The sequence below is a fragment of the Pedobacter terrestris genome, assembly GCF_052343045.1.
Lineage (GTDB): Bacteria > Bacteroidota > Bacteroidia > Sphingobacteriales > Sphingobacteriaceae > Pedobacter.
Genome location: NZ_CP180264.1, coordinates 1,382,254 through 1,439,924 on the forward strand (window position 1 = coordinate 1,382,254; position 57,671 = coordinate 1,439,924).

The window sequence follows — 57,671 nt, forward strand, 5'->3', positions numbered from 1 at the left end:
TATTCGTCGAGTAGATCATCCTTAGTTTTTTTGGTTTCTTTAGGTAGCTTTTCCAGCAATAACTGTTGCGATTTATCGTTCGCATCATAATGGTTGTCTTTACTGCTAATAATTTCCGAAGGACTGCCGAGTTTTTTTTTCAGGATATCCAGCAGCTGAAAACTGTCTTCGTTTTTTAACTGAAGCCTCATAAATGCGATTTTATCCTGATAGACGCTCATAGTTGCGCCCGTGTTTTCCTTTATCGCTAGCCCTGCGAAGTTAATCCTGCCTAAGCTCTTTTGTCCAATGAAAAGGTAGTTGATCACCCTTTCCCCATTATCAATAAGTTTAAAATCTGCCTTCTCTCCATGAATCACTGCCTCATAGTGGCCTTTTTGTTCTTCTTTTCTGGAGGGGTCAAGATTATTCAGATAGGCTGCGCCGTCATTGGAAAAATCAACGGTTGATAAGTCCTGGGAGTTAGAGGAACAGCTCATGAGCAGCAATAGATTGAGTGCAATTAAGATTTTGGTTTTCATGTGGGATGTAGTTTTTTAAATATATCATAATTTATTTAGACAGCCCATAGGGAATTAGCATCGGTTTTCAACAATGGCGCAAAATCTATCTTCTTCTGAAAACATTAATGTGCTCAAATCAAATAAAAATAATAAAGGACGTATAAACCTTCAATGGCAATGCCAAATTCTTTTAATGAATCATTGTGTTTAATTTACAAAACGGTTATATCGATAGCTATTGGCTCGTTTCCAATGTACATAAATGAAACTTATGATAGAAGTATACATTTTTATGTAGAAATTTAATTCAAAAACATTATTCAGTCACTGTTTTCTGATAAAGTTCATCATCGTTTATGAAACTCCCCGAAATGTAATAAAATACCAGACGGATCGTGTACGAAGCACTCTCTGCCCCAATCATTTTGTACTATTTTACTCAACCTGGTTCCTGGAAATTTATCTGTAAAGTTTAAATTATTTAGATGATGATAACTCTGTTCCAAATCCTCTACCTCGAAAAATAACATCGTGTTATCCAGCCATTCCTTTACAAAAGCATCCTGCAGATAAAATCCTATGTTACCATTTTGAAAAAGAGACAATTTTAAATCTAAAGATATTTCGGAAAAACCCAGGTATAGGTAAAAATCCCTGGAAACGTCGAAATCTTTTGCTCCGACAAACGGACGTATTGCGCTTATTTTAGTCGTCATAATAAAATTTTATTAACAAAGGTAGTTAGGACTGTTGAAAATGCAACTTGATTCCAATCAAGTAATAACCTATCGACGAATGATTTTTTCCCGAACCCTGCTTAATGTTTCAGGCGTTATTTTTAAATATGAAGCGATTATTTTTAATGGAAATACCTGAATCAATTGTGGTCTGGTATTCAAAATAGATTGATATTTCTCTAGTGGAGTGTAAGAGTTGTCAAAAAACGCTACTCTTGAGAGGCTTTTTTCAAAGACTCTGTTGAGTTGAAGGAATGATGTTGATTTACTAATTAACTCATGTATAGATTCAATACTCAGTTCGAGTAGTACTCCGTCTGTATAAGCAGAAATTGTATAACTAGAGGGCTGCCGGCCTACGAAGCTGGATTGGTTTACTATCCATTCGTTTTCCAGATGAAGATCTATTATAGTCGGATTGAAATCATCGTGCGGATCACTTTGCAACAGTGAACCGCGCAAACAGAAGTATATTTTTGAGCAAACCTCACCTTTTTGAAGCAGGATCTCATTTTTAATGACATTTCGTATAGTCGTTTTCTGCTCGAATAGTGTCTTTTCCCACGGCGAAAAAACACCAATAGAATTTAAGGCTTTATTATACATCTCGCAAATAAAAGCATAAATAATGCGTATCAAAGGATTACACCTTAAATTATAATTCTCAAAATGAGCAGCACAGTTTTTTACTGTAAAAAGAAAGCACGGCACGGATGGGCCAATTGATTCAGAACTATTTACCAACCAGGGAGTAGTCACTGTGCGTAAAATTATGTTCGGGCTTAAAGAATTCTTTAAAACCCAAATATTCCAAACTGAGCGTTTGGTAAACTTTGTATGGATAATAGTTGTTGAACATTATTCAGACCTCTGAGAAAATAAAAATATAACGAAGTTCTGATTTCGTTTATGTGTGTTTATGGATATGGTCTGATTTAAGATATGAACTTATTTATCATTCACCTATGCGCCAATTTATCCCCAACAATAATCTCCTTAGCCTTATTTTCTTTTTTGTTCTATTTTTCGCATTAACCTCACGAGCGCAGGATTCCCTAAAAAATCAAGTCGATTCCGTTCAGGTTATTCCTGATACTTTACTTTTTCGAATTCAAACCGCCCAGGCTGCTATTACCGAAATTAATGCTGCCAATAAAAAAGGTTATAACGCTGCAGAGATACAAGAACGCTTAAATACACTCAAATCCAGCATTGCTTCTGTAAAAAGGGATTTAGATACTGGCAAAGATAATACTGAGAACAGAAGCTTACTTAGCTATAAACTCATCCTCAAAGATATTTTAACGGAACTCACTTCAGTATCTTCGAGATTAATGAAATACACATCTGAGCTTCAGAGAATGTCTCAAAAAGTTGTAGACTTGAGTGCTGATTCACTTCTGCAAACAGCCGACGGAAATTCACAAAAATCTCTGTACAAGCCTCAGTTGGATCAGATAAAAATTCGCTTACAGAATGCTGGGGAAGTTACGGGCAAAAACTTGTCTTTGGTAAGTGCGCTTCTTGCCGACAATTCTGCGATGACTATTGCGGTCAATGACCTTCAGGTTAGACTCGATGAACAACTGGATCGTTCTGGAAAAATTGCAGCCAACAAGGAGGTGCCATATCTTTGGGCGGCTCCCTGGAGGTTATTCGATCTGAAACAAATCGGGAACAGATTATCAGATACGTTTGTTGGTCAGACAGAAATTATGCTATATTATCTTGGTTCATCTCTGGATATGACCATTCTTGTTTTACTTGTCATATTGGCTTTTTTCATCTGGGTTCACCGCAATTTTAGAACCGCCCAGCGTTTGTCTGTGAAACGGAAAATAGGGGAGATGAAATTCGATTATTTGCGCGCCTTTCCTTTTATGGCCAGCACCATCGTGCTGTTAAGCATCTTTCCTGCCTTCTTATCAGATGCCCCGTCAATTTATATTGAACTGATTCAATTGTTGCAAGTTGTATTGATCACTATACATTTAAGGAAAATATTGTCCAGAGAGGCTTTGCACTTGTGGTTAACGCTCCTTGCAGGCTTTTTTATCCTCGTGTTTTCATCTGGACTAATCAGTCAGGGCTTATTACCACGACTATTTTTACTGGGTATTCACTTATTTTTCCTCATTTTAGGCATAAGGATATACCGGAAAGTTAAAATTCAGCAATTCCCAAAAAGGTTTTTTAAATTGGTGATCAGCTTATTGGTGTTGCTTAATGCGGTTGCAATACTCTTAAATATATTTGGGAGAATCAGTCTTGCAAAGACATTTGGAATGGCAGGGATCATTAGCCTCACGCAAATTATCGGGCTTGCTGTATTTGTTCAGATTATCCTTGATGCATTTGAATTGCAAATCAAAATCAGTTCCTGCAATAAAGGCCTGTTTTCCCGTATCAATCCCCAGGCTTTAAAATCAAAACTGAAAAAACTATTGACCTACCTCTGCTTTTTACTTTGGGTAATGGTGTTATTTATCAATTTGAGTGTAACCGCAGGAGTAAGTGATCTGCTCAATGCAATACTTTCAAAACAACGTAATTTCGGAAGCATTCATTTCTCGCTTGGAAACGTGCTGTTTTTTGTGGCCATCATTTACGTTTCTAATAAACTGCAAAAGCACGTGCCGGTTTTTTTCGGAGAGCAAAGGGTTAGTTTCGATGGAGCCAGCGATCATAAAGGTTCAAAAGTAGCGCTTTTCAGATTAATTATCATTGTCATTGGCTTACTGCTTGCATTTACCGCGTCAGGACTACCCATGGACAAGTTGACCGTTGTTTTGGGGGCACTGGGTGTTGGTATTGGTCTGGGAATGCAAAATATAGTGAACAATTTCGTTTCGGGAATAATTCTGATTTTTGAAAAACCTTTCAGGATTGGTGATTATGTAGAATTGGCAGATAAAAAAGGCAAGGTTCAGGATATTGGGATCCGCTCCAGTAAATTACTGACTCCTCAGGGCTCAGAGGTTATCATCCCAAATGGTGATCTCCTTTCCGGAAGACTCGTCAACTGGACTTTAAGCAATGATTACTTGAAATCTGAACTGTTGATTAAAACGAGTTCTGCTACGGATATTGATCAGCTTCAGAAAATAATTATGGACACGATTAAAGGCTCTGAACATGTGGTCACAAATTTGCAACCTGAAATATTGGTCAATAATATTGGTGCAGACAGTGTGGAATTAAAGATATTGGTTTGGATCAATAATATTTATGTAGAGGCAGCCTTTAAAAGTGACGTGCTGCTTCGTTTGATGAAATCTTTTAATCAAAATGAAATTAAATTGATTTAATGCTCTAGCAAATTGACACGACTAGCCTTCGGCTTAACCGAAAAAATACATTATAATGATGTATGCTTCGTCATACAGATTGGCTAAAAAGTGTACATTTGACACCATGTCTATCCCCGGTCATTTATTTGCGCTGTTCATACTCGTGGTATGTTCGGCAGTTAGTACCTGTGCTCAATCTGTAGGGTGTTATGTTACTCTTGGCGTTTCTTCTCCGCAGATGTTTTATCAAAAGGAAACAGGTTCAACAGGAACACCTACACGTTTTTTTAGCAATGTTAGCTACAACACTACATGTCCAACTGGAGCATCGACCTCTACGCAATATGCTGCTTTTCTAGGCAATACGACTTCGCCCGGAACCGTATGCTGGGCGCAAAGAAAAGCAGGGGCAGCAACGGCTCCAAATCCCAACCCGAATAATGCCGGTGAGTATAATCTTAATGGCTTTTTAGCCAGTTACAGTATCAGGCAATGTCCTATTGATGATTATATTCCATTGATTGCAGTCGTTTTAGCCGGAATTGGATGCATTAGTTTCCGAAGGAAATTAACATAGAAGAGTACGTTGAAAATTTTGAAACATCACGATTGCTTTTTTAGTGTTTGATTAATAATTATTTTTCAATCCTGTCTACTTCTACTTAAATTTCTATCGGTTGGTGGTCAATCGTATTTACTCATTTTTGAGAAAATACTTTTTAAGTTTGGTGGTTAGCATTTCCAAGATAGGTTAATGATTTACTTAGCGCTTATAAAAATTTTCCTAAAATCCCTTCAACAAAATACGGTTTAGTACGCTCTCCGTTGAGAAAAAAAAGAAAGTCATCGATGCTTTATTTGTTTATAAGAAGCTGTAATGCTAAAGCCTTACAATAAAATTTGCGGTCAGCATGGCCTGAAATAACTAAAGAACTTCTTGCTGATTGGTGTAGGGTTGTGCAGAATTTTCAACTCAATGGTCATTTTGCCCAAAACTTTTTAGGTGCCAGGAAGGTTGGTTGTAATATGAATATTTCAGTGGTTACCATCGTTAAAAACCGGCGTGCTGCGCTTCTTAATATGATCAGGGGGCTTGAGCGTTGCACAACAAAACCTGCACAGCTTATTGTCATCCATATGAACGAAGTACCATATTCTCTTCCTACTACAACTTTTCCTGTTCATGCACATGTATTGCATAGTGGGCACAAGCTGCCCTTAGCAGCTGCGCGTAATTTGGCCATAAAATCAGCGCGTTTTGAACAGGTGATATTTCTTGATGCAGATTGTATTCCGGCGATAGATTTTCTTTGCGTCTATCGCAAAGCTTTCAACCAGGATGACCTACTGTTTTCAGGTAAAGTACGTTACCTTTCTGCTCATGCGATGGAAAAAATCGACGTTTTTGAAAAAATGGTGGAATATAGTATGCCAGATCCGGTAAGGGAGGGGATTGATCAATACCCATATGCGCTTTTCTGGTCAATCAATTTTGCGTGCAGTAAAACTGTTTTTAACCGGATTGGTGGATTTGATGAATTTTTTACGGGGTATGGTGCAGAAGACACCGATTTTGCATTTTCTGCAAGATCATCCGGTGTTGAGATGAAGACCGTTAATGCTATGGCTTTTCACCAATACCATCCAAGTTATGATCCACCAATTAACCATTTGATAGACATCATCAGTAATGCAAAAACATTCCGCGAAAAGTGGGGGATGTGGCCAATGGAGGGATGGCTCAAAAAATTTCAACAAAGGGGTATGATTAGTTGGACGAGGCTGCACCTGGAACTCCTTCGCATGCCATCAGAACAGGAAATTCAGCAGGCATTGAAAGCTACTTAATCCGCTGAAAACAGTTTTCTATGGCTATTTATAAGGTAGTTTGCTGCTCTTTGCGCTGCGTCGCTGCGCATAAATCCGTTCCAATCGGGGCGGGTGGTCAGTAATTTCTCTAATATTTCCTCCCAGTCGAATTCTGCGATCTGAGAAGCACGAATATGTACAGCCAGTGACATCGCTTCAATAATTTGTGCCTTATGAAATTGTTCATTAAAGGGGCGTTCCTCGGAAATGGCAATGAAACGTTTATCCAATGATGCACATTCCATCACAGTATTATGCCCGGCATTGCCAATAACAATGCAACAGCGGTTTAATAAAGGACTAGGGTCATTTATTCTCCCATGAAAATGTAGGTTGGAGGGGTTAATTTTTATATCAATATCTCCAATCACGTGGAAAGTCCAGGACGGGCATTGGACGGAAAGTTTTTTTAAGAAACTTTGATTGATACTGGTACCACCGCTACCGATGAGGACCGCTACTTGCCGCTGATCGGGATTACTGGAATCCTTACGGAGATTAAATCGGCTAAAGCCGCCAGTATAAAAGGTTTTTTTTTCGATCCATTCAGGACCTGGCCCTGCCATGCGTTCGTGATATGGAGCAAGTAGGCCAACTGTATTTCGATAACAAATTCGGTGGGGCATATCATTGCGTTCCCCATGCTGCCTGACTACAATTGTTGCCACGCCGCAGAGTCGGGCAAGCATTGCAATCTCAACTGAAACATCCACGACGAGCAATATCTCCTTACGGCTCGCAAAAAAGTTGGTGATTAGAGCCACTCTTTTTAATTGCCCGGAAATATTTAGCGGTGCATAATGAAGACCTTCTAAACCGGGATTGGGAATATCTTTATCCGCTTCTGTAGGGGTATCGATAGGCAGCTCAATAACCTGGATCCAATCTGGTATTTGTGATTTGTATTTATGTAATCCACTTCCTAAAAAAGTGACCTGGCAGCCTTTAAGACCGGTAGCAATGGCCAGGGATCTCATGAAGTGGCCTGCGCCATGGTGATGAACGTAAAAGGCAATCTCCATATCAGGCTAAGCAACTTACCGAGTCGCATAACAGCGCTTCATAAGCATCGATCATGCGTTCAATATCCAGGCTTTCTTCCGCATGGCGGCGGCATTCGGCACGGCTCATCTTCACTGCACCGGCAATACACGCAGCAAGTTCCGCCGGGTCATTGCTGTTTGTCAGGCAACCTGTTCCATTAGTGACCAGATAGGGTAGTGCCCCACGGGAAAGCCCAGCAACTGGCGTACCACAGGCGAGGCTTTCTGCCACGACCAACCCAAATGGTTCTTCCCAGCAAGGAGTGATTACTGAACAACGTGCATTTCCAATCTGATGATTCAATTCATCGTGACTACAATTGCCCAAAAGCTCTACATCAGAATTCAGAAGGGGTTTTACATAGGTTTCATAGTAATTAAAATCCGCTATACTTCCTGCAAGTTTGATCGGATATCCTGCAAGTCTAGCTGCCTGGATAGCCAGATGTGTACCTTTGTCCGGATGTATTCTTCCGAACCAAATAACGTAATTACCATCTGGTTTATCATAGTATTGCCAATCCTCCATATCGACACCATTGCTTATGACCTCGCAGGTATTTAAAAACGGCTCCCAAGCTAAAGCATTGGGCTTAGATACACTGACATATCTAATTTTTCCCGTTTTTCGTTCTTGTGACATTGCCCTTTTCATCTCGAAAATGGGTGGCGTGTGCAAAACCGTGACCATTGGGGTACGGGTGACTGTAGACATCGTCACAGGGACATAATTTAAACTGTTGTTAAAAATAACATCATGTTTAGAACTATCAATGTCTTGCATCAGTTCAAGATACGCATGGTGTGTAGAGATAAAATCTTCGCACATTTCGTGAGAACGAAATCGGCTAAAAGTTTCGCGGTCGTAATCTACATCACTTAAAATAACCTTTACATTCAAGTCTGGATCAGACAATTCGCTCGCATATAATGTAACCTGGTGACCTCTTTTGATAAGTCGTTTAGTTACTTCGTAAGTAAATGCTTCCAGCCCTCCCATGTATGGCTTTCTAATGGGATGTTTTAAGTGCGCAATAATTCCTATGTTCATATAATTCAATAATCATAAGAACTGTATTATTTACAATATAGTTTTTAATGAATCGAAGTATTTCTTCCATTATTTTATAGGTTGATGATGATGGTTATAGCTTACATCCGCTTGATTTAAGTTAAAATACTATTGGATTCATAACTAGTTTTCGGTAAAATCATCTAAGATCAAAATTGTTTTCTGACGTGTAAATCGAAATTTTCGCTCAAACATTTTATGCAAATTCTGGAAAAACAGCTTAGCTGTGCAACCATACACGTTAAAATTGCATCTTCATCGCAAATAACCCTATACTATGCGAAACTTCCCCAAATTTTCTATTCGTGCATATAAAATTATTCTGTGCATGCTTTCCCTATTTTTATTTTTTAATCGAAAAGCAACGGCACAAATTCAAAATCACACAGGAAAAGTAATCAACGAAACATCTCGGTTATCGGTTCCCTATGTTAGTATTGGAATAAAAAATAAAGCAATTGGTACCGTTTCCGATTCTTTGGGGCATTATAAGCTGTCTTATCGCGACGCCGAAATCTCAGACGCAGATTCTATTGTTTTTTCATCTGTTGGATATGAGACCGTTAAAATGAGCTTTAATAATTTTTTGCATGCAGATAAAATTATCTTGCTGAAAGAACTTCCTCACATGCTTAAAACGGTTGGAATACATGCAAAACCAGGAAAAATCAAAAGTTACGGACGCTGGTCTGCTCAGCTTATTTTCTTTCCAGCGATGTATAAAACGATACCAAAATACAGTGACGAAAAGGGAAGAGAACAGGCCATAATTTTGAAGGTAGACCGCGATATTTACCTGAGGAAATTAAATTTAAGGATTAATAGAAGACATTTTGCCGCATTAAAGCTGAGACTAAATATTTATGATGTGAAAGACGGATTTCCCGATCGATCTTTACTAAACCGCGATCTGATATTCGACATTGCAGGTTCATCAGCCCTGGGCATGCCAGCTATAGAAAGCATAGACCTGCGCAAATACCAGATACAGCTAAAGGGCAGAAAAGAAATTGCCGTTTCTCTGGCAGTTGTAGATACACAGGCGCTGCCCGGCGATACGAGCATGCAAGCATTTTATATTCCATCATTTCCAAGTCCGTTGCGCTCTAGTTTCTATCGGATGAAAAGTGAAGCATTGTGGCAAAAAGTATCCAATTCACAACTGCTTGTTGGAATAGAAGCATCGGTCTTTAAAAATGCGAAGGATAGTGAAAATAAAGAAGAAAGTGAATCTCCTCAGGAGTTAACGGACAATGATGCCGAATTTTCTCCTTTGCAATACGGGAATTCCAAAGGCAAGCGTATTCCGGTTTCTGACGGAGAAATTTATTACGAAACTTATGGAAAGGGGCAACCGTTAATTCTTCTTCATGGAAATAATGAATCTATAAATTCTTTCAGGAACCAGATTGCACCACTATCCGAGCAGTATAAGGTTATCGCTATAGATACGCGGGGACATGGCAACAGCATCAATAACGAAATCAATCCTTATACTTATGCACGTTTTGCAGATGATTTATTCATTTTGATGGATTCACTCAGACTTAAAACGGCCAACTTACTCGGTTGGAGTGATGGAGGAAATACGGCAATTACATTTGCACTAAAACATCCCGAAAAAATTAACAAAATGGTTTTGATGGGGGCAAATCTTTTTCCCGGGCCGGGCGCTGTAAAAGAAGAAATTATTCAAATATTCGAAAAACGTAGGGATAGTTTGATGGCCTATCGCGATGCGGAATCTCAAAATCAATTGCGTCTTACAAAATTGGTGTTAGAAGAACCTCACATCCAGCCAACCGAATTGGATGCAATTAAGGTTCCTACATTAATCATTGCCGGAGAATTTGATGTTATCAAGAAAAGCCATACGGCGCTCATTCATGCTCATATCAAAACATCCGAGCTGAATATTGTGCCCGGCGCAGATCATTATTTGCCGCAGAAAAAACCAGAAGTGTTTAATAAAATTGTGCTGGATTTTTTGGCGAAGTAAATATTTTACGACCAGGTTTCCACTAAACCTGGTCGTTTTGTGTTTGAAACTGAGGGATTAAAATCCGTTAGGGAACTGCTCTAAAGCTTTGGTTTTCTTTTGTAATTTGCGAGCAAAAAAATTAAAAAACCAAAAATCCAGGTGGCAAAAAGTACGCAAACAGAAATCATCCGGATTGATGGATGGAAAAAATTAGGCTCATAAAACAATCTATCCAACGTTGTTATTTGTTCAACCAATTTATTTCTGTCAAACGAATTTCTGATTTCATCCAGCGCCTGTTGCTCCTGATTTCGGATGCGAACCGCATCTTTCGTAAGTTCTTCTGGTTTTATCGCCGATTCTACATGATACTTTTTAAGTAAAGTGTCTAACTGTTTGAAAGCGAGAAGTAAGGAGTCGGGCTTTGCAGCATACAGCAATTGATACCGCTTAACCGCATTTTGCCGTTCCTGATCTTTAATGCTTAAACCGTTTATTGCACTGATCAGGTTATTGTTTTCCAGAAAAATACATACTGTTTCATCGTATTGAGGATTCACTTCCTGGCCTTTGTAAATTATTTCGGTACTGTCTTTTATGGATTTTATTGAAATTGTGCGTTTCGCCAGTTCTGCTTTCCCAAAACCCAAAACGTCAGTGACTGCGTCTGCAGATTTTTTGAGTTTTTCGTAATTCGATGTAAGCAGTTTTAACGTATCAATGCCGTAATAAACGGTGTGCAAGTTTAAAGATTCCGGATTGTTTTGGTCATAATATAAAGTATCCTGTTGCTCCATTACCGGATAAGGTTTTGGGTACAGAATATTCGTAATTTTGAATAACTTTTCTGAATTATATGCGCCTTGAGGATATAAAAAAGGATTCAGAACATTGAGCAAGCTTTTATCGGCATTGAACGTTTTTTCTGGCAATTCTGTTTTCAATCTGGCATTCATGCCGAAGCTGTAGCTGATGAAAAAACTAAGCGATAAACACACTATAAATAGCAATATCGAGCCAAGACTAAGTAATGTTTTAGCGCTGTAACGTACTTTGGAATGGTTTCGGATCAATAAAATCAATACAACAAGTAAATACAGGCCCGTTACGAAAAAATGTGAAATAGACACTTCATCATAAAATTTAAACCGGTAAAATTCTGTGTAAATATTGATGTTTTTGACGCCGTTAAAATGGATGTAGCCGTAAATAAAATAGGCCAGATGGATAAACAGTAATACGAGAACAGACCGAAAGAGAAATTTTTTTAGATTGGAAGACATAGGGTAGGATTTGATGATGGATTTAGATAGATTGCCTTGTTAAGATTGCCCACCAGAAAATAAGAAGCGCATAATAACCGTGTGTTTTTAGTTGCATGATTTTACAGATGTCTTTTGTTTTGAGGGCGTTCATTAAGTAGCGTTTATATTAGTTAGGCTATTTTTTTTAAGCCAGTATGTTTAGTTTTCCGGTATTTAAGTATTCGTCTTGAGTTGGTTGGAGTGTAAAACGATGAATTAAATTTATCAATTGAAGAAGATAACGTTCAACTGGCAGATAAGTTTTTTATTCTTTCTAGTGCAGTTGGTTGTGCCTCAGGCAATAAAATCAAAAATGCAATTGCCTTAGATCTATCCAAATTTTAGTCTAAATATTTTCAATATCCATACGTGAAATGCGATCGTTTTCAAAAATGTAAACGTGTTTTGTTTGTCCGTCAAAGAGAATATTACCATCCAGATCTTTAACCAATTGATCGATAAGAATCTCAATTTTTCCGTCGGTACGTTCATTAAGTGCAACAGGCGTTACTTTCGGATTAATTTCACTCCACTGTTTAGTCCAATATGCGCGTACGGCATCAAGGCCAATTACGTACCCGCCTTCAAAAGCCTTTGGCCAATGTATATTTCTGTTCATAACAGAAAAAACAGTATCAATTTCTCTCGCATTAAAACCCGCATACGCAGTTGTAATTGCCGGCCAGTATTTAGATTCCATGGGTGTAAGCTAATGAATTTGTCACGAACAAAATAATCTAACCGCACATAGATTTAGAGCTTTATAGGTTTCAAAGCTACATCACTTTGTTATAAAAAATCAGTTTAAACTGCGGTATTCATTTGGCGTTATGCAGGTTTTTTGTTTAAATAAACGGGTAAAATGCTGCGGGTATTTGAAACCCAATGCGTAAGCAATTTCACTTATAGATTTGCCAGAAATCTCATCAATTTTGTTTTTGGCACAATTAATTAACTTCTCCTGAATATATTTTTGTGCAGATCTGCCGGTTTCTTTTTTAACCAGATCTCCAAAATAATTTGCAGATAAATGCAATTCATCTTTCTCATACTTTCGGACTGCAAACATAGGACACTGCTAAAGCAGATTTGGTAGACAGTTCTGATTTGACGACCTGCCAAACGGATTCAAATTACAGTTTCCTCTTTGCCAACAAAGTTAGTATGAATGAGCGTATGTTCATTTTTTCCAAAAACCAATACCGTATATTCTGTGCACAAACCCGATTTTTCCTGATCACAAACACTATTTACGTTGGCACCAATTGTTGAAGATGGGTTTATACTTAGAAAGGAAGATATATTGGCGGCAGAGTTTAATACGAATACGGCTACAAACTTGTAATTTTTGTGGCCATTTACCCCGTAGATGGTGAAGTTGATGGTCAACGCATTGAACAGGCAGATGGATTCCAGAAAAATGGCTTATTGATGCGCCATTAATTTTAGGCAATGTCAATATCTCGATTGCAAACTACACCGTGCACATAAATCAATATTATACGCCCGCAGTTAACAAGTGAATTACGTTAAATACGCTCACTAAACCAAAAACCAGACAATAGCTATTTTGGTTTAATGAACTGAAATAACCGTCAGTTTTTTGCGAATTCTAGTAACCGATACAAAAAACAGTTTCGCCGATATTTACCGGAGGCGTACCAATTTTATATAGAATGGTGCCACTAACCGGGCAGGTTAAAGTTGACTTTATTTCTCCAAATTCGTTTCTGATTTCACCAATAATTGCACCTTTTTGTACTTGTTGTCCGCTTTTCAGTTTACTGCTAAATATGCCCTGTTCGGTTGCCTTCACATATTCCTGGTTGTTTAAGTAAACCAATTTTTGTTTAATCACCGATGATGGTTTTTTCTCGTACATATCCATAAAAGACAGCATATTACGTACCGCCTGCACAATTTTTGCAACCTGCGTATATTGCACATTTCCAAGTTTGCCCGCTTCAATACTCAAACCAGTTTTGCCTACCTGAACCGCTTGTTTAAAGGCGTATTTTGCAGCGTCGGTAGGTTTCAAGGTGTATGGATAAGAAACAATGTGATTGAAACCGGATTGTTCTGCGAGCTGCTGTGATTTTTGGGTTTGCGCCGGGAACGCCGTATGGTTATAGTAACACACAAAAGGCATTAAATCTTCACTGGCATCTCCAGCATGGATATCCAGAAAAACATCAGAATTTGGAATGATTTCCGTACTAATCCAATTTGCAATTTGCTCGGTCATGCTGCCATTTGCAGTGCCCGGAAATGCATTATTCAGGTTTTTGCCGTCTAAAGGATTTATAAACGGACTGCGGCCATAAAATGATGCCACATTTGCAACCGGTACAAGGATTAAAGTTCCGTGCAGTTTTTCTGCATCAACGGTTTTAAGAATTTCCTGTACTGCAACAATCGGCGGATATTCAAAACCATGAATCCCAGCAATAATGGTAAAAACCGGGCCACTAAATTTCCCTTTAATCAACGAATATGGAATGTAGCTGGATTGATTATCGTATTTAAAAGTAACCTGCTGATTGGTGCGCCCTGAAGGCAAATTTTTAAGTTGTTCACTAATGCTTTGCGCCTTGAGTGTAAAACAAGAAATTACCATTGCCGCCAAAAAAAATAGTTTTGAATACATGCTGCGAAGGTAAAAATCTCCCATTAAAATACGAATGTACCGAATCTTAAGAATTGAATTGCTAAGTGTTTTTAAGTTAGTATTCTTTGTTAGTGTCTTGTAATCAATGCATTGTGTGCTGTTTTTTTTCTTAAACAATCTTCGTTATCAATAAAACACGACAAAATTTACAATTCAGCTTGCATACCAGAATTAATTAATGCAATTTTGTTGCGTTTTGAAAGATAAGGAGAATTTATTGTATACACTTGTAAGTAGAATATTGGCTATGATACTGCTATTGTCTTTTTTGTGTGCAGTAAATATTCAATACCTCCATCACCACAACGGATCGGGCAGTCATACCGAAGCGCATGGCAAAACAACGATTGGCAAATCTGCGCACTGCAAAACCTGTGATCATTTTCTACACCATAAAACCTTTGCACTTTGCGCAGAGGCAACAAGTTTAGACCTTTCCGTATCCACTTATCAAGCGGATGCATCTGGATTTTACATCATTGGTCATTCTTTAACGCTTATTCTCTGTTTCAGCAATAAAGGGCCGCCGGCTATAGCATAGTTGTACCTCTGTTTCTCCCTTAAAACGGGACTCTATTCAATTAATTTTTAATGGCCATAAAGCTGTACACGGTATAGCATAAATGGCGTTCGCAACTGTGCGTAATGAAGAAAATGTATTTGCTGTTTTTCAGCATCATGTTCTGTTCACATCTTTTTGCCCAAAATTTTGAACTGTCAGGAAAAGTAACTGATGGATCAGGAAATGATCTGCAAGGTGCAGAACTGAAACTTTCAGGTGAAATCTCGTCTGTCAAAACCGATAGAAATGGCCGTTTCGTTTTTAGTGTTGCGTCTGGTACATACCAGCTCAAGATTAGTTTTCAAGGTTATATGTCCAAAGAACAAACGCTCTTTGTGCAGCAAAATAAAGTTGATTTGAATATTGTTCTGCATCGGAAAGCCCTTCAGCTAGATGAAGTTTTCATTAATGACAACGGCGCGGAAAACCGCAGAAAAACTGAAGCACTTAATGTTGAAGCCGTAAAACGGGATTTCATTCTTACAAATCTGGGCGGTAGCCTGATGAAATCTCTGGAACGTTTGCCCGGTGTAAAAACAATCGGTATTGGCAGCGGGCAATCAAAACCGCTCATTCGTGGAATGGGATTTAACCGTGTTGTGGTGGCCGATAAAGGCATGAAACATGAAGGGCAGCAATGGGGCGCTGATCATGGATTGGAACTGGATCAATATGCGACAGGCGATGTCGAAATTGTTAAAGGCGCAGCGTCATTTGTATATGGTTCTGATGCAATTGCAGGTGTTATAGACATCAAACCACCATTGGTTCCGACGGCAAATACCATTGGCGCAAATATAGATCTGACGGGCAAAAGCAACAATGCCGCATATGGAACTTCTGTAAATGTGTTTGGTCGCTCTGATCACTGGTTTTTCGACAGTCGGGTTACTTATCAGAATTACGGCGATTATCGCGTACCTACGGATACCATTTATGTGTACGATTATGCCGTTGCATTAAAGGATGGTTATTTGAGAAATACCGCTGGGCGCGAAACAGATTTGCATTTGACTACAGGCTATATTGGCAACAATTTTCGTTCTGTTTTATACGTAAGCAATGTGGCGAGCAAAGGTGGTTTTTTTGCCAACGCACATGGTTTGGAGCCGAGAAGGGTAAATGAGTTTCTGCACGATGCCTCATCAAGAGATATTCAGATGCCAAGTCAACAAGTCGATCATTTTAAGCTCATTAGTAAAAATGAAATCCGCTTTGCAGAACACCGTTTAAAAGTTGATTTAGGCTTTCAGCATAATTTTCGGGAAGAATTTAGCGCATACGTTAATCATGGGTATATGCCGCCAATTTATCCGGCAAGTCAAACCACACCTTCCAACTTAGAACGCCAGTTTGATAAATATGTATACTCTGCAAATGTAAAAGATGAGCTTCGATGGAATGGACATCAGTTAAATGTAGGTTTAAATGCAGAATATCAGAAAAATTCGGTCGATGGATGGAGCTTTCTGGTTCCGGCATTCAGGCAAGCGGCAACAGGATTATTCATTTATGACAAGTATACCGTAACTGAAAAGATCCTTTTCCATGCTGCGGTTCGCTATGATTATGGTCAGGTTGATATTGATCAGTACCGCGATTGGTTTGCCACACCAATTGGTTCAGTCGGAAATCAAAGCAATCAAAATTTGATACGTGCTGAAGCTTTGACACGCAACTTTAACAGCTTTGTTTATGCCTTAGGGATGAATTTTAACGATGAGCAATTCTCTCTTAAATGTAATATAGGCAAAAGTTTTAGAATGCCGATTGCCAAAGAACTTGGTGCAAATGGGGTGAACTATCATTATTTCAGCTACGAAAAAGGTAACCCGAATCTTGCGCCCGAAGTTTCTTATCAGGTGGATTTTGGTTTAGGCTGGAAAGCGGAAAAATGGTCGGTTAACTTTACGCCTTTTTACAATTATTTTCCCAACTATATTTACCTCAATCCTACGGCGTATCACGATTATGACTATGGTGCCGGAAACCAGGTTTTCGAGTATGCTCAAAGTAAAGTGATGCGTTATGGCGCGGAGCTGGATTTAAAATGGAATTTTGCAAAGCATTTGAGCACAGAAATGCTTGCAGAATATTTGTATGCAAGACAATTGTCTGGAGAAAAAAAAGGATACGTGCTGCCTTTTTCACCTCCGCCATCGGTTTTGTTTAATCTTTCCTATCATAAAGATCTGGGCAAAACAATTAGAAACACCTTTCTCTCGGTTGATTATCGCCTTACGGCAAGTCAAAATAATATTGTGCCTCCAGAACAAAAAACCAGTGGCTATAGCGTAATTAATTTGCAGAGTGGCACAACGCTAAATTTAGGTGAACAAGTGCTGAACTTTCGGCTGCAGGTTCAAAATCTTTTTGATACACGCTATTTAAACCATACCAGTTTTTACCGACTGATTCAGTTGCCTGAAGCCGGACGGAATTTTGTTCTGACGCTCAGCATTCCCCTCATGTTAAAAAAATCAAAATAAGTTACATATCAAAAACAATTACGATGAAAATCAGAAAGATCATCTTTATGCTGGCAATTTTCGGCACAGCATTTACAGCTTGTAAAAAAGAAACAGACGAAGTTAAGACGTTGTCGCCAACTGCCGATAATATCGAAATTGGTTCAGCAAACAGTAAAATTGGCCGCCGTGGACAAGATTTTCACTTTAATGCCAATGTGGTAGCCGTAAGCACCATCCGCACGGTGCAATTGCGCATTGCACAAAAAAGTTCGCAAAGTTACAGTCGGGTATGGAATCTGGAGCTGAACTGGCCGGATTATACCGGATTAAAAAATGCCAATGTGCATAAACACCTTACCATTCCAAGCGAAGCGCCGATTGGTTTGTACGATTTCTACTTCATGGTTACCGACGAAAACGGATCGCAACTCAACATTCGCGAAGATTTCACCATTGCAGATCCACAATAAATAACAGCGCGAAATTTCTTTCGCAAAACATCAAGTACAATATGAAAAAAATCAGATTTATTTTTCCTGTGCTGGCACTCGGTTTTGTTCTCGGTTGCAGCAAAGACAATGTGGAAGTAGACACCATTTATCCGGAGATTAATGTGACCGCTACCAGTTTTCCCAATCAATGCAGTACAATTACACGCGGGCAAACCTTTACGTTTAGTGCAACATTTAGTGATAATGTAGAGTTGGGTTCATCCAGTATTGACATTCACCACAATTTTGATCAGCATTCGCACAGTACAGAAGTCAGCAATTGCAGTAGTGATGCTGTAAAAATGCCTGTAAATCCTTTTGTATTAATCAGAACTATAGCCATTCCGGCTGGTAACACTACATATACCGTAAATGAGCAGATTCAAGTACCGGCAAACGTTGATCCCGGAGATTATCATTTTATGATTCGAGTAACCGATAAAGCAGGTTGGCAAACGCTAAGAGGCATAAGCATTAAAATAATATAATGCTGATTTATTTGTTGCAACCAAAAATTAGCCTGTTTATCTGGCCGATTGTAACCGCCGCCGTATTGGTGGTACTTGCATTACTGATCAAAAAAATGATCAAATAAATATTCCTAATCATTACAAAATCCTTAATATGTTTACAAGAAAACACCTTTCGAAAATCGCATTAATTGCACTATTGGCTACATCCATTTCGGCATGTAAAAAAGACAACACAGAAACGGCACCAGAAGAAGTTGCCACCGGAACTAAAGAATTTAAGTATTTGCGTGTTTTAGTAGCAGATGAATTGAGTACGGCATTAACACAAATTGATCCGCTTACAGCAACGGTAACTACGTTTAACGCCAAATATCCGCTGGCTAACCTGTACGGAACTGCGCGCAAACGGTATGCAGCAGTTTTATATCAAAATCAAAACCTGGTAGAGGTTTTTGACAGTGGCCTAATTTCTCATGATGACCATATCGATGTAAACGGTACACCGAAATGGGCATCAATTACAGCAACTGGATTAAAACCTACACATTTTAAAAGTGTAAATGACGAGTCGTTAATTTTTAACGATAGTGATGGTACATTGAGCCTGGGTAAAGAAGCAGATTTTAACATTACCGGAGCAAAATTTAAAACCATTAATGCAGGTTTATTGCCGCATCATGGCGCAATGGCAAATTTCGATAATGGTACAATTGCGGTTACCACAACAACAGCATCGGGTGTATCGCCAACCAAAGTCATCATTATAGACAAAAATGGAAACCGCGTACAAGATTCTAAAGTAGATTTTGGTGCCATTCACGGCAATGCGAGTGATGGAGAGCATGCAGTTTTTGGCGGTTTTACAAACGCTTCGGCAACAGCCGGAGGAGTTTTAGTGGTAAAATCTAATGGCGAGCAAAAAGTTATTCAAAATCCTGAAGGTTTCGGCGCTTTTCGTCTGGCGAGTATTTACTATGCAGAATCTGCCAAAAAATTTATAGGATATGTAGCAACGAAAGGCGCGTATATGATTGATGTGAACAACAATTCAATTACACCGATTTATTCCGGAGCAGACGCCTTTCAATGCAAAGTAGATTATGCAGGTAAGAATCTTCTTATACTAACTTTGGATGGCAAGTTGAGAATTTACGACTTGACCACCGGGAAGTTAAAGAAGGAAGGAACAGTGATTTCCAGCGTAACTGCTACGGATACCTATAAACCAGTGTTAGAAGCCTCTGCGCGATTTGCCTATATCGCAGTACCAGCAAGTGCTGAAGTTTACCAGATTAACCTGACCGATTTTAGTCAGATTACCAAACATAAAGTTTCATCACGCCCTGTGCGGTTGGCTTTATTTGGTTTTGAAAGCAGCGCTGGCCATAACGATTAGTCAACAATTTATATCCCAGAATAGGGATCGGTTGTAGTTGCAACCGGTCCTTTTTTTTGAAAATTCTTTTATGCAATGGTTGTAAACAAGCATGGCATTAAACTATTCGGGTTTGCACTCGTCATAACCAAATACACACTTTAAACTTTAATTAAGTTTCACTTAAAGAAAAATGGTTATGAAAAAGATTGTTAATGCATTGCTTCTTATCGTTCTCGTGATGAATTTAAGCGCCTGCGTGGTGCACACGCGCGAGCCCCGCGCAAGATGGCAACGCGGGTATTATAATGTTGGTCCTTATGGCGGCAGACATTGGGTACCCGGGCATTACATCCGCTAGAAGTTTTTAGACCAAAATGCCCGTTTCCGAATTAAAAAGGCAGAGGCATTTTTTATTTTATCGTTTATATTTTTGACAAATTAAATTTACGAGAGGAAATTAATTCCCTTGTTTAAGCCCAGAAGGAGAGAAACCGTATCGTTTTTTAGATGCGGCAGAAAAATGGGTTTGATTTTTATAACCTGCCTGCCTTCTGATTTCTGAACTTGGTAAGTTTCCACTCAGCAAAGCATTTCATACGCCAGTACAAGTTATTGAAGATTTGTACTTGTGTATGATCTGTTGATGCGTTCAGATAAAATGGGAACGTTTCCAATTTTAGATTATTTTATCAAAAATATAAGCAGATTTCCCTTACGCGGCATCATATTTGTTCAATTGAGCGCCTATGAAAAAGAAAGATATTATTCAGGCGCTCGTGGGGATGATGATCATGATTCTGACGTATTGGATACTGTTTTATCAACTTTCTCCAAAAGAAAGCCATCCCAGCAAGAAAATTTCTGTAGTCTATAAAGAACACGTTGAAAAAGGCGTATAGCTACTTTTATTTTAGCATCTGTTCCGTTGTGGTTAAAAAATTTTTTGTTGAAGTTTGAATGTCAATGTTCATTCGTTCGGCAAAAACTGTAAGCCACCAGACGCATTCGCCAAGTGTATGTTCCAGTTCTGAATTGCTGTTCCCATTTTTCGGCCAGCGTTGTTGTTGCGCCTTGGTAATTGCCCAACCAACCCGGCATCCGTTAAAAAAGCCAGTGCATCGTCTTCAACAGTCCATTCGCTGTTGTGGTGCTGTATTCAAGTTGATGATATTGCGACCTGATGTTCATTGAGCAGGTTTTGATTTCTTCCATATCCGGATTTTTTGACTGGTTTTTCCTTGAAAATTAATACCAATGTTAAATTGGGCAAGATCATAAAACAAACTTTCGCTCAAACCTTCTAAAGCCCATATTGTAGCATTATACACAGGCGAAAGCGGATGGGATGAAAAAGCGCAAACAGACGTTGTGGTGAGAAAAGTCCAGCTTCTGTTGCTTAAAATAGGGAATAAACGCTGTAATTACAGGCAAAATACCGATAAAATTGGTGTTGATCTGATTGAAAATCTGTTCATCAATGCAATGCGCGCCAATCAAACCATAATCCGCATTGTTAAAACAGCATCAATATGTTTTTTCTTTGTAATTTGTGCTACCAGCGTTGCCAGTTCAACTCTGTTGGTAACATCCAGATTAAAAAGTTCAACGTTTTGAAGTTTAGCCAGGTCTTCTTCCAGTGCTGACTTAAGCATGGTGGCGAGTACTCTCCAACCTTTTGTTGGAATAATTTTGCAGTTGCTTTTCCCAAACCAGATGAAGCTCCGGTAGTGAATATCGATTTCATCAGGATTCTTTATAGAACAAAGGTGGAGTGTTTGAAAACGGCAGGTGGATCTCAAAAGCGTTTTTGTGTGTCCAAAATGGCGAAATCAAGGTTCTTTATTGAAAAACTAATGGAGAAATATAGATGTCATCAATACGGAAATGGAAATTTCACAAGCTTTTAAGAACAAAATTTTACTTATTTAGTATTGATTTCAATGTTTTTTACATATTTGCAAACCATATCGGGTTTTAATCGTTTTGAACTCGAAACAAACTGGTAAAAAAACAATATATAAATGGCCAACACGGTATTCGTACTTGAAGATAATGATGAAATTAGGGAAGTGATCCAAATGGTTTTGGAAGAAGAACAATTGGAGATTCAAACCTTTCCAAATGTTTCTGTTTTTTTAGCCGCTTTGGAAACGTCTGTTCCAAACTTATTTTTATTGGATGTAATGTTACCTGATGGAAACGGAATTGATGTGTGCACACGCTTAAAAGCCGATACTAAAACGGCACATGTTCCGGTAATTATGATGACCGCAAATTCTAATGTTGAGAAAATGAAAGCAGCAGCAAATGCTGAAGATTTTATTGCCAAGCCATTTGATATTTATGACCTTGCAGAGCGCGTTCACAAACAGTTAAAAACAACCGCTTAGTTTACCCCAAACATTAATTTTTTCTGCGCAGCGTGTTGTTCCATCGTGCGGTATACCATTTATTTTTTATCCAGAATAGTGAAAACCTGAGTAAGGCGTTCACCATCTTCATCTACTAAAGTAAGGATGTGTTTGCCCGGCTTCGGACTAATGGCCAATTGGTGGTAATTCTGCGTAGTGGCGATAAATTCATTGTCTATATGCCAATAAATTTTTGCTTGCGGATTGCGGTGTGCTGCATTCAGTACGACTTTCCCGCGACTACCATCAAGCTCTAAAGGAATATATACAATTGCGCCATTTTTTGGGTAAATCAATTCCATCACACCCATTCCGCCTGATACTTCACAGCCCAGTTTAAATGGAGGCAAAGAGCGGTAATCGCTGTTTTTTATCTTGTAATAATACTCCATAGCCGGAGGCAGAATAAACCAGTTTTTGTGCTTCATATTCATCACATCTTCGCATTGATCGGTTACACGATAACTGCCAGTATGATCCAGGTGAATGCGTTTGTGATATGGGCAAACAGCAGTTTTTTCTCCGCCTGGCGGAATCATTTCTTCCGCAATATCCGTACAATATTCACCTGCTTTATAACCGCTTTGCCGGCAAACCTTCATGGCGCGCAATTTGGTTTTCGGCATCTCGAACCATTTTCCGTTAGGCAATAACCTAAAAAGATCAAACATTACCGGCGCCGCGGCTTCTATACCAACCAAACCTGGGCGCCCTTCGCCATCTGCGTTGCCCACCCAAACACAAACTACATAATTGGGGGTTAAACCAACTGCCCAAGCATCGCGAAAGCCGAAACTTGTGCCGGTTTTCCAGGCTACACGCTGCGAAGAAGAAAACTGTTCCCATAAACCTTCATCGCCGGGGCGCATAACTTCTTCCATTGCATTAAACGTTGCCCAGATTGCACCGTGATCCAGTTGTGCATTACGTTCCAGATTTTCATTTTTTTCTTTATCCGTTTTGATATACGTTGCTTTGTCATAATCTGCCGGATTGTATAAACCGCGGTACCGGTTAAAATTGTTCAGTGTACGCGCCAAGCCCATATAGGTGTTGGCCAAATCCCACATCGTAACCTCACTTCCACCCAGAATAAGCGAAAGGCCGTAATGATCTGCGGGTTGATTCAATGTTGAAATGCCTATCTTTTTCAGCTTATCGTAGAAACGCTGGTATTTATACTGTTGCAGCATTTTAACCGCCGGAATATTTAACGAACGACTAAGGGCTTTGTCAGCAGCAATTGCGCCATCGTAACCCAAATCATAATTCTGAGGCGAATAACCCGCAATTTGTGTTGGAATATCCGGAATAAGTGTGTGTGGCAGAATATAACCATCTGTAAGCATACTCGCGTACAATAAAGGTTTCAATGTACTTCCCGGACTTCGCGGTGCCTTTATCATATCAACATGGCTTTCTAGCGATGAATTTTCCGGTTGATAAATATTGCCGATATAACTCACCACTTCACCAGATTTAACATCCAGAACCAATGCCGAGATGTTGTTGATGTCATTGGATCTGTAGCGGTTGTTGTATCGTTTTAATACCGCATTCATTTTGATCTGGAGATCTTCATTTAACGTAGATACAATTCTAGTATTTTGGATATGAAGTGCGGTACGTTCTTGCTTAAAACGGTTCAACAAATGTGGTGCATTTTGTGGCAACGGAATGGGTTTACCGGGCAAAGGCTCTAATTTGGAGAGATTCGCCGTTGCCTGATCAATATAACCAAGACGTGCCAGTTTATCTAGTAAATCATTTCTTTTTCGGGTGAGTTTGGCCGCGTTTTTTCCGGGATGCACCAGAGACGGACTATTCGGCAAAACCGCTAGAGTGGCCATTTCGCCCCATGAAAGTCCGTTTGGGTTTCGCCCGTAATAGCGCCAGCTTGCAGCTTCCAATCCAACTACATTGCTGCCGAAAGGCGCATTTGCAGCGTACAAACCCATAATTTCGTTTTTGGAATAGCGCAGTTCCAACCTAAACGCCAGTAGGATTTCCAGTAGTTTTTGCCAAACCGTGCGGTGTTGCCGCCTGGAGAGACGAATGACTTGCATACTGAGCGTGCTGCCGCCACTTACCACACTTTTTGCTTTTAAATTCTGGCGCATAGCTCTGGCCATTGCGCGGAAATCTACGCCGATGTGGTTATAAAAGCGTTTGTCTTCAAAAGCAACAATACAATTTGTAAATTTTACCGGTACACTATCGGCTACCGGAAATCTCCATTGTCCGTCGCTTGCAATGGCGGCACTTAACAGGTTTCCATCACTCGCTTCAATAACATATGACGTTGGCGATTTGAACAGTTTGGATGGTAAAATGCATAGAAATATTGACAGGAAAACCAATGTGATCAAATCTGCAATAAGAAAGCTTTTTGGGTATTTGCCCATGTTCTAGTGGTTTTCGAGTAATGCTAATAGTTTAGAATTGATGTACAATTTCTCTTTGCCTACTTTTACCGATGTCAGAAACTGATATTCTTCCAACATGCTCAGGTAATTTCCTACCGTTTTGGCAGTACCCAGTTTTGCATCGATAAGTACTTGCCGTTTGGTATATGGCAAACGGAATAAAATCTCAATCAACTCTCTGGAATACACTTTAGGAAGCTGAGTTTGCATAGCCAGAGCGGTAGTTTCCATCAATTTGCTAATCCGCTCCATTTGTTTGATGCTTTGTAAGGCAGTTACTTCCACCATATCCAACATATACAATAAATATGGTTCCCAATTTTGGTGTTCTGTTACCTGTTGCAAATTTTTATAATAGCTGCTTTTATGTTTGATGATATATTCGCTCAAATAAAGTGCAGGAATGTTTAAAAGATTACTGATTTTTAAATACAGCAAAAGCATAATGCGACCGGTTCTGCCATTTCCATCTATAAAAGGGTGAATGGCCTCGAACTGATAATGCATAATAGCCATTTTAATTAAAGGATCTAACTTTTGATTTGTATTGATGAATTTTTCCCAGTTTGTAAGTTTCTCTATAATAATATCTTCACCTTCTGGTGGTGTATAAATCACAGTTCCTCTGCCATTCTTCAATTTTGTACCAGGTGTGTTGCGTATTGCAGCTGTATTTTGCTTGATGCACTGAACAATTTTAATACAAAGATTGGTTGTAATGAAAGGCTTTTTCTTTAAATTTTCTAGTCCAAGCCAAATGGCTTCTTTGTACATAAGCACTTCCTTTGTACCGTTATCTTCAGTGTGACTTTCAGATACGAGCGTTTTGTACAGTTCATCATTTGTAGTTACAATATTTTCAATTTCCGAACTTGCTTTGGCTTCCTGTAAATGGATGGTATCAAGAAATAAAGTCAGGTTAGGGAAATTGACGATGGCGCCATTCAGCTGAGCCAAAGCGCGGCTTGCTGTAATGGTTTTAAGCAATACCGCTTTGGTTTCAACGTCAATATTCGGTGGTAAAGACGGTAAATTGTTATAAGGGATCTCTCTTTCAAACATCATCTTGCCAAATGAGAATCGCCAATCGTGACGCTCAGAGGTAAATGTAAATAAAAATTACCTGTATAAAAATAACGAGGGTAAAAAAAATGATTTTTTACCCTCGTTATGGGAGCAAGGGTAGTTGTTACCCTCGTTATTGATGATAATTATTTAACAACTTCTACCCACTGGCCGTTTTCCGTAGCAGAAATATCGTTGTTGTACATCGCTTCACATTGCACGGCAGATAAATAGTATTTGCCTATATATGATGCATTTAACAAAACTTTGTATACTACACTTTCGCCTTCGCGGATATTAAAATACGTAAGTACACGATCATCACGAATATCCTGATAAGTAGAAGGAGAGGAGGCAAGAATACTTTGGTTGTCGTTAACGCGTGTGTTAATAATTTCCCATCCCGAAGGGAAAATTTGTGTCAATGCCATTTGTTCATAATACCCCATTCGGCCAGGATTTTTTACAGTTACTTCTGCATAAAAATCTGTTCCTTGTTTAATGCTTGCGGGATCTAATGGTTTTCCATTTAATCGTTTATACGTTACATTCATGTCCAGTACATCCGGCCGGTTTGGCAAGAAATCATTTTGGCCGGCAACAGGTTGTCCTTCCAATACCAAACGCACAAAAAGCGTATTGTTACCATTGTTTGAAACTACAGCTGTTTGACCTTTAAAATCAATTGCTGTACTGTTAAAATACTGGTTGGAATTGATGGTTGCAGTTTTTCCGCTTAAAGTATATTGATACTGAAGTCGGTTTGCCGATTGTGTTGATCCGCAGAATTTAGCAATTGCCAATAAGCTATATGCAGTAGTTTGCGTGCTGTACCAGGTATTTTCACCAAGTTTTGAAGCCAAAGGCTGAAGTAAATTTGCCGCTTTGGCCTTTTGACCGAGCAAAGTCAGGGTTTCTAAAATCATTGCCTGGTCTCTGACGTCAGATCCGTAAGTTCCGCCCAGTTGTTTATAAGGTTGAACAGTTGTTTCCAATCCAGAAATAAGTTGTTGAGCGGTATTTGCCTGTCCGGCCAGTTTATATGCTGCGGCCAACCTCCATTTTGCAGCAACAGATAAATATTCAAAAGCACGTAAGCGGTTCATTGCCGCCATTTCTGGTTTTTTAGCCAATGCCAGCACATATAAACGATAGGCTTGAGAAAGATCGCCGCCGTAAAAATTATTGCTGTTTGGAACCCAGTTAGATGCTTTTGATTTTTGAAAACGCAACAAATCTTCCAATAAACCAACCGGTAAGGTATAACCGGCATTTTGTGCTTCTACAAGGAAGTGACCAGCATAATTGCTTCCCCATTCATCAGAATTGTTTTCGCCTGGCCAGTACGTTAATCCGCCATCGGTATTTTGGAAACCTTTTAACTTGTTTATTCCGGCTTTGATATTTTTCTCTGTATTGGCTTTTTGTTGTGCATTTAAAGGTGCCAGACGATCGAGATAAAGTTGAGGAAATACACCCGAAGTGGTTTGTTCAATACAGCCATGCGGATACTGAATTAAATAACTTAACCGCTTTTGAAGATTAATTGACGGAATAGACGAAACTTCTAATGTACCGGAGTTTGTACCAGACATGCCGATAGGCAGAAAGTTTGTACTCCATTTGGTATGCGGTTCTACAGCAGCGGAAATTACGTTGGTAATATATGGATTCGGGTTGCGAATATCCATTTCCACATCGTATTCTGTTTTTTCTGATCCACTTTGTGCAATTACTTTTACTTTGGCAATGCCAACTGTGTTTGGCGCCAATACTTCAAAATAAGCCATTTGTTCGCCTGTTTTTTTGTAATACAGGTTTTGTGATTTATTTCCCTGAACAATAAGTTTGCTGGTCTGCAATTGTACAGAAACGTTTTTCAGGTTGTTTTCTGTGGCAAAAACCGTAACCGGAAGTGTAAATCGTTCGCCAGGGCCAAGTACACGCGGAAGCGTAGCCAAAACCATAAGTGGTTTTTTCACCTGTACTGATTTTTCTGCAAAGCCGTAAGCTGCATCCTGTCCGGCTACAACCATTGCACGTACAGCTCCGATGTATTGCGGCAGTTTAAATTTATGCGTTTTATTTTGTCCTTTGTCAAGCGTAAACGGACCCATAAATTTTACTACAGCTTTAAACCGGTTTGCTTTTGCCGGGTTAAGGTTTTTGTTTACTGTACCGTCACCGCCAATACTTAAGATGCGGTCTAAGTTTCCGCCCCAGGCGCCCAGAACATAATCAAATAAATCCCAGGTTTTAACGCCTAAACCTTCTCGTGCGTAAAATGCAGCATGTGGATTTGGCGTTTTAAAGCGGGTTAAATCCAGTAAACCTTCATCTACCAATGCAATGGTATACGTCATAGCTTTTCCGTTTTGTTCGCCAACGGTAATGGTATTTTCCGTTTCGGGTTTAATTTTATCCGCCATTTTAATAGTCGGTTTTAAAATGGTTTGTGGATCTTCAACCGTTAATGGTATTGCTCCATACATGCGGATAGGCAAATCATTCACCGTTTGGGCATGTGGTTGGAGCAAAGTAATGTTTGCAAAAACATTAGGCGCCATTTCTTTTTCAGCTTTAAATGTAAACTGCGTTTGTCCGGCTTTGGTATCTACCCAAAACGTTTTCAATACACGACTTCCGTTTTCTACAGAAATTAATGCTCGTCCATTTTTTCCGGTAGGAATCGTAAGCGTAATGTCTTCTCCGACAGCAAATTTCTCTTTATTGGCTGTGAAAGAAAGCATCGAAGCTTCTGTTGGATTGCTTCCTTGCTCACGTTGTGCCCATCCCGGCCAATCTATATATACCGAAGTTCCGGTGACGTGGCCGCCGTTTAAATCGCGCACTAAAATGAGATAACGGCCCCATTCTGGTTCATCAACACGTAAATTCCAGCTCGCTTTTCCATTGGTTAAAGTTACACGGTTGCTTTCAATCAGTTTATTGTATTGGTTTTGAGTAAAATTGGCGTAGGTATATTCGTCATCTTGTTCCCACCACCAGCGCCATTGCGTTTTATACAATTCTACCTGTACGGTTTTTGAGCCGGCAAGTAGTTTTCCATCGGTATTTACATTTACAATTTCAATTTTATGGTCTTTACCGGTAACGAGCATACCGCTTAAACGATCGCCTTTTGGCGCACGAACGCCGAGGTAATTGCTATAAACGTGATAAGGAATGCTGAAATTATCAATGCTGAAATTACCACCTGGTTCGAAAACTTTAGTGGTGAAATTTGCACGCAATACGCCTGGCGCAGTCTTATTCTCATTCAGGTTGGTATTAATTTGTGCTGTTCCAGCAGCATTCAGACTTCCTTCAAAGATGTTTTTAACCTGAGATTGAAATACAACTGTTGGATTGTCAAAACTAAAACCATCAAAGCCTTTAAATTTAGTTTCGGTGGTATTCAGATTTACATCTACTGTAGCGCGAAGGTTTTGTGCAACTGCGCCAAAAAGCCATTGTGCAGAAAGCGTGGCGCTGGAAGTGCCTGCACTCAGATAGCTGCGGTTACCTACATTAAAATTAATTTTAAGTCGGTTGGGCATTACAGTTTCAACTTTTAATGTTTTACTGAAAGTTGCCCCGCCAGCTTTTACTTTTGCCAGCCAGTTTCCGGTAGGCACAGACGTTTCTGTAGCGAATTTAAAGGTGTAAAATCCGTTAAGGGGTTTGCCATTAATCAGGCGTTTGTACAGTTGCCCTTTGGGGTTAAAAACTTCCATTGTTACCGGATAATTTGCCGGTAGTTTTTTAAGTTTATCTTCCAGAACAAAGGAAACAAAAAGGCTGTCGCCGGGGCGCCAAACACCACGTTCGCCGTAAATAAAACCTTTCAATCCGCTTTGAACTACATCGCCACCTACATCAAATCGGCTTAAAGGGAGTGAACTTCCATCATCCAGTTTAAGGTAACCACGCTCAGAACCGTTTTTGGCTATAAGTAGAAAAGGTACACGTTTTAAATCAAAACTGGCAAAACCATCGCCATCGGTTTTAGTGGTAAAGATAGTTTGTTTCTGGTAATCCAGCAGTTCCAAACTCACGCCACTCAATGGTTTGGCAGTAAGCAAATCTGTAGCTACGATGAGCATGCTGTTGTCGTTTCCGCGTTTGGCTACTAAACCAATATTAGAAGAAATCAGGTTTCTGCTTGCCCAACGTTCCGTGGTATAGAAAGACGGTGTACATGGATTATCGCGGTCTGTCCATCGGTAATGTTGCGGATAATAATTGTTGTATTGTTTCCAGAAATTATCGTCTTCATCAATTTTTTCTCCATAACCGTCATAATAACCATACTCGTTTTCATCATCGCCATCGTCTGTTGCCGCTTTACAATTAAAGGCATTGTATTCTTGCCTGAAAGCGATGGTAACGCGATACATGGCGCCGGGTTCTGTGCGGATCATTTTATCCAGATCAAGCGTAAAGCGGTTTTTTTTGTGCAGGTTTAGCGCTTTGTCTTCATCTAACCGGATGGTTTTCTGAAGTACCGGTTTGGCTACACGGCGCAGTTCATTTCCATCTTTATAGCTATTGCTTTGAAAAAACTGAGGGATGTTGTTCTCATAAATTTTAATTACGGTAACATCAACGGCTTTTAGGTTTGTGGCCTCAAATGGAAGCACGAGTTTACCAGAATTTGGTAAAATAGTACCAGCACCGGCAATGGTTACAGAAGGCAGTTTATCTTCAAAAACCAAACTGGCAGTTTTTCCGCCGGATAATTTTTTCCCGTTAATGTTTTCAATTCCGGCGTTTGCCGTTAAATTGTACGTCCCTTTAAGTTCTTCTGCAGCATAGACTTTAACCTGACTGGCATCTATCGTAAAACGCAGATCGCTCAGGTTACCAAGCGTTAGCAAACCCGTTAAATCCTGACTGATACTTACCGGCTCTGAAAATTGTACCAAAGCATAATCTTCTTCGCCTTGAATGGCTTTAATATCCAGTATCTCAAATTTGTTAATTGCCGGCACCCGGATTTCTTCCTCACCTTTCTGATCGGCGTCAATGGCATCACCATTCCACGATAGTTTTAAGGTTTGGTCATTCGCAGTTTTTTTAATGCTGTCTATTGTAAATTTCGAAGTGTTTTTTGCCGGATCGTGCTGCCACTTGAGTTTAAGTTTCTGATCGAAATCTATTTCAAGTGTTTTTTCTATTTTCTGGGTTTCTTCTGCATCGGCTGTTGCAATTTCGCCGCTCAGTTTCATATACTCCATTGAAGTATTGTTTTGCGATACCAGACCGTTCTGGCTAAGCATAATACCGGGCGTAATTACTTTAAACTCAAAATCGAAATCTTCAAGGCCTTTTTCGGTTGCCGAAACTTCTGACAGTTTAAACGTAGCTTCATATTCTTTTCCGGATTTAAGGTTTTCATCGGGCCTAAATTCTACTGTTTGCGGATCAATCCAATAGGTTTTTCCTTTAATTGAGGGCGAGAAATCAAACAAATCCCGACTGTCGGCTTTACCAATATCCTGCATGCCTTGAGCGGCATTGGCGAGATGTACGCGGATAAAACTTTTTTTAGAAATGGTACCGGAGGTATACGCCTCGATATACTTGGCATAAGCCTGATTGTCTTCGCTGCTTTTCTTTTTCCTGTTGAAAAAAATGTAGCCGATTCCGGCAATGGCGATGAGCAAAACGCCAATAAAAATGAATTTTGTTTTTCTTGATGATTGATAGGAGGATGGGTTTTCCATAGCTGAAAAGATTCGTTATAGATTAGATAGCGTAGCAGAAAACGGGACTGCATTTCTGTATATACGCGTTGAAAATAGTTAAATTTTAGCTGTAATTTGAATTTATTTAAAAAATGCTGTGCTATCTTGCTAGTCTAGAATGAATTGAATAAGTTTACAAACCACACCAAATAAATACCATCTACATGAAAAAGTTATTAATTGCCGTTGCACTGCTTTTTACTTCCGTTCAGTTTTGTGCTGCACAAAAACCGGCTGTAGAAAATGCCGTAAATATGCTTACTAAAATTATGATCAATCCAGACAGCATTTCACTTGAAAATTTGGTGTTAGATGAGTTGAGTTACGGTCACTCTACTGGGAAAATCCAAACGAAACGGCAGTTTATTCACTCCCTACTTTCTGGAGAATCTGATTTTGTAGATATTGATTTAAGCGACCAGGAAATTATTATCCAAAATAAAACGGCGTTGGTTCGGCACACGCTTAGTGCGAAAACCAACGACAATCATGTTGCAGGAAATGTGAAGCTGTTTATACTCCTGATTTGGACAAAGGAAAAAGGAGGCTGGAAACTTTTGGGGCGCCAGGCAATAAAAGTTCCGCAATAGGATATGAAAAAGCGGAGCGATATTTTAACACCGTTCCGCCTAATTTGAAATGCTTTGGGAGTTCCCCCGGCATTATTATTTTAAGATTCTAGCAATTTTGTAGCGGCTTCGTCTACAAACCAGGTCAATTTGCCATCAATCGGTGCAATTAGTTGAGAAGGGTAGGTATCCACGTTTTTCTCTTCATCGCCAATTACATGTTTAAGCGCCTCTGCTTTATTTTCTCCAAAAACCAAAAATGCAATATTTTCTGCTTTGTTAATTAATGGAGCCGTTAAACTGATGCGGTAAGTATTTAGTTTTTCAACGAAAACAGCATCAACAGTAGCTTCTTCATTTTTAACCAATGAGGTATGCGGGAAAATGGATGCCGTATGTGCATCATCGCCCATACCCAGAAGAATTAGATCGAATACAATATCGTTTCCGTTAAAATGTTTGTCTAATGCTTTTTTATATTCAATTGCAGCTTTTTCTGGAGCTAGTGTGGTATCGATATAGAAAATGTGGTCTTCAGCAGTTTCCAATCCATCAAAAAGCGCCGCTTTGGCCATTTTTCCGTTATAATTGTCGTCTGTAGCCAGAACGTTGCGTTCATCACCAAAAAAGAAAAAGACTTTTTCCCAGTCTATGCGGTGTTTACATTCTGTTGCCAAAAGCTGATAAAGTGCTTTAGGAGAACTTCCTCCAGTTAAAACAAAATTAAACCGACCATTTTCTTCAATTGCCATTTCTGCAATCTTAATTACATAATCGGCAAGATCCTGGTTCAGTTCATCGAGGGTTTTATATATCAGTAAATTCATATTAATGGAATAAATGTTGGCGCAAGTTACGAAGCATTCTTACAACGATTGCTATCTTTTATTATTGATTTGCTATTTCTTCTTATGCGCATGAAGATTACTTCGTGCCTCGCAATGACGACTACAGTATATGCGTGCGCTAAAAGTTGTATAAATAAAAAACGGGATTACACATTTGTATAATCCCGTTTTTTATTTTATTCCTTATTTTTCAATGGCAGATTAAACCAGTGGAAACCATCTCTGGCAATAAGTGCCTCTGCTTCTTCTGGTCCCCAGCTATCTGCTGGATAATTTGGAAAATTGATTGACTTCTTACTTTCCCAAGTATTCAAAATCGGCATAACCAATTCCCAGGCGGCTTCTACCTGATCGCCACGCATAAACAATGTTTGATCGCCCATCATGGCATCCAGCAATAACGTTTCATACGCTTCAGGTGTATCATTATCATAAGTTCCTTTATAATCGAAAACCATATCAACCGGATTTAAGACCATATCCAATCCAGGTCTTTTTGCCTGTACTTGCATACGAATACTCATTTCTGGCTGAATGCTGATCACCAATCTGTTCTGTTGCCAGTTTTCAGTAACTCCGGAAGAGAAAATCTGATGTGGAACGTCTCTGAATTGAATGGTAATTAATGATGATGTTTGGTTTAGGCGTTTTCCTGTTCTTAAATAGAAAGGAATACCTTGCCATCTCCAGTTGTCTATATGAAATTTAACAGCTGCAAAAGTCTCTGTATTGGAATGTGCATCTACACCAGTTTCCTGGCGATAACCTGGCACTTCTTTTCCTTCTACCCAACCTTTGCTGTACTGTCCGCGTACGGTTCCGAAACGGATATCTTCTGCAGAAAAAGGACGCATTGCTTTTAAAACTTCTACTTTACGGTTCCTGATTTCGTCGGCATCGAAATTAATCGGAGCTTCCATTCCAACCAAACAAAGCAATTGAAGCAAGTGATTCTGAATCATATCGCGCAGTGCGCCAGCACCTTCATAGTAACCGCCACGGTCTTGTACACCCAATTGCTCCGTAACCGAAATCTGAACGTGATCGATATAAGATCTATTCCATAAAGGTTCAAAAAGTGAGTTTGCAAACCGGAAAGCCATCATATTCTGAACGGTTTCTTTGCCTAGGTAATGATCTATACGATAAATCTGTTTTTCGGTAAAAATTGTAGCCAATAATGCATTCAATTCTTTTGCAGAATCCAGATCGTGACCGAATGGTTTTTCGATTACAATGCGGCTATTGTCTTCATCTTGCGTTAGTTTGTATTTTTGAAGGCATTCTGCAATTACCGGGAAAAAGTTTGGCGCCACTGCAAGGTAAAAAATTACCTGAGTAGTTGGGCCGTATTCTTTCTGATATTTTTCTACTGCAGCTTTAAGGTTTTCAAAAGTTTTAGGCTGAGCAAAATCTGTAGGGCAATAATGTATGGTGTTGCCAAAAGTATCCCACTTGTCTTTTTCAACTTTTCCGGATCTTGAAAATTCGTTTACAGCATCTTCTAAAGCAGCTTTGTAACTGTCGTCTGTAAACTCAGTACGTCCGGTTCCGATTACGGCAAATTTCTCTGGCATATACCCTTCAATAAACAGGTTGTATAAAGCCGGGGCCAATTTCCTTTTATTCAAATCACCTGTACCACCAAATATTACAAATATTGTGGGGTTTAACGCGGTTTTAGTTTTCATCTTTATTATAGATTCGTGTCTTTATTATTTGGATAATTTATTCCAGTCGGCATGGAAAACGCCATCTTTATCTACTCTTTCAAAAGTATGCGCCCCGAAAAAGTCGCGTTGCGCCTGGATCAGGTTAGAAGGCATTCTGCCGGTAGTAATGGTATCAAAATAGGTTAGGGTAGAGGCAAAAGCCGGAATACCAACGCCATTTGTTACGCATTCTGCAACTGTTTTACGGATACCGCCAATTGTGCTTTTTATGATTTTTTGAATGCCTTCATCACCAAATAAATGCTCCAAACTGTTGTTTTTATCGTATGCCTGATAAATATCTTCTAAAAAGGTTGCGCGAATAATGCAACCACCACGCCAGATTTTTGCAATTTCCTCAAGCTTCAGTTCGTATTGATATTCTTTAGACGCCTGTACCAATAAATGCATGCCTTGTGCATACGCACTAATCATAGAAAAATAGAAAGCATCTTCAAGCTCGTCTACAGATACATTGATTTTACCGTCTTTTTTGCCGTAAGCTTCTTCTAATGAAACTCTTAATGCTTTAAATTTAGATAAATCTCTGTTAGAAACCGCTTCATTGATGGTTGGGATAGGCAATTGAAGTTCCATAGAAACTTCTGAAGTCCATTTTCCGGTACCTTTAGAACGCGCTTCATCTTTAATCTGATCTAAAAGATCGTTTTGGGTTTCAGTATCTTTAACGATGAAAATTTCTGTAGTAATTTCAAGCAGGAAAGATTGCAAACGGCCTTCATTCCATTTTTTGAAAACTTTATAAATATCATCATTGCTGTAGCCCATTCCGTTTTTCAGAATGCCATAAACTTCGGCGATAAGCTCCATAATGGCATATTCTATACCATTGTGTACCATTTTTACGAAGTGACCAGAAGCCCCTGGGCCGATGTAAGTTACGCAAGGATCGCCGTTTACTTTCGCTGCAATTGCATCAAAAACATCTTTAACTACATCGTATGCTTTTTTATCGCCGCCAGGCATCATACTTGGACCAAAACGCGCGCCCTCTTCACCACCAGAAATTCCCATTCCGAAGAAGTGAAGGCCATCTTTAGCCAATTCATCAACGCGTCTGTTTGTATCTGTAAAGTGAGAGTTTCCACTGTCTATAATGATATCTCCTTTGCTAAGCAAGGGTTTTAATTCTGCAATAACACTGTCTACAATCGGGCCTGCCGGAACCAGTAAGATTAAGGTTCTGGGCGTTTCCAAACTGCCAATAAAATTTTCGATGTGGTCAAAACCTTCAAGATTGTGTTTTTTACCTTCTTCTTCCAGTTTGGCAATCATCTTTTGGTCTTTGTCATATCCCGTTACGGAAAAGCCTTTATCGGCCATATTCAACAAAAGGTTTCGGCCCATTGTGCCCAAACCAATCATACCCAATTTATATTTTTTTGATTCGTTATTTGCCATTGTTTATGTTTTATAATGCACCCAAAATTAGGGTTTACAAATTAATAATTCTGTTTAAGATGTTAAAAGATTGTAATAAAGTTTGCCTTTAATTTTGAGGATTATTGGCTTGGCGAAACCGTTACAATATTGTATTTATCGGCCAATTTCCACAGTTTTGCACCGCCTTTAATGCCATCGCGGTTGTTTACAATTTTGATGTTATCATCTAACTTAAAATCGATGTGTTTAGAATTTCCACCGCCGATATATAGAAAATCATAATTGAAAACTGTTTTATAGGTTTCGATAACTTTTTTTAAACGTTTATTCCACCGTTCCGATCCGTGTTTTTCTAAAGCGCGTGCGCCTACGTAATCGTCGTAATCGTCCTCTTTGTTGATGGGGAAGTGCGCCAGTTCAAGGTGGGGCATCAGTTCGCCATCAAATAATAAGGCTGTACCAAAACCAGTACCTACCGTAAATACAATTTCAAATCCTTTGCCTTCTGCAACACCTAGACCTTGCTGATCTGCATCATTAACCAATTTAACTGGTTTCTGAAGTGCATCTGCAACACGTTGTGCCAAATCTACATCTTCCCATTTTCCTTTAGCTAAATTTGGAGCAGTTTTGGTTATTCCGTTTTTTACATATCCCGGAAAACCAATGGAAACTCTGTTGTATGTGGCCGGAATAGGTTTTATCAATTCTACTATACCGGTTATAATATCTTTTGGTGTGGCTGCCTCTGGCGTTTTATCTTTTAAATATTCTGAAAGCATATTGCCATCTTCGTCTAATAGGACGGTTTTAATACTTGTTCCGCCAATATCAATCGACAAAATGTTCGTATTGCCGCTCTTTTCTATAATCGCCATAGTTGTATCTTTATGAATCGAAGTTCTACAAATAATTTAAAAGAACAAATAGAAAATCAAAATGGTCGTAATGGATATGTAATATAAAAAGTATATATAGTCTATAGTTTTGGTAGAATATAATTAAATTCGCATTGTTAATTAAAATTCGATGCTTATGACGATCAATTATCTCGCTTTTGCCATTCCTGCATTTTTCATTTTTGTTTTTATAGAATTTAAGCTTGCACAAAACCGTAAAAATATTGTGTTTAAGTACGAAAGTTCTATTGCAAATTTTAGCGTTGGCATAGCCGAGCGTTTACTTAACCTGTTCATTTCAGCAAGTTTTTACAGTGTCTATGTCTGGATTTATAAGGGGTTTAGCATTTTTTCTATCCCAAATACATGGTACATTTGGATTTTGTTGCTGCTGGCAACAGATTTTGTTTGGTATTGGTACCATAGGTTGGGGCACGAGATAAACTTTTTATGGGCTGCACACATTGTACACCATCAAAGCGAAGAATTTAATCTATCTGCTGCTGCGCGTATTACCACTTTGCAGGCTGTTTTTAGAAATGTTTTCTGGTGTGTATTGCCTTTTGTTGGCTTTCATCCAAATATGATTATAACCATTTTGCTTGTTCATGGTGCTTACTCTTTTTTTACGCATACACAGTTAATTGGCAAATTGGGTTGGCTGGAACATGTTTTTATTACACCTTCTCTGCATGGCGTGCATCATGCATCAGACGAAAAATATCTGGATAAAAATTATGGCGATGTATTTGTTTTTTGGGATAAAATGTTCGGTACTTTTCAAATAGAGGAAGAGAAACCACAATACGGATTAACGCATCCAATAAAAAGTTATAGTTTTTTATGGCAACATTTTCATTATTATCTTGAAATTTTGGAAGCATATAACCAGGCAAAAGGTTTCCGGGCAAAATGGAATACCGTTTTTGGAAGTCCGGCTTTAATGGATCAAAACATCCGGCCAATCCTGGAAGATCGATATTTTCAGCACAAAATTAAACCAAAAGAGCAGCTTAAATTTAAACTTTACATAAACATTCAGCTGGTTATTTCAATTGCTTTGCTGGTTCTACTCACCATGTTTTTTGGCCGTATTCCTGAATTATGGCGGTGGGCAACTCTAGTTTTTGTATTGCTGAGTTTAATTAATATTGGTGCATTGCTTGAACAACGCCGATGGATTTATTACCTGGAATGTTTTAGGTTAATAGCATTAACTGGATTTATTTTTTTCGGTTTTGGAATTTTCTCCTGGCTGCCGGTGCCGGTTGTTGGCTTGTTCATTTTAGAACGTTTATTCAGTTTAAGCGTTGTGTATCAAAAATATGTGCTGAAATTAGATTGTGCTAAGTAATTACTTGTTTACAAAATCTACATTAAAGAAGTGGTTTTGTTAATATTGAGTTAACATTATCGTTTTACTTTAGCCAACGGATGAAGGCTAATGATTTAACGGTTTACGATGAAGATTTAATGACCAGAATAGCGGGAGGGGATTCTACTGCTTTACAGTTGTTATTTGAGAAATATTACACGCCTTTGTGCAAATTTACCTCCGTTTATCTTAAGGATACCGACCGAACCGAAGAGCTGGTTTCTGATTTGTTTATGAAAATATGGGACAAACGGACTACCCTCATTATTCAATCGGTTAAACATTATCTTTTTACCTCTGCACGAAATATGGCGTTAAACAGCAACCAAAAAGCAGGATTGCAAACGATGCCAATCGAAGGTTTTGATGCGGTTTTGGATATTGAAGATGTGCACCTCAATCCACATGATTTGTTATCGAGTAAAGAATCTTTTTCAGAAATTATCAAACTAATAGATCAATTGCCTGAACGCCAGCGCGAGGTTTTACTGATGAGTAGAGTGCAGTATCTAGATAAAGAAAACATTTCTAAGGTCTTAAATATTTCGGTCCGCACAGTAGAAACGTTACTGTACCAGGCAGTAAAAAGGTTTAGAGACCTCATTACAGCAAAGAACTTACGCTCAAGGATCTAGTTCAAAAGGTTTGCCACGGAAACGCGGAAGTCACGGAAAATTTGAATTTAAACTACAACCTATTTGATCTATATTTCTATATGGTAATTTAATTCTTCAAGAAGTTTGATTTGCTGGCCTTTTGCCGAAAGCTTTGCCGCGGAAACGCGGAAGTCACGGAAAATTTGAATTTAACCTACTACCTATGTGATCTATATTTCTATATCGTAATTTAATTCTGCAAGAAGTTTGCTTTGCTGGCCTTTTGCCGAAAGGTTTGCCACGGAAACGCGGAAGTCACGGAAAATTTGAATTTTACCTACAATCTATGTGATCTATATTTCTATATGGTAATTTAATTCTGCAAGAAGTTTGATTTGCTGGCCTTTTGCGAAAGGTTTGCCACGGAAACGCGGAAGTCACGGAAAATTTGAATTTAAACTACAACCTATTTGATCTATATTTCTATATGGTAATTTAATTCTTCAAGAAGTTTGATTTGCTGGCCTTTTGCGAAAGGTTTGTCACGGAAACGCGGAAGTTACGGAAAATTTGAATTTAAATTTGAAGTGTCAGTACTTGTTATAATATACAGGAAATATAGTCAAGAAAAAAATATCTACTAGAGCAAGTCGCCATGTACAAATACAACGTCAACAGGTTATTTGTCTCGGTTTTGGCAAACCAAATGCAGTATTAAAGCAATATATATCACTTCATAATTTCTTAACCTAAACTTAACTAATCTCGCTACGTAAGCGCCGTGGTAAAAATTGTCTTATCCATAGAACATCATTATGGATCAACACTATTACCGATTAATAGAAAATTATTTCAACAAGAACATCACTTTCGATGAGCTAAGTACGCTTATGCTGTGGGTTGAAGAAAGTGAAATAAATTTGCAACACTTTAGAGAAACACTGCAAGCACTGGAACTTGCAGAATCCTATTTGCCTAAAAATTTTAATCCGGAGAAAAACTGGAATAAAATTTTAAAACACGTAAAAGCAGAAGAAAAGGTAGAAGAGCTGGTAGGTACATACAAAACAAAAACCAATTGGCTGGGTTACGCTGCGGCGATACTTTTGGTGCTCGGTTCTGCAGTTCTATTCCTGAAATTTGGCCGACAGACAGAAGCGGATAAAGTTGTATACCAGGAAATCTACAATCCTAAAGGGCAAAAAAGATTGGTTACTATGCCCGACGGATCAAATATTTACCTGAACGGGGATACAAAAATCCGCTATGCGCAGAATTTTAACAGCGGAAAACGCATTATTTATTTAACCGGAGAAGCATTTTTTGATGTCCAGCACCGCGCAAAACAACCTTTTATTGTCTATACCGACAGCATCAGTACAACAGTACTGGGCACATCTTTCAATATCAAATCCTATTCAAAAGCCAGAAGTACCATAATTACGGTGCAAACGGGTAGAGTAGGTGTATTGATTAACAATGGCAAGAAACACTCCGGACCATACTTTTTGTTGCCGAATGAACAGCTTACCGTGCGCAACAACAATTTGGTGGAGAAAGACAGTGTAGATGCAAGTGCCGTAAGTGGCTGGCGCGAATATAAACTGGCTTTTTACGATACGCCGATAGAAGATATTATAGAATCCATCAGCAGGGAATATGATATAGACATCCAATTTAAGGATGAAAAAATTGCAAAAACAAAACTCACCGTAAAATTCGATAAGCAACCGGTTCAGGATATTATGTCTGTAATTGCTAAGCTTACCGGAAAAAGATATGCCATCTATGAAAATAAAATCGTGATTTATTAACCCAAAAAAATATAGATATGATATAAAAAATACTTTTTAATGAAGGCCCGAAATGCTGGACACATTTCAAGCCTACTAGATTGTTTAAACTCATTTTGACAAAAAGTAAAACTTAGTAAAGATATGAAAATTAATACCTGGTGGATAGAAAAAATCCATCAACGATCATCTGGATTAGTGGTTTGTATAGCCCTTGTTCTGATGCAGATTTTTTTTAGCCCTGCAATAAGCTGGGCACAAACCGATAAACAGATTCGTTTTGGCGCGCAGAATATTACACTCAAAAAAGCATTTAATGAAATCGAAAAATTGAGTGGTGTAACTATAAACTATAACAACACCCAGTTTAATGATCAGAAAACAGTGCTTTTGCCCACGCAAGAACGCTCAGTAACGGCAACAATTGCTTTACTACTGCGCAATTCTGCCTTTACATATAAAGTTAATGGCAACATGAATATTCTCATTGTTGCAAAAGTTGCTTCTTCTTATTTAACCGGAAAGGTTCTGGATGAAAATAACGAACCAATTCCTGCAGCAACCATTCGGGTGGTAGAACTGAACAAGCTTACACAAACCGATAACAATGGGATTTACCGTGTTCCTTTAGAACCAGGCGTATACACTATTGAAGTGCGTTACATTGCTTATGAAATTGCAAAAGTTCAGCAAGTTAAAGTAAATAATGGGGTAGATGCAAAGCTAGATGTGAAACTTAAACCATCAGACAATTCGCTTAATGAGGTTGTTGTAACGGCCTTGGGTATTAAAAGGGAAGAAAAAGCATTAGGTTACGCCGTTACGAAAGTAGACAGTTCTGAATTTACAAATGCAGTAGCCAGCAACTGGACAGATGCACTTTCTGGTAAAGTTGCAGGTTTAAATTTGGTACGCAATAGCGGCCCGGCAGCATCAAACAAGATTATTCTTCGGGGTGAAAACAACTTGACCGGCGATAATGAAGCTTTAATTGTAATTGATGGTGTTGTGGCCAGTAGTTCTACACGCCGTACAGCTGCATCGTCTGGCGGTGTTTACGGAACTTCTGGGGATATTATGCCTCCGGATTTTGGTTCGGCGTTGAACGATTTAAACCCGGATGATATTGAGAGCGTTACGGTTTTAAAAGGCCCAGGTGCTGCGGCACTTTATGGCCAACGCGGTGCAAATGGAGCGGTAATTATTACCACCAAATCTGGAAGTAAACTGCGCAAAAAACTGAATATTACAGTTACATCAAACAGTACCTGGGAGCAGGTAAATAGAAGTCCGGATATTCAGAATGAATATGGACAGGGACAATTCGGTACGTCTTATTTTTCTTATGGCGCATCAGATGATGGTGCAAGCACCAATGCAACCAGTGCAAGTTGGGGCGCGCCATTTCTTCCGGGATCCATGTTTTTTCAGTACGATCCGGCAACAAAAGCCCGCGGAACTTCAAGAACACCGTGGATGGCGTATGAAAATCCGGTAAAATCTTTTTTTCAAACCGGTTTTGAATCTTCAAACTCTGTGAGTTTAGACGGTGCATATAAAAATGTTGGTATGCGTTTTTCCGCCAGTCATGGCAACAACGAATGGATTGTACCCAACACTGGTTTAGAACGTACAACGGTTTCATTTTCTGCAAATAGCGATGTAACTAAAAAGTTAAGTTTATCTTTCAAAGCCATTTACAACAATCGCCATAGCGACAATTTACCTGCAACAGGTTACGGAAACCAATCTTTAATGTATTGGTTTATGTTTGCGCAACCCAATGTAAATACAGATTGGTATCGCGATTATTGGGCAACTGGCAAAGAGAACGTACAGTTTGTGAACATTACCACTACAAATCCTGAAAGTCCGTATGCAATTTCTGAACAGTATATTAACAAACAGCGAAGAAATGGTGCATTAGGAAACCTTCAGGCTACTTATAAATTCACGGATGAGTTGAGTTTACTGGTTCGTGGATCTATCGACTACAATAAAGACATTCGCGAAACGCAAAGACCATGGGATGCTGCAGGAAACAAATTTGCGCAAGGTTCTTACCGGGTACAGGATATTAAATCGTACGAAGTAAATGCCGATTTCCTTTTACGTTACGATAAAAAAATTACCAAAGATTTTCATTTGAATGCAACTGTTGGCGGAAGCCAGATGCGCAACGAATACCACAAAGGTGAGCTTCGTGCAGATGGTTTGGTTATTCCGGGTGTATACAGTTTAACCAATAATGCCAATCCATTAATTTCTGTTCCGGATACGGCACGTTACCGCATCAACAGTTTTTATGGTGCCATGTCATTCAGTTTCAAAAATTATCTTTTTCTGGATTTGACTGGTCGTCAGGATTGGAGCAGTACATTGGCTACACCTTCCAGAACCGATAATGTTGGTTTCTTTTATCCGTCTGCAAGTACTTCATTTGTGGCTTCAGATTTATGGAAAATGCCAAAAATCATCAGTTTTTTCAAATTGCGCGCTTCGGTTTCTCAAGTGGGAAGTGGTGGAACTACACCTTATCGCACTGCGTATAATTACAATCTTGCTTCAAACGGAATTTATCCGGATAGCGCAATGTCCAATCCAACAGTGTTGCCAAATCCAAATCTTAAACCGCTTAAAACCACAACAATTGAGTTGGGTACAGAGTTGCGTTTATTTAATAACCGTTTAAATTTCGATTTCGCCGCATATGCCGGAAACACGAAGAATCAAATTTTGAACCGTATCGTAGATCGCGCAACCGGATATAATGTTGCCGTTTTCAACGTAGGTAAAGTGGAAAATAAAGGAATTGAGCTTGCCGTAAACGGAACGCCAATCCGTACCAAGAAATTTAGCTGGCAATTAACCGGAACCTTTAGTGCAAACCGAAACAAAATTACTGAACTGGCAGACAGCTCGGTTGTATTGAGAACAGGTGCACTTGGTGGCGGACAAATTGTGGCCAATGTTGGCGGAAGTATGGGCGATTTGTATGGACGTGGTTTTATGCGCTCGCCAGATGGTCAAATTATTTATGATGCTGCAACCGGAAACGCCAAAACCAGTACAAGCGATTTAATCTATTTGGGTAATACCATGCCAAAATTCAGGTTTAGTTTTGGTTCTACTTTTACGTATCAGCGTTTTAGCGTAAGCGGTTTGTTTGACGCACAATTGGGTGCCGTTGCGCATTCACTTACTTTCTCCAGAATGGCGGCTTTAGGGAAACTTAAACTTACCCTTCCAGGAAGGTATAACGGTGTAATTGGCGATGGCGTAATTCAGAATGCCGATGGTACTTACCGCCAGAACGATGTTGTCGCTACAAATCTTGAAAGTTTTTACACTTCGTTGTACGGATCGGACCAGGCAGAAGGCAGTATTTTCAGGACAGATTACCTGAAATTCAGAGAAGCCAATATTACTTACGCATTAAATCCGTCGTTTCTAAAAAGAATCGGTTTCACCAAAGCAACAATTGGTGTATACGGCCGTAACCTGTTCATTTGGTCGCCATGGCCCGCTTTCGATCCAGAGTTCGGAACGCTATCCGGAACAGACATTGTTCAAGGATTTGAAACCGGCCAGTTGCCATCTACCAGAAGTTTTGGTTTCCGTTTAGTTATTGGGTTATAAAGAATAGAAAAATGAAAAAGAGATACAAAATAACCAGTTATATCGTATTGACACTTTTGTGTGCTTCCATTTTATCTTGTAAAAAAGATTTTAATGAGGTAAACACTGATCCAATTGGTAAATCTTCTGTTAGCGCAGAACAATTGCTGGCGCCTGCGCTGGTCAATGTTTTATCGGCAAACATGGTGCGTAACCGCAATTTTAACAATGAGTTGATGCAGGTAACTGTAGACATTAGCGATGCGGAAGGAAAAGTATTCAGATATGATGTGCGCCGTACCTGGGCAGATTATACCTGGAATGTGTGGTATCCAGAGCTAACAAACTTGCGAGATATTTATACAATTGCCAATCAGCCAGCAACTTTAAATGCTTCTTATAAAGCCATTTCCCTTATTTCTCAGGCCTGGGTTTTCCAGTTGCTGACGGATGTTTATGGAGATGTTCCGTATTCAGAAGCGAATAAAGGAAAAGACGGTGTGTATGAACCAGTTTTTGATAAACAGAAAGATATTTACCAGGATTTGTTTGCCAAACTGGAAGAAGCAAATACTTTATTGACCGAAGGGAAAGCAATCGCAGCGAGTGGAGATCCGGTTTATCAAGGCGATGTGAGCAAATGGCGCAGGTTCGGAAATTCACTTTATTTAAGGTTGTTGCTTCGCGTGTCTGGCAAAGCCGAAGTAAGTGCGCAAGCCATTGCTAAGATCAAAGAAATTGCAGAAACCAATCCGGCAAAATATCCAATCATGCAAAACAACACGCATACGGCAAAAATTTTGTGGAACGGAACCAACAGCAGTACTGCAGTATATTCTTCTCCTTTTATGATTAATGTGCGTGCTGTAGATTTTAGAACACCAGCGATTACAGATTTTTTTGTAAGCAACCTGGCCATTTGGGCAGATCCGCGTGTAGATCCGGCGTTAGGCATCAATAATGTGAGTCGTTTTGGCATTGCGCCTGGGCCTGCGGGTTTGGTTGGCGTTGCCAGCGGGTACGACAGCGGAACATCGGTAATTAAACAATCGTATTTTTATTCTGATGCACAAAATGCGGGCTATACTTTACAAACCGATCCATACACAGGCATAATCATGAACTGTGCAGAAGTAGATTTTATTCTTGCAGAAGCCGCAGCGAAAGGATGGATTTCCGGAACTGGAGAAAGCTATTATCTGAAAGGAATCGCAGATGCAGTAAACTATTGGTTGCCTACTCGTTTTACCAGTGCTTCAGATCCAGCTTTGCTGAGTTTTGTAACTGCTGCAGATATCAATTGGAACAACAGCTTGCCTTTAGACAACACGGTAGCCAACTCGGCCAGTAAAATGCAATTGATTCATTTGCAGAAATATTACGCCATGTTTCTGGTAGATTTTCAGCAATGGTTGGAATATAGAAGAACAAAACATCCATTTCTACCAAAAGGTACAGGATTAGCAAATGGCGGTCAGATGCCATCGCGCTTAAATTATCCTTTGGTTACACAATCTACCAATCCAACAAATTATAAAAATGCTGTGGCATCGCAGGGTGTTGATGATATCAACACGCTTGTTTGGTGGCAAAAACCTTAATCGTATAAGATGATGAAAAAGACTATATTTTATATCGGCGCATTGCTGCTTCTGTGCGGTACGTGGTTTGGATGTAAGCGCGATACCGATTACATTGGCGTAACGGTTAGCCCGTTTATCTCAAATTTTGACTTGCGCAGACTGTTTAAAAACACAGATCTTGAATTGAATACCTCGATTCTGGGCGGCGCCAACTCTATTAAAGGTTTGGTTATTTCCGATCCCTCGAGCGGAAACGTTCCGTCGGGTTTACTTATTCTTCAAAATAGCCGTATTTCCGGAAACGGAATTGATTCGCTACGCGGAATTGCCGTAAATATTGGCGCTACAGAAGCCGCTAAATATGTTCCTGGAGATTCTGTGCATATAAAAATTGACGGTACAACTTTAAAAAGAACAAACGGCGTTTTACAAATCCAGGGCGTTCTGGCCAGCAATATTCAGAAAATGGGTTCTGGTCGCGCACTTAAGGTGCAGTCGGTTACAACAGCCGGGATATTAAACCGCCCGGATTTTTACGAATGTACATTGGTAACGATTAGTAAAGCAGTTTTGGAACCAGAACCTGTAGATGGTGATACTTTTGCAGGCAATAAAATAATTAATGATGGTTTCGGAAAAGGTGTAATTCATACAGAAGCGAACGCGGTTTTTGCAAAAGAAAGCATGGTGCCAAGTGCAAACTTTACCGGGATTGTTTTTCGCATGGCGGATGGTGTACAGCTTTGGCCAAGAATTTTAGACGATATTTTTGCCTTGCCGGTTATCAAACCATCGGCAATGGTAATTACCGGATACCTGACAGATCCAAGTGGTTCTGATGCCAATAACGAATATATCCAGCTTAAAGCAACACGCGATATTGATTTTGCAGCAACACCTTTTTCTGTAGTCACCTGCAACAATGCAGGTATTCTTACACCGCCAACTACAGGTTGGGCATTTGGTGGCATTAGAAGTTACAAATTCAATATTTCATCCGGAACGGTTAAAAAAGGCCAGTTTCTGTATGTTGGTGGCAACAAACGCATCTGGGGATCAGGATCTACCGATATCAGTTCTGCAGTTTGGATCAGCAGTACACAATATTCTACGGTAGACGGGGCCGATTTTGGTACCGCAACATCTAACTTATTGGCCAATAGCGGTAACGTAGCCGGAATTGCAGTGTTCTCCGGAATTAAAATCGATGGAAATTCCATTCCGTTAGATGTAATTATGTATGGCGGAAATGGCGCCGTTTATGCTGCAGGCCCGCCAGAAGTAGGTTATCGCATTACCAATACAGATAATTACAATACTATAAACCCACTTACACGCAAAACGCAAGGCTTCTACGGCGGCGGAACCAATACGGTGAAATTTGCTTTCCCAAGTCCAACTGGTTATTTTACGATGTTGGGAGGTGTTTATGATGCCGCCACCGGATTGTGGAGTACAGGCCGTACCGCAAAAAGTATTGAGCTAAAAGCAACTTCTCCTTTAAGTACTATTGAAGAAACCGTAGGTTTTACAACCATTAAAAACTAACATATACACAAGCACCGGAAATCTATTCCGGTGCTTAATAATACGTTCTCTACCCAACTCAATGAACAGAAGATCATTTATTCAAAAAACAGGCTTATTAAGCACTTCGCTGTTTGTTAGCCTAAAATCTGTAGCGTCTTTACTGGCTGTAGATGGCATCGTTTCCGGAACGGTTACCAGTAAAGGAAAAGCACTTGCTGGCGTTGTTATTTCTGATGGATATAGCGTCATCCAAACCGATAAAAAAGGCAATTACGAAATCAAGTTGCACGAGCTTGCGCGTTTCGTTTGGATTAGTACGCCCGCGGGTTATGAATTTAAAACAGAAAGCAGTATTGCCCGCCATTATTATAAACCTGATACAGCAGGCAAATTGAATTTCGATCTTAAACCTTTAAACCTGAAAGACGAAAAACACAATTTCATCATCTGGGCGGATCCACAGGTAAAAAACAAAAAAGACGTAGCGCAAATGATGGAAACTTCTGTTCCAGATACAGAAAAAACAGTTCGCGCTTTAGGTAACATTCCGGTACACGGCATTGGCGTTGGCGATTTGGTTTGGGATAATTTCGATCTGTTTCCGGCGTATGATGAAGCTATAGCCAAAATTGGTATTCCATTTTTCCAGGCCTTGGGAAATCATGATCAGGATTACAGACAAGGAGGAGACGATACATCAGACCGCACTTTTCAGGCGCATTATGGTCCAACATATTACTCTTTTAACCGCGGTAAAGCACATTATGTAGTTTTAGATGATGTCCGCTATCTCGGTACAGAACGAAATTACGACGGATACATCACACCAACACAGTTGGAATGGTTGGCAAAAGATTTGAAATTTGTTCCTAAAGATGCATTGTTGATCATTTGTTTACATATTCCGGTGCACAACCAGGTAAAAAATAAAGAAGATTTTTATGCCGTAATTAAAGACTTTAAGAAAGTACACGTCATGTCTGGCCATACCCATTTCAACCAGAATACAATCAGCAACGGTGTTTTTGAGCACAACCACGGAACGGTTTGTGGCGGTTGGTGGACAGGCCCAATCTGTGAAGATGGTACGCCGCGCGGTTATGGTGTTTATGAAGTAAATGGAACAGATTTGAAATGGTATTACAAATCGACAGGAAGAGACCGTAAAGAGCAGATGGATATTTACGTAGATACGCTAACCAATCAGAAACGCCTGATTGCCAATGTTTGGAATTATGATCCGGAATGGAAAGTGGAGTATTTTTTAGAGGGTAAATCCATGGGGCCAATGTTGCAGCAAGAAGGTTTAGATCCGCTTGCAGTTAAACTGTATCAAGGCGATAAATTGCCGCAACCGCGTGCTTTTGTAGAGCCAAGATCTACCAATCACTTATTCATTGCACATTTTTCGCCCGATATTAAGCAGGTTAAAGTTGTTGCAACCGATCGTTTCGGCGAGAAATTTGAAGCCGAATACAAAGCATAAAACAATGTCTTTATGTTCTGGCAGGTCCTGCTTTCTGCAACCTGCCAGAATTTTTTCTTGCCTGGTGCTTTTATGCGCAAACAAGGCAATATTCACAATCTTTCAACTTTTCAACAAAAATGCCGTAAAAGGCATAATCGTGTTATCTTTATAGCTTTTGAAAATTAATTTCAGTTTTGGCTAAGGATACGAATAAAGAAACCCCATTAATGCAACAATACAACGCAATTAAAGCGAAGTATCCTGGTGCATTGTTATTGTTTAGAGTTGGCGATTTTTATGAAACATTTGGGGAAGATGCAGTAAAAACTGCCCAGATTTTGGGCATCGTTTTAACACGCAGAGGCACCGGGCCAAATGGCGGTGCTTTAGAGCTTGCCGGTTTTCCGCACCATTCTCTTGATAATTACTTGTCTAAACTGGTTAGGGCTGGGCAACGCGTAGCCATTTGCGATCAGTTGGAAGATCCTAAAGCCACCAAAACTATTGTAAAACGTGGTGTAACAGAACTGGTAACGCCCGGAGTTGCCTATGGAGATAATATTGTAAACCAGAAATCCAACAATTATCTGGCTTCGGTTTTTTTCGATAAATCCAATATCGGTATATCTTTTCTCGATATTTCTACCGGCGAATTTCTGATTGCGCAAGGCAGTGCCGATTATATTGATAAACTTCTGCAAGGATTTAAACCTACAGAGGTTGTTTTTCAGAAGTCTAAACGCCAACAGTTTATAGAACAATTCGGCGATAGGTTTTACACCTTTGGTTTAGATGAATGGGCATATACCAGCGATTATGCCAATGAAACCCTAACCAAACATTTCGATGTAAACTCATTAAAAGGTTTTGGAATAGATCGTTTGCAAAGTGGTGTTATTGCGGCGGGTGTGGTACTGCATTATCTTGGCGAAACGGAGCACCGGAATCTGCAACACATTACATCAATCAGTCGTATTGAAGAAGACCGGTACATGTGGCTGGATCGTTTTACCATACGGAATTTAGAACTCGTTCATTCACCGAATGAAAATGCCGTAACGCTGTTTGATATTTTAGACCATACTTGTACGCCAATGGGCGCGCGCTTGCTGCAAAAATGGATCATTATGCCGCTTAAAGAGTTGAAACCTATTCAGGAACGTTTAGGAATGGTCGATTTTTTTGTGAGCAATACAGAACTTCAACAAGAATTTTTAACGCATATTAAACAAATTGGCGATCTGGAACGCCTCATTTCTAAAGTAGGTTTGCAACGCGTTGGGCCAAGAGAACTGGTGGCGCTAAAACGTGCGTTGTATCATTTGGAATCGGTTAAGAAACTCGCTTCAGAATCTAAAAACCCTTTCCTGATAAAAATTGCAGATCAGTTAAATCCATGTCTGGCGATTAGAGAAAGGATAGAAAAAGAACTTCAGCAAGATCCGCCGGCCTTATTAATTAAAGGAAATGTGATTGCTGATGGGATAGATGATGAGCTGGACAGGTTGCGTAAAATTGCTTTCGGTGGTAAGGATTATCTGGTTCAGATTCAAAAACGCGAGGCCGAAGCCACAGGCATTCCATCTTTAAAAATTGCTTTTAACAACGTTTTCGGGTATTACCTTGAAGTTACACATACCCATAAAGATAAAGTACCCGAAGGCTGGATTCGTAAGCAAACTTTAGTGAATGCAGAGCGATACATTACGCCAGAACTAAAAGAATACGAAGACCAGATTTTAGGCGCCGAAGAAAAAATACAGGCTATAGAAATTCGGTTGTATAACGAGTTGATGTACGAAACGGCAAGTTATATAAAGCCAATTCAGCTCGATTCATTTCTGATTGCCCAGCTGGATTGTTTGTTGTGTTTTGCTCAACTGGCAGAAAAAAACCACTATAACAAGCCAACAGTAAGCAAAACCAAAGTTCTGGATATCAAAGGTGGTCGTCATCCGGTTATAGAAAAACAACTTCCGGTAGGTGCAGAGTACATCACCAATGATGTGTATCTGGATTCTGAAAGTCAGCAAATTATAATGATTACCGGCCCCAATATGGCGGGTAAATCTGCCATATTACGGCAAACTGCGCTGATTGTTCTAATGGCGCAAATGGGTTGTTTCGTGCCGGCAAAAGCTGCTGATGTGGGTATTGTAGATAAAATATTTACACGCGTTGGCGCGTCAGACAATATATCGTCTGGAGAAAGTACATTCATGGTAGAGATGAATGAAACTGCCAGTATTCTGAATAATATTTCTGAAGACAGTTTAATTTTGCTGGATGAAATTGGCCGTGGAACGAGTACATACGATGGAATTTCCATTGCCTGGGCCATTGCAGAGTTTTTGCATCAACATCCTACAGCCCGCCCTAAAACCTTATTTGCTACCCATTATCACGAGCTGAATGAGCTGGCCAACACCATGCCGCGTATTAAAAACTTTAATGTCTCGGTTAAGGAAATGTCTAACAAAGTGATTTTTCTGCGTAAACTTGTCCCCGGAGGAAGTGAACACAGTTTCGGTATTCATGTAGCCAAAATGGCCGGTATGCCGCCGAAACTGATTCAGCGTTCCAATGAAATTTTAAAGAAACTGGAGATAGACCGTACAGAAGGGCAGAGCATTAAAGACAGCATAAAAAAGGTTCAAAATCAGGCGTATCAGTTACAGATGTTCGCGATAGATGATCCGGTTTTGGTAAAAATTCGCGATACACTGAATAACCTTGATGTAAACGCACTTACGCCGGTAGAAGCTTTGCTCAAGCTGGATGAAATACAACGTTTAATAAAAAATTAAATAAAGCCCATGTTTTCGGAAACTTAGTTCCTGATGCATGGGCTTTTAGGTTTAAAGATATGATCATAACGACACTAAATTTCCGACGCCCATTACACCTGCACAAACCTCATTTGCTGTGTTTATTGATGTTCTGTATGATTTTAGCTTCTTGCGGAAGCAGGCGCTATACCCCAAAAAGCGATACAAAAGCCGCCAAAGCTGCAGACGCTATGTCTAATTTGAAAAGCAAACAGTTGTACCGCTTTATAACAGAGTGGACAGGCGTAAAATACCGTTTCGGTGGCTTGGATAAACGCGGAATTGATTGTTCTGGCTTTGCCTATTTATTGGAAAAAGAAATCTACGGCATTACACTTCCACGCATTTCCCGCGATCAGGCGAATGCCGTAAAACGGAAAAATCAAAACAATTTGAATGAAGGCGATCTGATATTTTTTGCTTTTGGCGGAGGCGACGTTGATCATGTAGGCATTTACCTCAATAATGGTTTTTTTGTGCATGCCAGCACAACCAGAGGCGTAATTGTAGACGATCTTACTTTGCCAGCCTACCAGAAAGCTTTTGTTAAATCGGGCTCTGTAAACTAAAATTCATCTTATTGAACATAAAAAAACCTGTTGTAAACATTTCCAACAGGTTTTGTTATAACCGCAAATTCGGCTTATATCGTTTCGGTATGGATAAACCGGTTTTTTAGATCCAATGAAATTTCTTCCGTAATGGAAATAATGTGATCGGGTTCATTGGTATTGTTTTGCACCACTTTGTGACTGGTTTCTTTATACGGCAAAAGGTATTCTTTATAAGCGGGCATTACATGCTGATGCCATTTATACAATACATCTTCTTCCGGGTATCCGCGTTCCAATCCATCGCGTTTAATGCGGCGATCCAAAGCAATTTGCTCATCAGCTTCGATAAAGATTTCATAATCCAGTAAAGCTGCAATTTCTTTGAAATGAAGAATAAATAATCCTTCAACAATAATAATAGGGGCAGATTTGATTTCGAGAATCTTTACCACAGCGAGCGGATTGTTAAAGTTGTATTCTTTTTTATATACAACTTCCCCGTTTATCAGCTGTTTTATATCGCGCAGAAATTGATCGCTATCAATTGTAGAAGGCAAATCAAAGTTATACAGTTTATTTTCTTCCTGGGTCATTTCTCCGGCAGGAATGTAATAATCGTCCTGAGATACCAGTGTAACTTCATCTTGCTTAAAATGATGAAGGAAACAGTTTAAGAAAAAGGTTTTGCCAGATCCACTACCTCCGGCAATACCAATAATAAATGGTTTTTTAATCGAACTCATTGAGCACTCTCGTTATTGTAGGTTATGTTGCAGAAAAATCTTTTATCCAGTGCACCTAGCGAATCTGCAACGGCTTTTGTAACCACAATGATAACATCTTTTGTGGATTCATTCTCAGTAAATTTACCAACAACCTTTGCAAAGGTAGATCTGTTGGTCATCGGGTTAGTAATTTTAATGATGCGGCCAACGGGAGCAGTACGGTGTAAAACTAACATTTTAGAGCTATCAAGCTCTTTATCGGCAATCCACACTGCCGTTCCTTTCTCTTCCATCTGGCTTAAACCATATACACTTGGATCGCGGCGCAATTTCGGATCTTTAAGTGTATCGGTACTGTCGGGATTGTCTTCCTGGTCTTCTTTAGAAACTTCATTTACAGAACGTGCCTGCGGCGGTTTCGGAATGGCCAGTTTTTGTCCAACAGTTAAGGTATTGTTATTGAGTTTATTCGCCAGGCGAATCTGATATGCCGTTAAACTATATTTTTTCGCTATGCTGAAAATATTTTCGCCTGTAGCAACCGTGTGGATAAAACTTTCTTCTTTTGGTTCTGCAACGGGTGTTTTAGTCACCGGCACTGTATTTTGTTGTTCCTTTGGTACTTCAACAGCAGTAACAATTCCTCCAGGTACTTTTAAAACCTGACCAATATTTAGTGTATTGTCAGACAGGTTATTCATACTGCGAATCTGGTAAGCTGTAATGCCATACTGTTTGGCAATGGTGAAAATGGTTTCGCCTTGCGTAACGGTATGCGTGCCCGGCTGATCATTTGATTTCACCATATGGTTGCCAGAATTTACAGGTTCTGCTGTAGATACAACCTTATTTTCATCGATATTTTTTGTAGCAGGAATTTTCAGTTTCTGGCCAATCCGCAGATTGTTTCCAGTTAATCCGTTTGCTTTTTTAATAGATTCTACCGTAGTTCCATACTTTTCGGCAATTTTGCCTAAAAATTCTTTTGCCGCAACCGTGTGCTCAATAATTGTTTCATCGGCATTTGCAGGCTGCTGAACAGGTGTTGGTTCTACAATTGGTGTTGTGCTTTGCGCAGTTGTGGTAGTTGATACTTGTACGGTATTGTTTTTGGGTTCAATTTTTAAAACCTGGCCAATACTCAGATTATTGTTGCTTAAATTATTCAGGCTTTTAATCTGGTTTACCGTGGTGCCGTATTTCTCTGCAATAAGGTTTAGATTTTCTTTTGCAGAAACAGTATGTGTTATAAAGGCAACGGCTGGCGGATTTGAACTGTTATTGCCAATAACTTCATCAAATGGTCTTTGAGTAGGCACTTTAATGATAACACCAATTTGCAGGTATTTATTTTCATTAAAAGCCATAATGTCTTTTGGCGCTACATTGTATCTTCTTCCGATAGAATAATAGGTGTCTTTGGCGACAATCTGGTGCACAATAACCTTTTTTCCTTTATTGTTTTCTACACCGATGGAGTCTCTAACTGCACTCGCCTTAGCATTGGCGATGTTGATTGCCAATAGAAGTACAGCAGATAAATATATTTTTCGCATTTATGTTGATATAAATTTTATTGTCAAGGGCAGCAATATTACGAATAATATCCCTAAACCGATTAAACCTGACCAGGGCTTTTTAATGCGCCCTAGCTTTCCGTTAAGTTATCGATTAGTGTATGTTATTCATATACAAAACTTTGTAAGAATTGCCTGTTTTTATTTACCCATATTAAACGAATAGATAAAAAAGGTATTGTTTGAAAAGCAGATTTATCGCAAACTTTTATTCAAAGCGATTGTTTTAGAACCGTTACTTAAAAATAAAAAATATGAACGCTAAAGAAATAAGCTTGAACGAAACTGAAGTTAAGCCAGTTGTTGATCTTCTGAACGATTATTTGGCAAATTATCATATCCATTATCAGAAACTGAGAGGTTGCCACTGGAATATTAAAGGGCAGAATTTTTTTACCCTTCATGTAAAGTTCGAAGAACTGTATACCAATGCCCAATTAACTATTGATGAAATTGCCGAGCGTGTACTTACGTTAGGAAAACCGCCACATAGTCGTTTTGCAGACTACATCAGCGAATCAAAAATCAAAGAAATTGATACTATAGGCATGAAAGATTTGGATATGGTTGATGCTTTGCTTGATGATATGGCGAGTTTAATTGAACTGGAACGCGAGCTGCTCGAAGAAACAGCAAAAGCCGGAGATGATGGTACAAATGATATGGTAAACCGTTTTATGCAGTTTAAAGAGAAAAATACCTGGATGTTGCGTTCATTTGCGGGCAAGAAATAACTCAACTTTAATTTAATACCTTTAAACAAAGCCCGATGTGTACAAAATTTGTATGCATCGGGCTTTTTAGTTTTTCAGATAGTCTAAATATTTATCTTTGGCGCATGGCATATAAAAGTTTGGCAGAATGTGTTGCAGACCTCGAAAAACATGGTCACCTCATCCGTATAAAAGAAGAAGTAGATCCGCATTTAGAAATGGCGGCCATACATTTAAGAGTATACGAGCAAAAAGGTCCTGCTTTACTTTTCGAGCGTGTTAAAGGAAGTCCGTTTCCGGCAGTTTCCAATTTGTTCGGCACATTAGAGCGCTCTAAATTTATTTTCAGAGATACGCTTCCAAAAGTTCAGCAATTGGTGGCTTTGCGTTCAGACCCAATGAAAGCGTTAAAAAGTCCTTTCAAATATGCTGGTTCGGCCATGTCTGCTTTATCGGCTTTGCCACTTAAAACCCCTTCTGCGCGTAAAAATTTCTATAAAACCGCTGTTAGCCAACTTCCACAGATTGTGAACTGGCCAATGGATGGCGGGCCATTTGTAACCATGCCACAGGTATATACAGAAGATGCGGAAAAGAAAGGGGTGATGAATGCAAATGTAGGCATGTACCGTATTCAGCTTGCCGGAAATGAGTATATACAAGATCAGGAAATCGGGCTTCATTACCAGATTCATCGCGGTATTGGCGTACACCAATCTAAAGCCAATGCAATGGGTTTGCCTTTAAAAGTGAGCATTTTTGTTGGTGGTCCGCCATCGCATCCGCTTGCTGCGGTGATGCCGCTCCCGGAAGGTTTATCAGAACTTACTTTTGCAGGCGCTTTGGGCAACCGCAGGTTCAGGTATTTTTATGATGATGAAGGTTTTTGTATTTCTGCAGATGCCGATTTTATCATCACCGGAACCGTTTATCCAAATGAAAATAAACCTGAAGGGCCTTTCGGAGATCATTTGGGATATTACAGTTTAACGCATCCTTTTCCATTGATGAAAGTACATAACGTTTATCATAAAAAAGATGCCATTTGGTCGTTTACGGTTGTTGGCCGGCCACCACAAGAAGATACCAGTTTTGGTGCATTGATACATGAAATTACGGGTTCTGCCATTCCGCAAGAAATCCACGGCGTAAAAGAAGTGCATGCTGTTGATGCTGCAGGTGTACATCCGCTACTTTTTGCTATTGGCAGCGAACGGTATACGCCTTACCTTAAAGAACGCAGACCACAAGAAATTTTAACGATTGCCAATCATATTCTCGGAAAAAATCAGCTCAGTTTAGCCAAATATTTGTTTATCGCTGCGCGAGAAGATGATGAAAAACTCAGCACACACCATATTGAAGCGTTTTTAACGCATATTCTGGAACGTATAGATTTTAAGCGCGATATTCATTTTTACACCAATACTACCATTGATACGCTGGATTATAGCGGAGACGGATTAAACAGTGGTTCTAAGGTAGTTGTTGCTGCTGCCGGCGATAAAAAAAGGACTCTTTGGAATCAGTATCCTGAACAATTGGATTTGTCTGCCTCTTTTTCCGATCCACACGTTGCGATGCCTGGCGTTTTGGTGCTGAAAGCCGAAGCATATAGCAGTGCCGAGAAAACCGCGGCAGAGATTGCTGCGCTGAATATTTCGCTTATTGATCAGGATTTATCTGGTTTACCATTAATTGTTCTGGCAGACGATGCGGCGTTCACAGCAGAAAATATGGACAATCTGGTTTGGGTAACTTTTACACGGAGCAATCCGGCAGCAGATATATATGGAATAAACGATTTTACCATCAATAAACATTGGGGGTGTAAAGGATCGCTGATTATTGATGCCCGTAAAAAACCGCATCATGCGCCAGAATTAATTAAAGATGCTGCAATAGAAAAACGCGTAGACCTCTTGGGCGAAAAAGGCGGCCCATTATTCGGGATTATTTGAGTTGCTGATTTGAAATAATATGCTGATTTTTAGATATACATCTATTTATGTCTCTAAAAATCAGCTCTTCCTTTATTTTGCTTTTTCTATTCATTTTGAACGGAAATGCACAGCAGTCAAAGATAGATTTCATTTTTTAAATCTTTACCCAATACAAACTTTTACTGTTCTAAAAATCGAAAAATCAGCTTAACTTCGGGACATGAGTTACAGGCCTACCTATAGAGCTGCAAACACAATTGCACCAACCATAGAGCAACATTTTATTAAGTTACATACCAACGCAATTGCACAGGGCGAAGAAGATTTGGCAACACTGCCCGATGCCAAAACTATTGAAACTTTGATAGATGTAGCTTTTTGGAGCAGCTTGAGAAAAGAGGAAGGCCACTCTCCACGTATTTCCATCGCGTTTATGCCACCA

General features: G+C 39.4%; 42 protein-coding genes (2 of these 42 only partly in view). 24 read left to right on the forward strand and 18 right to left on the reverse strand.

Going from position 1 to position 57,671, the window contains the following annotated elements; genetic code table 11:
• Together ACJVDH_RS06055 and ACJVDH_RS06060 are read right to left on the reverse strand one after the other, a co-directional pair.
• A protein-coding gene (locus ACJVDH_RS06055) for a hypothetical protein (protein ID WP_443946663.1) crosses the window boundary here: on the reverse strand, positions 1 to 521 show its 5' portion. It extends 190 nt beyond the left edge of the window; the window shows 521 of its 711 coding nt (coding positions 1-521); it begins with the start codon at positions 519 to 521; the stop codon falls past the left edge of the window.
• A gap of 767 nt (positions 522 to 1,288) precedes the next feature.
• Entirely contained in the window at positions 1,289 to 1,879 is a 591-nt protein-coding gene (locus tag ACJVDH_RS06060) for a Crp/Fnr family transcriptional regulator (RefSeq protein ID WP_443946664.1), read from the reverse strand.
• 326 nt (positions 1,880 to 2,205) lie between these two features.
• On the opposite strand from ACJVDH_RS06060, the gene ACJVDH_RS06065 reads away from it, so the two are divergent.
• From ACJVDH_RS06065 to ACJVDH_RS06075, 3 genes are all read left to right on the forward strand, one after another.
• A complete protein-coding gene (locus ACJVDH_RS06065; protein WP_443946665.1) occupies positions 2,206 to 4,548 on the forward strand; it encodes a mechanosensitive ion channel family protein in 2,343 nt (780 codons plus the stop codon).
• A 55-nt stretch (positions 4,549 to 4,603) separates the two neighbouring features.
• Positions 4,604 to 5,107, forward strand: a complete 504-nt coding sequence (locus ACJVDH_RS06070) for a hypothetical protein (RefSeq protein ID WP_443946666.1) — start codon at positions 4,604 to 4,606, stop codon at positions 5,105 to 5,107.
• Positions 5,108 to 5,556: 449 nt separating this feature from the next.
• Positions 5,557 to 6,378: a glycosyltransferase family 2 protein gene (locus ACJVDH_RS06075; RefSeq protein WP_443946667.1), complete on the forward strand. Its 822-nt coding sequence runs from the start codon at positions 5,557 to 5,559 to the stop codon at positions 6,376 to 6,378.
• Here ACJVDH_RS06075 and ACJVDH_RS06080 read toward each other — a convergent pair.
• Both ACJVDH_RS06080 and ACJVDH_RS06085 read right to left on the reverse strand, forming a co-directional pair.
• Positions 6,375 to 7,421, reverse strand: a complete 1,047-nt coding sequence (locus ACJVDH_RS06080) for a glycosyltransferase (RefSeq protein ID WP_443946668.1) — start codon at positions 7,419 to 7,421, stop codon at positions 6,375 to 6,377. The two genes, ACJVDH_RS06075 and ACJVDH_RS06080, sit on opposite strands and share 4 nt — an antisense overlap.
• Position 7,422: 1 nt before the next feature.
• The gene (locus tag ACJVDH_RS06085) at positions 7,423 to 8,493 is read right to left on the reverse strand and encodes a glycosyltransferase family 4 protein (protein ID WP_443946669.1); all 1,071 of its coding nucleotides are present in this window, start codon (positions 8,491 to 8,493) and stop codon (positions 7,423 to 7,425) included.
• 349 nt (positions 8,494 to 8,842) lie between these two features.
• On the opposite strand from ACJVDH_RS06085, the gene ACJVDH_RS06090 reads away from it, so the two are divergent.
• Entirely contained in the window at positions 8,843 to 10,513 is a 1,671-nt protein-coding gene (locus tag ACJVDH_RS06090; RefSeq protein WP_443946670.1) for an alpha/beta fold hydrolase, read from the forward strand.
• Positions 10,514 to 10,593: 80 nt separating this feature from the next.
• Here ACJVDH_RS06090 and ACJVDH_RS06095 read toward each other — a convergent pair whose 3' ends face one another.
• The 4 genes from ACJVDH_RS06095 to ACJVDH_RS06110 form a co-directional block, all read right to left on the reverse strand.
• The gene (locus ACJVDH_RS06095; protein ID WP_443946671.1) at positions 10,594 to 11,778 is read right to left on the reverse strand and encodes a hypothetical protein; all 1,185 of its coding nucleotides are present in this window, start codon (positions 11,776 to 11,778) and stop codon (positions 10,594 to 10,596) included.
• A gap of 367 nt (positions 11,779 to 12,145) precedes the next feature.
• Positions 12,146 to 12,499, reverse strand: a complete 354-nt coding sequence (locus ACJVDH_RS06100) for a nuclear transport factor 2 family protein (RefSeq protein WP_443946672.1) — start codon at positions 12,497 to 12,499, stop codon at positions 12,146 to 12,148.
• A 99-nt stretch (positions 12,500 to 12,598) separates the two neighbouring features.
• The gene (locus ACJVDH_RS06105) at positions 12,599 to 12,868 is read right to left on the reverse strand and encodes a helix-turn-helix domain-containing protein (protein WP_443946673.1); all 270 of its coding nucleotides are present in this window, start codon (positions 12,866 to 12,868) and stop codon (positions 12,599 to 12,601) included.
• A gap of 543 nt (positions 12,869 to 13,411) precedes the next feature.
• Positions 13,412 to 14,446 carry a succinylglutamate desuccinylase/aspartoacylase family protein gene (locus ACJVDH_RS06110; protein WP_443946674.1) on the reverse strand — a complete coding sequence of 345 codons (1,035 nt, stop codon included), beginning with the start codon at positions 14,444 to 14,446 and terminating at the stop codon, positions 13,412 to 13,414.
• Positions 14,447 to 14,714: 268 nt separating this feature from the next.
• Here ACJVDH_RS06110 and ACJVDH_RS06115 point away from each other — a divergent pair, with 268 nt between their 5' ends.
• The 6 genes from ACJVDH_RS06115 to ACJVDH_RS06140 all read left to right on the forward strand — a co-directional run bounded on the left by ACJVDH_RS06115 (position 14,715) and on the right by ACJVDH_RS06140 (position 20,741).
• Positions 14,715 to 15,008, forward strand: coding sequence for a hypothetical protein (locus ACJVDH_RS06115; RefSeq protein WP_443946675.1), 294 nt, complete (start codon positions 14,715 to 14,717; stop codon positions 15,006 to 15,008).
• Positions 15,009 to 15,112: 104 nt separating this feature from the next.
• Positions 15,113 to 17,518 (forward strand): TonB-dependent receptor, encoded by a 2,406-nt coding sequence (locus ACJVDH_RS06120; protein WP_443946676.1) that lies wholly within the window; start codon positions 15,113 to 15,115, stop codon positions 17,516 to 17,518.
• Between the two features lie 23 nt (positions 17,519 to 17,541).
• Positions 17,542 to 17,970 carry a DUF4625 domain-containing protein gene (locus ACJVDH_RS06125; protein WP_443946677.1) on the forward strand — a complete coding sequence of 143 codons (429 nt, stop codon included), beginning with the start codon at positions 17,542 to 17,544 and terminating at the stop codon, positions 17,968 to 17,970.
• 41 nt (positions 17,971 to 18,011) lie between these two features.
• On the forward strand, positions 18,012 to 18,479 hold the full coding sequence (locus tag ACJVDH_RS06130; RefSeq protein WP_443946678.1) for a DUF4625 domain-containing protein: 468 nt from the start codon (positions 18,012 to 18,014) through the stop codon (positions 18,477 to 18,479).
• A 136-nt stretch (positions 18,480 to 18,615) separates the two neighbouring features.
• Complete coding sequence (locus ACJVDH_RS06135; protein WP_443946679.1) at positions 18,616 to 19,860, forward strand: hypothetical protein; 1,245 nt, start codon at positions 18,616 to 18,618, stop codon at positions 19,858 to 19,860.
• Between the two features lie 728 nt (positions 19,861 to 20,588).
• Entirely contained in the window at positions 20,589 to 20,741 is a 153-nt protein-coding gene (locus ACJVDH_RS06140; RefSeq protein WP_443946680.1) for a hypothetical protein, read from the forward strand.
• A gap of 594 nt (positions 20,742 to 21,335) precedes the next feature.
• On the opposite strand, the gene ACJVDH_RS06145 is transcribed toward ACJVDH_RS06140, so the two are convergent.
• Complete coding sequence (locus ACJVDH_RS06145; RefSeq protein WP_443946681.1) at positions 21,336 to 21,494, reverse strand: hypothetical protein; 159 nt, start codon at positions 21,492 to 21,494, stop codon at positions 21,336 to 21,338.
• 369 nt (positions 21,495 to 21,863) lie between these two features.
• Here ACJVDH_RS06145 and ACJVDH_RS06150 point away from each other — a divergent pair, with 369 nt between their 5' ends.
• Entirely contained in the window at positions 21,864 to 22,232 is a 369-nt protein-coding gene (locus ACJVDH_RS06150; protein WP_443946682.1) for a response regulator transcription factor, read from the forward strand.
• Positions 22,233 to 22,291: 59 nt separating this feature from the next.
• Here the strand turns inward: ACJVDH_RS06150 and pbpC are convergent, their stop codons facing one another.
• The 3 genes from pbpC to ACJVDH_RS06165 all read right to left on the reverse strand — a co-directional run bounded on the left by pbpC (position 22,292) and on the right by ACJVDH_RS06165 (position 31,473).
• On the reverse strand, positions 22,292 to 24,658 hold the full coding sequence (gene pbpC / locus ACJVDH_RS06155) for a penicillin-binding protein 1C (RefSeq protein ID WP_443946683.1): 2,367 nt from the start codon (positions 24,656 to 24,658) through the stop codon (positions 22,292 to 22,294).
• Positions 24,659 to 24,661: 3 nt separating this feature from the next.
• Entirely contained in the window at positions 24,662 to 25,744 is a 1,083-nt protein-coding gene (locus ACJVDH_RS06160) for a Fic family protein (protein WP_443946684.1), read from the reverse strand.
• Between the two features lie 146 nt (positions 25,745 to 25,890).
• Positions 25,891 to 31,473 (reverse strand): alpha-2-macroglobulin family protein, encoded by a 5,583-nt coding sequence (locus tag ACJVDH_RS06165; protein WP_443946685.1) that lies wholly within the window; start codon positions 31,471 to 31,473, stop codon positions 25,891 to 25,893.
• 185 nt (positions 31,474 to 31,658) lie between these two features.
• On the opposite strand from ACJVDH_RS06165, the gene ACJVDH_RS06170 reads away from it, so the two are divergent.
• On the forward strand, positions 31,659 to 32,084 hold the full coding sequence (locus tag ACJVDH_RS06170; RefSeq protein ID WP_443946686.1) for a nuclear transport factor 2 family protein: 426 nt from the start codon (positions 31,659 to 31,661) through the stop codon (positions 32,082 to 32,084).
• A gap of 80 nt (positions 32,085 to 32,164) precedes the next feature.
• Here the strand turns inward: ACJVDH_RS06170 and pgl are convergent, their stop codons facing one another.
• The 4 genes from pgl to ACJVDH_RS06190 form a co-directional block, all read right to left on the reverse strand.
• Entirely contained in the window at positions 32,165 to 32,890 is a 726-nt protein-coding gene (gene pgl / locus ACJVDH_RS06175; protein ID WP_443946687.1) for a 6-phosphogluconolactonase, read from the reverse strand.
• Between the two features lie 197 nt (positions 32,891 to 33,087).
• Positions 33,088 to 34,602 carry a glucose-6-phosphate dehydrogenase gene (zwf, locus tag ACJVDH_RS06180; RefSeq protein WP_443946688.1) on the reverse strand — a complete coding sequence of 505 codons (1,515 nt, stop codon included), beginning with the start codon at positions 34,600 to 34,602 and terminating at the stop codon, positions 33,088 to 33,090.
• A 24-nt stretch (positions 34,603 to 34,626) separates the two neighbouring features.
• Positions 34,627 to 36,045, reverse strand: a complete 1,419-nt coding sequence (gene gndA / locus ACJVDH_RS06185; RefSeq protein WP_443946689.1) for an NADP-dependent phosphogluconate dehydrogenase — start codon at positions 36,043 to 36,045, stop codon at positions 34,627 to 34,629.
• Between the two features lie 101 nt (positions 36,046 to 36,146).
• Positions 36,147 to 36,905, reverse strand: a complete 759-nt coding sequence (locus tag ACJVDH_RS06190) for an ROK family protein (protein ID WP_443946690.1) — start codon at positions 36,903 to 36,905, stop codon at positions 36,147 to 36,149.
• A 157-nt stretch (positions 36,906 to 37,062) separates the two neighbouring features.
• Here ACJVDH_RS06190 and ACJVDH_RS06195 point away from each other — a divergent pair, with 157 nt between their 5' ends.
• From ACJVDH_RS06195 to ACJVDH_RS06235, 9 genes are all read left to right on the forward strand, one after another.
• On the forward strand, positions 37,063 to 38,280 hold the full coding sequence (locus ACJVDH_RS06195) for a sterol desaturase family protein (protein WP_443946691.1): 1,218 nt from the start codon (positions 37,063 to 37,065) through the stop codon (positions 38,278 to 38,280).
• A gap of 80 nt (positions 38,281 to 38,360) precedes the next feature.
• Positions 38,361 to 38,936: an RNA polymerase sigma factor gene (locus tag ACJVDH_RS06200; protein WP_443946692.1), complete on the forward strand. Its 576-nt coding sequence runs from the start codon at positions 38,361 to 38,363 to the stop codon at positions 38,934 to 38,936.
• A 776-nt stretch (positions 38,937 to 39,712) separates the two neighbouring features.
• A complete protein-coding gene (locus ACJVDH_RS06205) occupies positions 39,713 to 40,711 on the forward strand; it encodes a FecR family protein (protein ID WP_443946693.1) in 999 nt (332 codons plus the stop codon).
• 123 nt (positions 40,712 to 40,834) lie between these two features.
• Positions 40,835 to 44,329 carry a SusC/RagA family TonB-linked outer membrane protein gene (locus tag ACJVDH_RS06210; protein ID WP_443946694.1) on the forward strand — a complete coding sequence of 1,165 codons (3,495 nt, stop codon included), beginning with the start codon at positions 40,835 to 40,837 and terminating at the stop codon, positions 44,327 to 44,329.
• Between the two features lie 11 nt (positions 44,330 to 44,340).
• The gene (locus tag ACJVDH_RS06215; protein WP_443946695.1) at positions 44,341 to 45,909 is read left to right on the forward strand and encodes a SusD/RagB family nutrient-binding outer membrane lipoprotein; all 1,569 of its coding nucleotides are present in this window, start codon (positions 44,341 to 44,343) and stop codon (positions 45,907 to 45,909) included.
• A 9-nt stretch (positions 45,910 to 45,918) separates the two neighbouring features.
• On the forward strand, positions 45,919 to 47,439 hold the full coding sequence (locus tag ACJVDH_RS06220) for a DUF5689 domain-containing protein (RefSeq protein ID WP_443946696.1): 1,521 nt from the start codon (positions 45,919 to 45,921) through the stop codon (positions 47,437 to 47,439).
• Between the two features lie 61 nt (positions 47,440 to 47,500).
• Positions 47,501 to 48,907 carry a calcineurin-like phosphoesterase C-terminal domain-containing protein gene (locus ACJVDH_RS06225; RefSeq protein ID WP_443946697.1) on the forward strand — a complete coding sequence of 469 codons (1,407 nt, stop codon included), beginning with the start codon at positions 47,501 to 47,503 and terminating at the stop codon, positions 48,905 to 48,907.
• A 209-nt stretch (positions 48,908 to 49,116) separates the two neighbouring features.
• Positions 49,117 to 51,696, forward strand: a complete 2,580-nt coding sequence (gene mutS / locus ACJVDH_RS06230) for a DNA mismatch repair protein MutS (RefSeq protein WP_443946698.1) — start codon at positions 49,117 to 49,119, stop codon at positions 51,694 to 51,696.
• A gap of 137 nt (positions 51,697 to 51,833) precedes the next feature.
• Entirely contained in the window at positions 51,834 to 52,286 is a 453-nt protein-coding gene (locus ACJVDH_RS06235) for a C40 family peptidase (RefSeq protein WP_443946699.1), read from the forward strand.
• A gap of 74 nt (positions 52,287 to 52,360) precedes the next feature.
• On the opposite strand, the gene ACJVDH_RS06240 is transcribed toward ACJVDH_RS06235, so the two are convergent.
• Together ACJVDH_RS06240 and ACJVDH_RS06245 are read right to left on the reverse strand one after the other, a co-directional pair.
• Positions 52,361 to 53,014, reverse strand: coding sequence for a uridine kinase family protein (locus tag ACJVDH_RS06240; RefSeq protein WP_443946700.1), 654 nt, complete (start codon positions 53,012 to 53,014; stop codon positions 52,361 to 52,363).
• A complete protein-coding gene (locus ACJVDH_RS06245; RefSeq protein WP_443946701.1) occupies positions 53,011 to 54,552 on the reverse strand; it encodes a LysM peptidoglycan-binding domain-containing protein in 1,542 nt (513 codons plus the stop codon). The genes ACJVDH_RS06240 and ACJVDH_RS06245 overlap by 4 nt, the downstream gene beginning before the upstream one ends.
• Positions 54,553 to 54,827: 275 nt before the next feature.
• Here ACJVDH_RS06245 and ACJVDH_RS06250 point away from each other — a divergent pair, with 275 nt between their 5' ends.
• From ACJVDH_RS06250 to ACJVDH_RS06260, 3 genes are all read left to right on the forward strand, one after another.
• Complete coding sequence (locus tag ACJVDH_RS06250; RefSeq protein ID WP_443946702.1) at positions 54,828 to 55,307, forward strand: Dps family protein; 480 nt, start codon at positions 54,828 to 54,830, stop codon at positions 55,305 to 55,307.
• Between the two features lie 104 nt (positions 55,308 to 55,411).
• Positions 55,412 to 57,247 carry a UbiD family decarboxylase gene (locus ACJVDH_RS06255; protein WP_443946703.1) on the forward strand — a complete coding sequence of 612 codons (1,836 nt, stop codon included), beginning with the start codon at positions 55,412 to 55,414 and terminating at the stop codon, positions 57,245 to 57,247.
• Positions 57,248 to 57,449: 202 nt separating this feature from the next.
• A protein-coding gene (locus tag ACJVDH_RS06260; RefSeq protein WP_443946704.1) for a putative sensor domain DACNV-containing protein crosses the window boundary here: on the forward strand, positions 57,450 to 57,671 show its start. Its footprint extends 918 nt past the window's final position; the window shows 222 of its 1,140 coding nt (coding positions 1-222); its start codon is at positions 57,450 to 57,452; its stop codon lies off the right edge, out of view.

What these genes read in the sequence shown, in the direction of transcription:
- ACJVDH_RS06090 (WP_443946670.1), top strand. Translation starts at nt 8,843, where the DNA reads ATGCTTTCCCTATTTTTATTTTTTAATCGAAAAGCAACGGCACAAATT.
- ACJVDH_RS06205 (WP_443946693.1), top strand. Translation starts at nt 39,713, where the DNA reads ATGGATCAACACTATTACCGATTAATAGAAAATTATTTCAACAAGAAC.
- ACJVDH_RS06105 (WP_443946673.1), bottom strand. Translation starts at nt 12,868, where the DNA reads ATGTTTGCAGTCCGAAAGTATGAGAAAGATGAATTGCATTTATCTGCA.
- ACJVDH_RS06215 (WP_443946695.1), top strand. Translation starts at nt 44,341, where the DNA reads ATGAAAAAGAGATACAAAATAACCAGTTATATCGTATTGACACTTTTG.
- pbpC (WP_443946683.1), bottom strand. Translation starts at nt 24,658, where the DNA reads ATGGGCAAATACCCAAAAAGCTTTCTTATTGCAGATTTGATCACATTG.
- ACJVDH_RS06085 (WP_443946669.1), bottom strand. Translation starts at nt 8,493, where the DNA reads ATGAACATAGGAATTATTGCGCACTTAAAACATCCCATTAGAAAGCCA.
- ACJVDH_RS06080 (WP_443946668.1), bottom strand. Translation starts at nt 7,421, where the DNA reads ATGGAGATTGCCTTTTACGTTCATCACCATGGCGCAGGCCACTTCATG.
- ACJVDH_RS06125 (WP_443946677.1), top strand. Translation starts at nt 17,542, where the DNA reads ATGAAAATCAGAAAGATCATCTTTATGCTGGCAATTTTCGGCACAGCA.
- ACJVDH_RS06165 (WP_443946685.1), bottom strand. Translation starts at nt 31,473, where the DNA reads ATGGAAAACCCATCCTCCTATCAATCATCAAGAAAAACAAAATTCATT.
- pgl (WP_443946687.1), bottom strand. Translation starts at nt 32,890, where the DNA reads ATGAATTTACTGATATATAAAACCCTCGATGAACTGAACCAGGATCTT.
- ACJVDH_RS06150 (WP_443946682.1), top strand. Translation starts at nt 21,864, where the DNA reads ATGGCCAACACGGTATTCGTACTTGAAGATAATGATGAAATTAGGGAA.
- ACJVDH_RS06100 (WP_443946672.1), bottom strand. Translation starts at nt 12,499, where the DNA reads ATGGAATCTAAATACTGGCCGGCAATTACAACTGCGTATGCGGGTTTT.
- zwf (WP_443946688.1), bottom strand. Translation starts at nt 34,602, where the DNA reads ATGAAAACTAAAACCGCGTTAAACCCCACAATATTTGTAATATTTGGT.
- ACJVDH_RS06195 (WP_443946691.1), top strand. Translation starts at nt 37,063, where the DNA reads ATGACGATCAATTATCTCGCTTTTGCCATTCCTGCATTTTTCATTTTT.
- ACJVDH_RS06210 (WP_443946694.1), top strand. Translation starts at nt 40,835, where the DNA reads ATGAAAATTAATACCTGGTGGATAGAAAAAATCCATCAACGATCATCT.
- ACJVDH_RS06110 (WP_443946674.1), bottom strand. Translation starts at nt 14,446, where the DNA reads ATGTATTCAAAACTATTTTTTTTGGCGGCAATGGTAATTTCTTGTTTT.
- mutS (WP_443946698.1), top strand. Translation starts at nt 49,117, where the DNA reads ATGCAACAATACAACGCAATTAAAGCGAAGTATCCTGGTGCATTGTTA.
- ACJVDH_RS06200 (WP_443946692.1), top strand. Translation starts at nt 38,361, where the DNA reads ATGAAGGCTAATGATTTAACGGTTTACGATGAAGATTTAATGACCAGA.
- ACJVDH_RS06095 (WP_443946671.1), bottom strand. Translation starts at nt 11,778, where the DNA reads ATGTCTTCCAATCTAAAAAAATTTCTCTTTCGGTCTGTTCTCGTATTA.
- ACJVDH_RS06255 (WP_443946703.1), top strand. Translation starts at nt 55,412, where the DNA reads ATGGCATATAAAAGTTTGGCAGAATGTGTTGCAGACCTCGAAAAACAT.
- ACJVDH_RS06225 (WP_443946697.1), top strand. Translation starts at nt 47,501, where the DNA reads ATGAACAGAAGATCATTTATTCAAAAAACAGGCTTATTAAGCACTTCG.
- ACJVDH_RS06250 (WP_443946702.1), top strand. Translation starts at nt 54,828, where the DNA reads ATGAACGCTAAAGAAATAAGCTTGAACGAAACTGAAGTTAAGCCAGTT.
- ACJVDH_RS06075 (WP_443946667.1), top strand. Translation starts at nt 5,557, where the DNA reads ATGAATATTTCAGTGGTTACCATCGTTAAAAACCGGCGTGCTGCGCTT.
- ACJVDH_RS06170 (WP_443946686.1), top strand. Translation starts at nt 31,659, where the DNA reads ATGAAAAAGTTATTAATTGCCGTTGCACTGCTTTTTACTTCCGTTCAG.
- ACJVDH_RS06145 (WP_443946681.1), bottom strand. Translation starts at nt 21,494, where the DNA reads ATGCTTAAGTCAGCACTGGAAGAAGACCTGGCTAAACTTCAAAACGTT.
- ACJVDH_RS06245 (WP_443946701.1), bottom strand. Translation starts at nt 54,552, where the DNA reads ATGCGAAAAATATATTTATCTGCTGTACTTCTATTGGCAATCAACATC.
- ACJVDH_RS06235 (WP_443946699.1), top strand. Translation starts at nt 51,834, where the DNA reads ATGATTTTAGCTTCTTGCGGAAGCAGGCGCTATACCCCAAAAAGCGAT.
- ACJVDH_RS06160 (WP_443946684.1), bottom strand. Translation starts at nt 25,744, where the DNA reads ATGATGTTTGAAAGAGAGATCCCTTATAACAATTTACCGTCTTTACCA.
- gndA (WP_443946689.1), bottom strand. Translation starts at nt 36,045, where the DNA reads ATGGCAAATAACGAATCAAAAAAATATAAATTGGGTATGATTGGTTTG.
- ACJVDH_RS06115 (WP_443946675.1), top strand. Translation starts at nt 14,715, where the DNA reads ATGATACTGCTATTGTCTTTTTTGTGTGCAGTAAATATTCAATACCTC.
- ACJVDH_RS06130 (WP_443946678.1), top strand. Translation starts at nt 18,012, where the DNA reads ATGAAAAAAATCAGATTTATTTTTCCTGTGCTGGCACTCGGTTTTGTT.
- ACJVDH_RS06140 (WP_443946680.1), top strand. Translation starts at nt 20,589, where the DNA reads ATGAAAAAGAAAGATATTATTCAGGCGCTCGTGGGGATGATGATCATG.
- ACJVDH_RS06065 (WP_443946665.1), top strand. Translation starts at nt 2,206, where the DNA reads ATGCGCCAATTTATCCCCAACAATAATCTCCTTAGCCTTATTTTCTTT.
- ACJVDH_RS06135 (WP_443946679.1), top strand. Translation starts at nt 18,616, where the DNA reads ATGTTTACAAGAAAACACCTTTCGAAAATCGCATTAATTGCACTATTG.
- ACJVDH_RS06240 (WP_443946700.1), bottom strand. Translation starts at nt 53,014, where the DNA reads ATGAGTTCGATTAAAAAACCATTTATTATTGGTATTGCCGGAGGTAGT.
- ACJVDH_RS06070 (WP_443946666.1), top strand. Translation starts at nt 4,604, where the DNA reads ATGATGTATGCTTCGTCATACAGATTGGCTAAAAAGTGTACATTTGAC.
- ACJVDH_RS06120 (WP_443946676.1), top strand. Translation starts at nt 15,113, where the DNA reads ATGAAGAAAATGTATTTGCTGTTTTTCAGCATCATGTTCTGTTCACAT.
- ACJVDH_RS06190 (WP_443946690.1), bottom strand. Translation starts at nt 36,905, where the DNA reads ATGGCGATTATAGAAAAGAGCGGCAATACGAACATTTTGTCGATTGAT.
- ACJVDH_RS06220 (WP_443946696.1), top strand. Translation starts at nt 45,919, where the DNA reads ATGATGAAAAAGACTATATTTTATATCGGCGCATTGCTGCTTCTGTGC.